Source organism: Nocardia sp. NPDC058480 (genome assembly GCF_042720495.1).
GTDB lineage: Bacteria > Actinomycetota > Actinomycetes > Mycobacteriales > Mycobacteriaceae > Nocardia.
The window spans coordinates 57,672-113,048 of the sequence record NZ_JBHXMN010000014.1 but is presented as its reverse complement, the minus strand read 5'-3'; the positions used below and the strand labels follow the sequence as shown (position 1 = coordinate 113,048).

Below are 55,377 nucleotides of genomic sequence, written 5' to 3'. Positions count from 1 at the left end.
AATGCCTTTCGAGTCGACCACCGAACTTATGGCCGAGCTCGACGCGCAAATACCAGGTCCAGTCGATTATCTACAAGTCAGCGCCATCACCTCGTCGACCGCGATCGAACTGCCGATGTCCGAACTTGGCAATTGGGCAGCACAGCGAGGTGCGCAGTTGATCGTCGATGCGGCGCACGGTCCCGGGCACATTCCGCTGAAACCCAGGCAGTGGGGCGCATCCGCGGTCTTCGGAACTCTGCACAAGTGGTTTCCGACGCTGCGGCCCGTCGGATTCCTCTGGCTTGCTTCAGAATTCGACACTCTCATTCGTCCCGCGGAAGTCTCGCTGACTTGGGATTCATCTAGCGTGGTCGAGCGATTCTCCTGGCCAGGCACGTTCGATCCGGTCCCACGTCTCACCGTGCAGACAGCGATCGAGCAGTGGGCCGATTGGGAGTCAGATGGACTGATCGACGGCTGCAAGAAGCTTGCAGACTTGGCAGACCACGTAATGGTCGACTCCGGGGCAAGATGGACATCGGCACCGGAATTCCGGCCGCCTCGTCTTCGGGCCTTCATTCTCGACGGAGCAAACCCGCTGCAGGTCAAGGACTTGCTGCAGGCTGCGGAGATCCGAGCATGGGTCGGCCAGGGCGCCCAGGGGGAATGCCTGCTGCGGCTCGCAACGCACATCTACAACGATGAGAACGACGTGGACCGTGTCACCCACCGAATCAAGGAGGTGCTGTCTCGATGAACGTCCCGACAATCCCCGAACGGCTGGAAGCGGCGATCATCTTCCTGCGCGGTGAGCAGGACGGCCGCGCTTGGCTCGGTGCGTTGCCCGACCGACTCGGCTACTACGCCGAGCGGTGGGGCCTGGAGTTGGACAGCATCGCGGAGAACGGTGCGATGTCGTGCTGTGCGTACTGCATTGAGGTCGAGACTGGTTGCGCGGCGGTGCTGAAGATCCCTGTTGATCTGGAGGCAGGCAACACCGAGATGCGGATGATTGACCGATGGGCGGCTGGCAATGCGGCGCCCTCGGTTCTGCAACACGACATCGATACAGGGGTCTTCTTGATGACCCGGATCGTCCCCGGCACTGTCGTCTGGCCTGGCAGCGATCCCGGGGAATCGGCAAGTTTCGCAACGCTGCTCAGCAGGCTCAATGCTCCGGATCTGCCCGAGCCGCCAGTGTTGAAGGACCTTGCCGACGTCGTGCAGATGCGAATGGGTTGGGCCAGAGAGCGATTTGATGATCCGCGGTTCGCCGAGGCTGTCGAAAGGGTTGGGATCAATCGGCACCTCGAGGAGGCGCAACGGGTGTTCGAGCGACTGTTGATCACAACTGAACGACGGCACGTGCTACACGCCGATCTGCAAGCCAAGAACATCCTGCAAGGTCCCGACCTCTGGTACACGATCGACCCGCTCGGCGCCGTTGGTGACGTGAACGCTGAGGCTGCCCTGTGGGTGGCGATCCAGGACGGACCCCGCACCATCCCTGAGCGGCTCGGTGATCTGGCTTCTCACCCACTGCTGACACCGAGCCGTATGTTTGGGTGGACCTACGTTCTCGCTGTCGCTGAGTATCGGCCGTATCTGCCCGCGTCGGGGAAACGGATCGAAAGTTTTCTCTCGGTTGTCAACCGAACCCAGCGACCGTAGCGGCCGTGACCACCAATCGCAGTCGGCCAGCCTGAGGCTTCTCGCATAGTGGTGTTGCTGGTAGAGCCCACGAGACCGTCAAGTGTACGCGCCGGGAGTCGTACCCAGTGAACAGTGGGGACGGGACGAATCTTTGCTCCAAACGCCACCTAAGGCGGTGACTTCGGCCGTTCGGGGTTGTCCCCTGAACGTTCGAACTGTCTGCCCTAGGTAAGCTTGACCAAGCAGTCGCCGATGATTGCTCGTGCCTCCGTCCGCGTGGTTTGGCGGTCGCGTTGATTGTTGACCCCAAGTCACGGGGCTGCTGTTCTGTCGCGAAGTGTCGGAGCCATCTACTACCATTGGCGCTGCTGTTCACCCGTATGTGGGTAGATCGCTGCACGCCGAGCGCTCCTCGGTCAGAAGGGTTGAGATCGTGTCGTTGGTGAAGTCAAAAAAGCGAGTTGCAGATCACGGCGAGGTATTCACGCCTGATTGGCTGGTTGAGGCCATGCTAGATCAGGTTAAGGGTGAGTCGGAGCGCATCGATTCGCGTTTTCTTGAGCCAGCGTGTGGGTCTGGCAACTTTCTCGTACGTGTGCTGGCGCGCAAACTTACGACAGCCGAACGTAAATATCGAAAGAGTGACTTTGAGAGGCGTCACCACTCTTTGCACGCGCTAATGTGCATTTATGGCATTGAGTTGCTGCCCGACAATGTGGCCGAATGCCGTCAGAACATGCTTGAGGTATTCGACGCATTCCTTGAGCTGCACGAGGAAGACGATCTTCACACAGCTGCGGAGTATGTTCTCAGCCAAAACATCGTTCACGGAGATGCTCAGACACTTCTGAATAGTGCTGGTGCGCCGATCAGCTTCGCGGAGTGGGGCTACTTTGGAAGAGGTAAGTTCCAGCGTCGAGACTTTCGGTTCGACACCCTCACGCAAATGGGCTCCTTCAGCGACGAGGACTCCCTGTTCGCGGACATCGGCAAGCATGAGGTGTTTACGCCGACAAAGAGCTATCCGCTCATGACCGTTCGGGATCTTATCTCATGAGCAGTAAGGCCAGCTTCGCCCTGCGGGGACGCAATCCCGATGTTTTGAACTGCATCGCCAACCTCTCGAATGATGAAGTCTTCACTCCGCCCGAGTTCGCCAACCACATGCTTGACAACTTAGCGATGGCTTGGTCGAAGGCCAACAACGGAGGCGACCTGTGGTCCAACCCTAACGTAACCTTCCTCGATCCCTTCACTAAATCGGGAGTATTTCTGCGAGAGATCGCGACTCGGCTGATACTAGGGCTGGAAGCCGTTATCCCTGACCTTGAGGAGCGCGTCGATCACATCCTATCCAAACAGGTCTTCGGTATTGGCATTTCGGACCTAACGAGCATGCTGGCTCGTCGGAGCCTCTACTGCTCAAAGTGGGCCAACGGGCCCCACTCCATCGCAAACTCATTTGACAACGCGGACGGAAACATCTGGTTCAAGCGGATCGAACATACATGGGTCGGTGGCAAGGAACGGGTTGTCACCGCCAACAAGGACGGTAATAGCGTCGAGAAGTTCACCAACGGCAAGTGCAAGTACTGTGGTGCAAGCCAGATTGCTCTCGACCGTGGAGACAGCCTTGAGTCCCATGCCTACGCCTTCATACACACCGACGACATCGATGCTCTCATCGCGGAGCTGTTCGGAGCAAACATGCAGTTCGACGTGATTATTGGCAATCCGCCCTACCAGATGACAGGTGGAGGCGGAGGAACGAACGATTCGCCGATCTACCAGCTCTTCGTGAAGCAGGCAATGAAGCTTGAGCCACGCTTGCTCAGTATGGTCATTCCGTCGCGTTTCATGGCTGGTGGAAGGGGTCTCAGTGAATTTAGGGCCGAGTTCCTCGCGGACGATCGAGTTCGGACGCTCGTCGATTTCGAGAACGCGAAGGATGCGTTTCCGACAGTCGGAATTGGTGGCGGCATCTGCTACTTCCTGTGGGATCGAGACAACCCTGGCCTGTGCGAGTGCACCTATCATCGTGGCGGTCTTGCTATTGGCCCTTACGATCGCAAGCTAGACGAGTTTGAGGTCTTCGTCCGTGACAAAAGGGCGGTGGACATCCTCCACAAGGTTCTTGCCCTGGGCGAGGAGGTCTTTGAAGGACTCGTTAGCGGTGACACGCCATTCGGGCTTGCAACGAACTTCAAGGATTACAAACAAGACATTGAGCCAGGGAAGGGCTCGGTGCGTCTCTACGCCAATCACGGCACTCGTCGCGTAAGTGGCGCGATGGCACGGTCGGCGATCAGCAAGAATACTCCATTGATTGACGTATGGAAGCTCTACCTACCTGTCGCTGGTTCTGGTCGTGAGCGCGAGAAGACAGGCGTGGATGTGGTGTTGGGGCCGCCAATTCTTGGTGAACCGGGCTCGGCCTGCACGCAGACTTACCTCGTCGCTGGCCCGCTTGATTCTAAGGCGGAAGCAGTAAGTGTCGAGTCGTACCTGCGGACGAGGTTGGCGCGTTTTCTAATTTCGCTCCGGAAGCCAGCACAACACGTGTTCCGCGGTATGTATCGTTGGGTTCCAGTACAGGCATGGGATCGTAAATGGACCGATGCTGACCTATACCATAAATATGGGATCACCGCAGAGGAGCAGGCGTACATCGAGTCCTTTATCAAGCCGATGGAGAGTGGTAAGGCAGCCAATGTCTAAGCCCATCGAAGAACTACTTCCTCCCAAGTCTGACGCGCGGCTGAGGGTGTATGCCTATACCATCGATAGCCCCGCTCATGGAGGGTTAATCAAGGTCGGCCAGACCACCCGCAATGTGAAGAAGCGGATCGAAGAGCAGACCAAGACTGCTGGCATTAGGCCCAAGATTCTATGGGACGAACCTGCTGAGCGTTTGGACGGATCATCCTTCACTGATCATCAGGTTCGTGCGCGCTTGAATGCCAAGGGCTTTGAGAGTGTCGAGCCCGCCTCAGGCGCAGGGGAGTGGGTCCGTTGCACGCTGGCTGACGTGCAGACGGCAATGACTGAGCTGCGCACGGGTCAGAAGCTGACGGGCACTCACCACGAGACCTTCCCCATGCGGGCGGAGCAGGTGTCAGCTGTTAAAGCGACTCACGAATACTTCAACTCCGTGTGGAGTGAAAACATGCATGCCGTCCCGCGCTTCCTATGGAACGCGAAGATGCGCTTCGGAAAGACCTTCACTTCCTACCAGTTGGCCAAGAAGATTGGTGCGACGCGTGTGCTGGTAGTGACTTTCAAGCCTGCTGTCGAGGACGCATGGCAGGCTGACCTTGAGAGCCACGCTGACTTCGACGGCTGGCAGTACATGAGCATGCAGTCAGGGGTCGACCCGCTTTCGGTGGACAAGCATAAGCCCCTCGTCTACTTCGGTTCATTCCAAGATCTTTTGGGCCGCGACAAGTTGGGCAACATTAAATCCAAGAATCAGTGGCTTCACGAGATCAACTGGGATCTGGTTGTCTTCGATGAGTATCACTTCGGAGCATGGCGCGACACGGCCAAGGAACTCTTCGAAGGTGAAGACGACGCAGTAGCCAAGAAGGAGGTCCACGTTGAGTTCTCGGGGGATCTTGAGGTGGTGAATGAAGACCTTGGTGAACTGTCTGAGAACGAGGCTGAATTTCTTCCGATTACTACCCGTGCCTACCTCTACTTGTCGGGCACACCCTTCAAAGCTCTGGCAACCGGTGAGTTCATCGAGGAACAAATATTCAATTGGACCTACACGGATGAGCAGCGAGCCAAGGAAAACTTTGCCAATTCCTGGCCTGACAAGTTGAACCCTTACGGCTCACTCCCGCAGATGCGGCTGATGACTTATCAGATGCCTGATGAGCTGTTGTCTATTGCGAACAGCGGTGAATTTGATGAGTTTGACCTCAATGCGTTCTTCGCTGCCGCCGGTGCAGGTAAGTCAGCAAAGTTCACACACAAGAGCGATGTTCAGAAGTGGCTCGACATCATCCGCGGTGCGTATGCGCCCTCGCAGGTAGACAATCTAAAGGAGCGGCCTCCGTTCCCCTATTCAGATGTGCGTCTCCTTTCCCATCTTCAGCACTCCTTCTGGTTTCTTCCCAACGTCGCCGCGTGCCACGCGATGGCCAACCTGCTCTCGGAGCCTCAGAACACTTTCTTCCGCAGGTACAAGGTACTCACAGTCGCTGGCAGCATTGCTGGAATAGGATTGGACGCTCTGCCGCCTGTCCGGAGAGCGATTGGCAGTGGTCACGAGGCAGGCTCCATCACCCTATCTTGCGGCAAGCTCACCACCGGCGTAACGGTCGCGCAGTGGACGTCAATTCTAATGTTGCGAAACCTCAAGTCGCCTGAGACATATTTCCAAGCCGCTTTTCGAGTGCAGTCGCCGTGGAGTCAGAAGAACCCAAACGGAGATAACCCGCACGAGGAAGAGGTGTACAAGCCGGTTTGCTTCGTCTTTGATTTCGCCCCCACTCGCGCCCTTCGTCAGCTTGCAGACTATGGTATCGGACTGAATCCGACCGAGACCAACCCTGAGAAGTCTGTGGAGGATCTCGTGTCATTCCTGCCTGTGCTTGCCTATGATGGATCGCACATGACTCAAGTCGATGCGGGAGGCATTTTGGACATCGCAATGGCGGGCACCAGTGCGACTTTGCTGGCGCGCAAGTGGGAGTCGGCCTTGCTCGTCAACGTAGACAACGACACTCTGCGGCGGATCCTTAATAACAAGGAAGCTTTGGAAGCGGTCTTGAACATCGAGGGCTTTCGTGCGCTCGGCGACAACGTTATTGAGACCGTTATCAACAAGAGTGAGAAAGTGAAGGAGGCAAAGAAGGCGAAGGGTGAGGAGCTTACGTCCAAAGAGAAAAAGGAGTTAACGGACGAGGAAAAGGAATACAAGTCCAAGCGTAAGCAAATTCAAGAGAAGCTGATAAAGTTTGCGACTCGTATACCTGCCTTTATGTACCTGACCGACTTCCGGGAGAACACCCTTCAGGACGTAATCACGAAGATTGAACCCGGTCTTTTCCGCACGGTAACTGGCCTATCTGTTGAGGATTTCAACCTGCTTGTCTCGCTCAACGTGTTCAATTCGGGGCAAATGAATCAAGCGGTCTTCGCTTTCCGGCGCTATGAGGATGCCTCGTTGTCCTACACCGGAATTGACTCCCACGAGGACCTTCGGCACGTTGGCCTCTACGACACTGTCGTCGCGAAGGAGGCTGTGGAGACCGATTGATGAGGGCCCGTCGCCGGACTCACGTCGGGTTTCTCGGCGGCGGCAAATCCCGTCGCTGAATCACTCAAAGTGGATTTGCGGCCGATTTAGGGGCGGGTGTGGTGGGTTTCGGAGGTGGCTGCGTACTGGCGCGCGTCCAGAGCGCGGCTAGCATGAGTCCGTCGTACTCGCCAGCTGGGTATTTGGGGAAGCGATACACGCCATGTGCGACGCGTGTCAACGTGCCGCGGTGCACAAGCGTGCATCCGCTGCCCGAGAATCGGTGGCCGAAACCGAACCGGATCTCGATGAGACCAGCAGCGCTGACCTCCTCGTGGCCGTCCGGATGATTCGAGCTCGAGGCAGCTGGAGCGGAGTACTACAAGCTACGATCTCGGGCACGACGACCAGTCGCGTTGCCAACAGCTGCTGCCGGGTTACCGCGTTAGACCGGGCACCCCGTCGGACTGTAGTTGCTTCAGCTCGGTGGGACACAGGCGCTGGGTCGGGTCTGCGTGGCCGTAAGCGGAGAAACGGACTCCTTCGGTTTCGAGGAGTTGACGGGGGTCGTCAGTGCAATTGGGGTCGGGCCAGCTGAAACCTTCGGACACGGTGCCCTGGGAGCCGAGAACTCGGTGAGCGTTGGGGGCCGGGTGGGACCTGAGGCGGTTACCGAGCGGCTGTGGCGCGGTGCCGAGTAGGACGGCGAGATCGCCGTAGGTCGTCCAACGTCCGGCGGGAATCACGGTGAGCAGCCGGTTGAGTTCGGCCCAGGTGGGGTTTTCTGGGAAGGCTGATTCGTCGGCGGGACCCGCCCAGAATTTTGTGATCCGCTCGGCCAGCGCCAAGCTCCGCTTCTCGATTTGCCCCGGGCCCCAGGATTCGCGCGCGTTGCCCCGGGCCCCAGGATTCGTGCGCGGCGATGTCCTGGTTCATGCGGATGCTGCTTGCGCGCAGGGTTTCTCGCTTGCGGGCGAACTCGTGGTTGCTTCAGCTCTCGTTGTAGCCGGTGAGGGTGAGATTGCCGAGGGTATGGACGTAGTTCTCGTGCAGGGTGTCGATCTCGTCCACGCCGTGTTCGGCGCTCAGATCCGCGCGCCATTTGGCCGAAAGAGATTGGGGCATTACATGTTCGATGGATAGGGAATCCGGTGACGCCGTTTCTCTCGACAGGAACATGCCCTCGATCCACGTCATCAGGATCTTGCGGTGCGCACTACGCCCGGTGAGATAGAGGGGGCTCGAGACGATGGCTTCGGTCAGCTGCTTGTCAGACGCGTAATGCTTGCAGCCAACTATTATAATTTTGAAGCGAAGAACTGGATTCCATTCGGCAACGTGAAGAGAAATACTGCAAATGAAATCGGTGCCCATATGCGTGATCTCGAAGAGATCGGATGGGCGCGAAGCTATGTGGCGCGCGGACAGTCCGACACCATCCAAACATGGGTTCAGAAGCTGTGAAGCGGAAATTCGGTGGGGCAGTTCTTGCTGCTGCGGTCATTCTAGCTGCATTCGTGATTGTGGGCTGCGCGGGTCAACGTTCAGATCTGCGCGCACTCGAATCGTGTGGTTCCTTTCGGTTCCCGGCGGGAGCCGAACTGGCGGAGTATGAAGTCCGGACATCTTTCGGGGACGAGACTATGATCGCGGTCGTTGAAGTTCCGGCCAGTGAAATGAATGAATTCAAGGTGGGGTCAAATATTGACCGATTCAGTCGCGGCGTCCCGGAGTATTTGAAGGATTACTGGCGTAACACAAAGATTTGCCCTGCCCTTGAATCAGGTCGTGCGGAACACGCCGACGAAGGGGGCGTGTCTCAAACTCGATGGGTCGCACATTCGAGCGAAGGTGCGACCGACATCATCTTTATACGGGCTGCATGTTGATTTCGGTCACTTTCGCGGCTGGCGTCCTGGCCTGAGCAGGTTTGGGCGCCCTCTGGTCTAGCGTTCGAGCCAGGATTCCCGTTGGAAGTACTCGTCGTCGGCTTCGTCATCTTCTAGTGTCGGTTCGCGCCGAGAGGCCGCCGCTGGTGTTGTCGCTGGAGGTGCCCAGCCCGGATGCTGCTCATGTGCGACCGACTGGGTATATGGCGACTGATGCTGTGGTGGGACCGGCTGATACTGCGGCGGCGACGTTGGTTGCTGCGTCGGGAACAACGGCTGCTGTGGCAGTGGCTGGTCGAGCGCGTCCGCATAGCGTTCCCGCTGAGCTCGCAGGCGTGGATCGTTGTCGATTTCGGCTATCGCCGCGTTTAGAGCCTGGCGAGACCGGGCGAGCGCCGTGGCGTGGAGGCGAATGATCGCGTCGACGAGAGTGTCAGGGTCGAGGCGGCGGCCTGCCTCGGTGAGGTGGATCGCTTCCAGGGCTCCGTCGGCGCTGACCTGCACCGATGCGACTGCCCCGACTAGCGCCGCTGATGCGGGTCGAGTGATGCCGGCGTGAAGTCGGTCGGTGTTGGCGTGGAGTGGATCGAGTGCGCCGGTCATGATGTTGTTCCCCTATCGATCATCCTGGCGGTGCCTGCGGGAGTCTATAGTGGCCGGGAGTCGATCGCGTTGGGGAGCGTCGCAGCGTAACCCTGGGGGAGGGAAATCCAGTGAGTCCGACACCGAGTGCTGAATCGTTCGATCTCGACCCGGATGCCGTGCGCGCACTCGCCGCGGGGATGGGTACCGCAGGCCAAGAGGTCCAAGTCATCGGCAAAGGCGGTGCACTCGCCGATGGCGTCTACGAGTGCATGCCCAATGGTGACACTCCACCGGCGTATCAGGTCGCGTCACGGCGCGCGGACAAGGCGATGGGCGCGGTGGGGACCGCGCTGGCGGAGCTGAGCGGCAAGACCGTAGCGGCGGTGATCACGTTCCAGCAGCAGGACCAGGCGTTTGCTGGTGCGCTGCAAAGGACAGGTGAGCGATGAGTCAGCATCTGACGGTTCCGCTGGTCGAGTCGTGGAAACCGGTCGCGTTCGGCGCTCAGGCTGTCGAGTTCACCCGGCAGGCGGGCGAGCTACGCACCGCGGTCGACACCCAATATCGTGCGGTCGATGCCTCACGTGACACGTTCCGTCGCGAAACCGGCGATGCCATGCGGGCCCGCTACGACGAGGTCCACAAAAAGGCGTTGATCATCATCGACGCTCTCGAACGCGGTCGGGATGCCGCGGCCACTGCGCAGTCGACGATCGGGTCTGCGCGCGATCTGCTGGTGTCGAAGAAGGCCGACGCGATCGGCAAGGGTTTCGAGGTTCGCGACGACGGCACGTGCGTGGTCGGCGAAACGGCTAAGCAACGCCTGTACTCGGCAGTCGCGAGCGCGTCGACAGATCCGAAGGTGGTCGCCGACAAGTACACCGTCGGCATGGCCGCGTTGGACGTGTCGGCCAAGGACCACACCAAGTGGGTCAAGGACGCCCTGACCGGTGCGGTCAATGCCGATACCGCAGCGAAAGCGGCGATCGAAGCCGCGTTCGAGAATCTGCCGACACCGGACTCGTTCAACAACGAGAGCACACCGACGACAGGCACCCCGCAACCACCGAAAGGTGCTACACCGCAAGCAAATCGGGCATGGTGGGATTCGCTCACCACTGCGCAGAAGAACGAGGTCCAGGCCAGCTCACCTGGGGTCATCGGCAACCTTGATGGACTGCCTGTCGAGGTGCGCGACAAGGCGAACCGGGCGATGATCCAGCCCGAACAGGATCGACTCCTGGACGACAAATCGAGGTTCGAGGCTGCCGTGGTGGCCGCCGGCGCCACGGGGGACATGGCCGGAGTTGCGGAGGCGCAAACCGGCCTGGACCGCACGGAGCAGAAACTCAAGGACCTCGCGGCGGTCAAGACCGCGGTCGGGGACAACCCTGGCTCGTCGAATCCGCCGCGCTATCTGATGGCGCTCGATATGCAGTCCGGGCGCCAGGGTCGCGCCGCTGTGTCAGTCGGCAATCCCGATACAGCTGACCATATTTCAGTCACGACCCCCGGACTCGGCTCGGATTTGGACTCGACCCTTCTAGGTGGCGGCGAGCCGAAAAACGTGAACGGCGGCATGCTGGGCGAGGCCGGGAAAATGATCGAAACCTCTCAGTCCCAACTGAAAGCGGAGGGGCGTGAGGGTGAAGAAATCGCGGCGGTGTCCTGGTTCGGTTACGACCCGCCGCAGGGTGGGATGGGGAGTCTGTCCGAAGTCGAGCCCGACATGATCAACGTCACCAACGAAGGTCGTGCACAGGAAGCGGCGCAACCGTTGTCGTCGTTTTACACCGGCCTCGACGTCGCCAGCGAGAAGAACGATCCCCATATCACCGCGCTCGGCCACTCCTACGGATCGTTGGCGACCAGCCACGCCTTGCAGCAGCAGTCCGGCGTTGTCGACGACGTCGTCTTCTACGGGTCGCCGGGCTTGGGTGCCGACATTCCGGGTCAGCCGGGCCTGAACGGATTGGGTTCGCCCATCACCAACCTCGGGTTCAACGACGCGGTGGAGAACGCGGGCGATCTCGGGCTCCGCAACGGCCACGTTTACGAGATGACCGAACACGGCGAGATCGTCGGCAACCTCGATTCGTTCGGCCGGAGCCCGGACGAGATGCCCTGGGTCACCCATCTGAGCACTGACCCGATCACCGTCGGTGACCAGCACTACGAGAGCGGCGCCGAGAACCCCCACTCGGAATACGGTCGGACGGGTTCGAACGGCAACCTGCACCGCTCGGGCTACAACCTCGCCGCGATCGTCGCCGGATTGCCGGAGAACGCCACCAACCCGAAGACTGGCTGATGACTCGACGATCGACGGTGGCGCAACGCAAACGACGTACCCGGACGAGGCAACAGATAGCGAAGGTGCGCGACCTGCTCGTGGTAGCGATGTGCTGTCTTGCCACTTCGAGTCTTGTCATCGGATGTGATGCGGCACGCACTCACCCAACCATCACCGGTCCGGAGGAGACGGCCGCCGCGACACAGCGGCTGCGCGAACGCCCCAGTGCGGAGGCGGAATTTACCGCGATGCGATCCACGACGATGGAAATCGCGGCAGTCGCTGCCGAGTTGATCCCAGGTATCACCTTCGAGTGGTCGAAGAGCGACTACCTCCGCACCGAGCAATGTTTCAAGCCCTATGACCAGACGGGCGGAGCGATGATCGGTCTGGAGAGTTACAGTTCTGCTCCGACTGTCGCCGTTTCGGATGAAGTGTGGCAGCAGTTCGCGCTGCGGGTTAAGAACATCGCGGAGCGTGTTGGTGCGACTGTTCCCTCCTCTGGACCGGACCCGCTCGTAGGTGGCGGTGCGTTCTACAACCCGGAGGACGGGACCAGGATCTGGCTGGGCCGGAACCAGGGGATCTCCATCGAAACCAAGGTCGGCTGCCGCTTGTACGAAGCGCAGCTCACCCATGCCGGTCAGCCGACTCCCACCACCCTTGAAGAAACGGCCGCAGCCGAGCAACGCCTACTTCAACGCCGCAGCCTCGAAGACGAACTCGCCGAGATGCGTTCCGCTGTCGAGGAAATCGGCGCGGCCGTTAACGGCTTCCTCCAGTCCGAGACGTTCGAATGGGACTCTGGGATTTCGTATGAGCCGAAGCCTTGCGGACGTCCCTACGACCAAACCCAGGGAACGGCGCTCGCACTGGAGGACTACGAGGTCAAGGTCATTTCGCTCTCAGCCATTCCTGACAATGGCTGGCAGCAGTTCGCTGACCGTGCCCGCGAAGTCGCCGCCCGTTTCGGCGCGACGCTGCCGGTGATCAGCGAGATACCCGGCAACTACCACCAGGACTTCGTCAACAGCGAGGACGGTGCCCGCATCTCTGTCCGGAAGAACCAGCTCACCGTGACGATCACCGCTCAGACCGGATGTCGTCTTGCCGAGAACCCGCGTCTGCGTAGGTCCGGGCTGCCGGGCCCTGGCGAGTATGTCCCCTATCCGACTCCTTTTCCAACGCCGACAACCCCGATTGCGCGACCGCGATGACCAGGCTTTGCGCAATCCCGATGCAGTGAGGCTTTCAGGGTAAGGCCGTCGGCATCCGGCACTGCTTCGCTGCGGAACACGCTGTACCGCAATGCGTGTCCCGCACGAGCGTCCTTCACGACTTCCACAGTCTCGAGACGCTGATAGGTCCCCGGACGATCAGCTGGCAGTCAGATTGTCCGCGAGTTCTGGTTGACCGCATCGAGTTGCATGCGCGGTGAGCAGGTTGCGGAGTTGTTCGGGGATTTCTGTGCGGATGTCGGACAAGCCTTGCCAGATGGCGGGATCTCGCGTGGTGATAGTGCGGACAAGGGTGTCCAGGTTGTCGGATTCGTTGATGATGGTGAGGGAGCGGGATCGAGCGGAGAAGTCCTGGCTGAGAAGGATTTGTATCAGGGTTGTGGTGCAATCGGCTGCGGGGGCGGCTTGGACCGCGGCTCGGAATTCGTTGTCGGTGAGGGTGTTTATGGTGGTCGCGAGGGTGTCGTGGGTTGTGGTGGGGAGGTCGTTGAGGAGGGGGAGGGCTTCGGGCCAGAGGTTGTGGGTGGCGGTGGCTTCTATGGCGGCGGTGAGGAAGTCGGGGCGGTGCATTACGGGGAGGGAGGCCAGGCGTTTGCGGTCGGGGGCATCGAGGGCCAGAGCTACTGGGAGGAGGGTTGGCCAGTGGTTTTCGGTGTGGGCTTGTTCTATGAGGGTGGTTAGGGAGGCGTCGGGTTCGGTGGCTACTCGGGCGGCGACGGTGTGGAGTTGGGTGGGGGAGAGGTGGGTGGCTAGGGGGAGTAGGGAGAGCCAGAGGTTTTGGGTTAGGGCTAGGTTGGCGATTTTGGTGAGGAGGGTGGGGTTTTGCATGGTGGGGCGTTGGGCTAGGCGTTGGAGGGCTGTGGGGGCCATGCCTGCGGCTACGGGGAGGAGGGTGTCCCAGGCGTCGAGTTCTTCTACTGCGGTGAGGAGGCCGTCGATTACTTCGTCTTCTTGGGCGGCTACGACGTTGGCCAGGCGGGAGCGTTCGGTGGGGCCCAGGAGGGCGAGCAGGGTGATCGCTTTGGGCCATTCGCCTGCGTCGTGGGTTGCTCGGATGACACCGGGGACGCGGTCGGTGACGACGGTGAGGAGGCGGTCGGCTGCTGAGGTTTCCTCGAGGTAGTAGCCGACTTCGAGGATATCGAGGTCGGAGGCGTGGGGCAGGGCCGCGCGCAGGACGGAGTCGGGGACTGATCCTGCGAGGTTGCCCATCGTCAGATAGTCGCCGCGGGTGATCAATTCGCTGGCGACGGCCGCGGCCATCGGGCCGGGGACCTGGGCGATCAGTTCGACGGCTCGGCGGGGGTCGAGGGTGAGGGTGGCGTCGGCGAGGAAGGTGGGGGAGAGCGCGCTGGCGATCGCTACGGCGCGTGCGGGGTCGACCGAGCCGGCGATCGCGGCGGCCAGGACCGGGCCGAAGGCGGCTTCGGTGATCTTGGCGGCGATGGGGGCGGGGACGAGCTTGGCGGCGGCGCCGACGCGCTGCATGCGGCGGGCCTCGCGGCGGGCGGTGAGATCGGTGATCTGGTCGCGGAATTCGCGCAGGGCCGCAGGTGGGAGGGTGGCGAGGAACTGCAGGTCGGAGGGGTCGCGGTCGAGGACGCGGGCCAGTTTGGCCAGCTCGACGGTGGTGTGGTGGGTTGTGGTCATAGTCCGAGCACCTTCTTCACGGCGGGGCGGGCCAGGCGGGGGATCAGGCGCATGCCGGAGTCGAGGGCGCCGTCGAGGGCGGCCTTGCGGTGGTCGAGGGCGGCGCGGACGTAGTCGTCGAGGAGTGCCAGCTCGTCGGGGGTGAGGGTGGCGAAGTCGGGTGGCGGTGGGGCGCCGAGTGTTGCGGTGAGTTGGCGCAGGGCATCCGACACGGACCGTCTCCTTCGATGCGATGTCCGGTAGTTCGTACTGCCGGTACGAACAACGATACTGCCGGTACGGTATGTCTCATGTAAAGACCTCTGCGCCGGCGATACGTGAATACTTCGAGCGTACTGCTGGTACGTGTATCGTTGCCGACCGTGACCCGCGCCAGCCGACGACCTCCGCCGGTGACTCGGGATGTCATCGTCGAGGCCGCGATCAGGGTGCTCGACCGGGATGGGCCGCATCCGAGCATGGATGCTTTCGCTGTCGAGGCGGGTATCACCAAACCGCGTCTGTATCGGCAGTTCAGCGACAAAGGCGATCTCTACGCGGCCATCGGTGCTCGGTTCGCCGACTCGGCGTTCGCTGCGACGGGGACCGACCCGACCATGCTGTTGCAGCCACCCCGCGCCGCGATCGATCGCGCGCTCGCCGACTACACGGTCGGAATTCTGGCTCACCCCAACGTTTTCCGGTTTCTGACGCAGACGAGCGCGAACCGTGAGGGGGCGACCGGACAATACGACCTCGCCAGTGCGGTGGCGGGTCGTTTCGCGAGGAGGGCTCGTGCGGTGGCGGAGGCGATTCCGCTGGATGCCGACGGAATCGAGTATCTGGCGCGGGCGATCGTCGGGGTGATGATCGTGCTCACCGATCTGTGGCTCGACGACGTCGAGCCGGACGCCGGTCAATTCGTCAGCAGGGTGCACGTATTGGTGTGGGGGATGATCGATGCGTATCTGCGCGGGCGCGGGATCGCGGCGGATCCGGAGGTGCCGATCTTCGTCACGCTGGCGGCGCTGAACCCGGACGCGGACGATGTCTGAGGCCGACACGCGGGTGTGGGATTGCGCGAACGTTCTCGGTGATAGATGCTGGTCCAACTGTTGGTGTGTATCTGGACGTGACTTTTCCGCGACCATTTCGTAATCTGACAGTGACCTGCTCTCGACAATGACTGGTGATTGACAACGTGACTGCTTCGCATCGCAAACCGTCGGCTCCCAAGAGCCGGCTGCCGCTGGCCGTATGCAGTCTCGCGGCGACCATCCCCGGCATGTTGATGATGGTGATGCGGCCGGGTGCGGAGGTCGAGACGGTGGCTTCGGTCGAACCGCTGTCGACTTCGGCCATCGAGCCCGACCCGATCGCCGCGGCGCCGAAGCACGATGAGCCGCAGCCGGGGCCGATTGTCAGGGCGGATGACGAGCTGGCGGCGTTGTCGGCGCTGAAGGTAAAGGTGTTGTGCGGGACGGAGTTCAACGGAACTCTGCCGCACGTGGCTCAGGTCGGAAACCTGCTGCAGAAGATGTTCGGGGTATCGGATATCGGTGGTGCGCACGGTCGCTACGACGGTGATCATGGCGCGGGGCAAGCGCTCGATGTGATGACGGGCAACCTCGCGCTGGGCAATACGATCGCCGATTTCGTGCTGGCCAACAAGGCGCGCTTCGGAGTCACGTATGTGATCTGGCAGCAGCAATACAACGACGGCAACGGCTGGTCCTACATGGAGGATCGCGGCAGCCCGACGCAGAACCACTACGACCACGTGCACATCTCGTTCGAGTCGTCGGGCGCGGCCAACATCGCCTGCTGATTCCAGCTCGCGGCCGGCGCTCCCGTGAGTGCATCACCGAGCTGAATTAGAACGTGTTCTAGCTATACTGCCCCTTCGAAGGGACCATCCTCATACGGTGTGAGGAGTTTCGGTTCTACGAAGGAGTGTGCGGATATGGGACGGTTGGCCGGTAAAGTTGCGGTGATCAGTGGTGGGGCTCGGGGGATGGGGGCGGCGCACGCTCGGCGGTTTGTCGCCGAGGGGGCGTCGGTGGTGATCGGGGATGTGCTCGATGACGAAGGCGCCGCGGTGGCAAAGGAACTCGGTGATGCGGTGGCGTACCGGCATCTCGATGTTCGCGAGCCGGAGCAGTGGACGGCGATCGTGGCGGCCGCGGTCGAGGAGTTCAGTGGCCTGCATGTGCTGGTGAACAACGCGGGGATCGTCAATGGGAATCTGCTGGCGGATTTCGCGTTGGACGAGTGGCAGCGGATCCTCGATATCAATCTGACCGGCACGTTTCTCGGTATGCGGGCGGCGATTCCGGCGATGAAGGATTCCGGTGGCGGGTCGATCGTGAACATCTCCTCGGTGGAGGGGATGCGGGGTAGCCCTGGTCTGCACGGGTACACGGCGACGAAGTTCGCGGTGCGTGGGCTCACCAAGTCGGCGGCGCTCGAGCTCGCGCCGCACGGGATTCGGGTGAACTCGGTGCATCCGGGGATGATTTCCACGCCGATGACGGAAGGGATTCCTGCGGACTTCTTGCAGATTCCGCTGGCTCGGGCGGCCGAACCGGATGAGGTGTCGACGCTGGTGGCGTACCTGGCCTCCGACGAGTCCTCGTACTCGACCGGCGCGGAGTTCGTGGTGGACGGTGGGCTCACCGTCGGTGTGCCGCACAAAAGCTTCTGACCTGGCGCGCAGAGCGTGATGGGCGATCAGCTCACCCGAACGTGTTATCTCGGCGCGCGAAAGCGAGGAAGATGGAGGGATGGCCCCCAACAGTGCGAAATATCTGATCAGCAACGGCACCGACGACCGGGTGTCGCTTTTCGATGACGGGCGCGTGAAGGTTTGGTCGACCACCCATCTGTGGACCGAAGAAGGTCGCGAGCGGCACAACGCCCTCGGCGAGACCGTGCTGCTCGGAATCGGGCGCACGCTCGGGACTGCCGGGCCAGTGGACCGGCGTCAGCAGTGCGATGCGGAGTTCGAGCTCGACCCGGAAAAGGGTCACACGGTCGCCGCGACCGTTGGTGCGGATAACGGGACGTTCGTGCAGTTCTTCCATGACGGCCAGATCGCGGTCGGCAACGACGGGCGCGATGTGGCGACGGTGTTCAACGCGGGCCGGGAGACGATCTCGGCTCGTGGCACGACCGGTGTCGGCGGGTCGGTGATGGTCACCTTCGGTGGCAGCTACCGGCCGAGGACCAAGCGCGAGAGCGACTTTCAGGCGGAATTGAGCGAGGCCACCGCCCCGCGGCCCAACCGGTTGTACAAGGACGAGTTCCTCGTGAAGTAGATCCGGCGAACCGGGGCGACCGAGCTGGTCGCCCCGGCTCCGGTTCGTCAGCCGTAGTAGCAGACGTAGTGCATGGTGTCGACGACCTCGATGTCGAACGAGCTGTCGCCGGGGATCTTGAACGACTCGCCCGCACGGTAGGTGATGGCTTCGGTCGTACCGGCCAACGTCACGTTGGCCTCACCCGCGACCAGCTCCATGATCTCCGGAGCGTTGGTGGTAAAGGTGAGCGACGACGGCTGGATCACGCCGACCGACACCGAGGCGCCATCGGGCATCTCGAGGCTGTAGCTGACGCACTTGCCGTCGAAGTAGACATTGGCCTTCTTGCTGACGGAGACGTTCTCGAACTTCGACATGGGTCCTTCCACGAATTAGTTAGGGGAGGCTCAGTCTAGCGATGAGGGCTTCTGGGCAAGCACGCGCTCGGCCTCGTCCGGGTCGCGTTGTGCCAGGATCGCCAGGATGCGGTCGGCCAGATCCGGCACGCTCTTCGTGGCGGCGTTGAACACGATGATCAAGTCGGCGTCGAAGTACTGATGAATCAGCATGTTTCGCATGCCCCGCACCAGCTTCCATGGAATCTCCGGCTGTGCGTCACGGGTTGCTGGAGCGAGCGACGACGCGGCTTCGCCGATGATCGCAAGCTGGCGGATCACGCCATCCTGGCGGAGATCGTCCTTCTGGAAATCCGCGAAGGTGAGGTTTTCGAGGTAGGAGGCGATTCGGTAGTAGGCGGTGACGATGTCGGCGAGGTACAGGTCTTCACGCCGCGACATGCAGGTCCTTCGCTTCCGCCAGTACGGCATCGCGAATGAACCAGTGCAGGTACTTCTTCGGAACAACGTCGACCTTGCGGCCTAGGAGTTCCTCTAGTTCTTCCTGGAACCCGAAGAACTCCAGCCCGATCTGGGTGTCCGGCTTCAGGAGGTAGAGCAGGTCGACGTCGCTGTCCGGCCCATCCGACCCGCGGGCCACAGACCCGAAGACCGACAGTTCGGCAACGTCGTACTTCTCGCACAGCGCGCGTATTTGTGGCATCAGCGCGTCGAAATCGATCGCCATCTCGTCTCCTCGAAGGACACCTTGCCAGTGGTGCTCCCAGTTTAACTGGGAGCACCAGCGCTTTTCAGCTGCCGTAGCGGGCCAGGACCGAGCTGGCTTCCTGGGAGGCGGTGCCTTCCTGGGCGAGGTGGGACATGGCTTCGGGGATCTCGCGGCCGTGGTGGGTCATGGCCTGGGCGTAGAGGCGGCCTGCTCGGTAGGAGGAGCGGACCAGGGGGCCTGCCATGACGCCGGCGAAGCCGAGTTCTTCGGCGACCTTGGAGTGTTCGACGAATTCTTCCGGCTTCACCCAGCGGTCGACGGGGTGGTGGCGCGGAGAAGGCCGCAGGTACTGGGTGATGGTGAGGATGTCGCAGCCCGCTTCGTGGAGGTCGCGCATCGCCTCGGTGACCTCTTCGGGGGTTTCGCCCATGCCGAGGATGAGGTTGGACTTGGTGACCAGGCCCGCTGCGCGGGCGGCGGTGATCACGGCGAGGGAGCGTTCGTAGCGGAAGGCGGGGCGGATGCGCTTGAAGATGCGCGGGACCGTTTCCAGGTTGTGCGCGAGGACCTCGGGGCGCGACGAGAAGACCTCGGCCAGCTGGTCGGGGTCGGCGTTGAAGTCGGGGATGAGCAGTTCGACGCCGGTGGCGGGGTTGCTGGCCTTGATGGCGCGCACGGTCTCGGCGTAGAGCCAGGCGCCGCCGTCGTCGAGGTCGTCGCGGGCGACACCGGTGATCGTGGAGTAGCGCAGGCCCATCGACTGGACGCTCTCGGCGACGCGGCGGGGCTCGTCGCGGTCGAGGGCGGCGGGCTTGCCGGTGTCGATCTGGCAGAAGTCGCAGCGGCGGGTGCACTGTTCACCGCCGATGAGGAAGGTGGCCTCGCGGTCTTCCCAGCATTCGAAGATGTTGGGGCAGCCGGCTTCTTCGCAGACGGTGTGCAGGCCTTCGGATTTCACCAGGCTCTTGAGCTCGGTGTATTCGGGGCCCATGGTGGCGCGGGTGCGAATCCACTTGGGTTTGCGCTCGATCGGGGTCTCCGCGTTGCGCGCTTCGATGCGCAGCAGCTTGCGTCCGGCGGGGGCAGAGGCGTCTACGGAACTCACCGGACCGACTCTACGCTCGGGGCCTGCGCGTTCGCCGGTGCGGTGGTGCGATCAATGTCATGGGGCTGAACGGGAATTTCACCGTCCAGGGCGGCAACAATCGCGGCGGCGACGAGCGGCTCGAGTTCGGCGACGGTGATTTCGCGGCCGAGTTCGCGGGTCAGGGTGGTGACGCCGGCGTCCTTGATGCCGCAGGGCACGATCGCCTGGAAGCCGTCGGGGGCGGAATTGCAGTTCAGGGAGATGCCGTGCAGGGCGACGCCGCGCTGCACCCGCACCCCGATCGCGGCGATCTTGCGTTCGGCGAACAGCTCGGTGGCGGGCAGCCACACCCCGGAACGGCCTTCGATGCGGCCGCAGGTGATGCCGAACCCGGTGACGACCTGGATCAGTGCTTCCTCCAGGCGCCGGACGTAGTGGACGACGTCGACGGGCTCGGCGAGGCGGATGATCGGGTAGCCGACCAGCTGGCCGGGACCGTGCCAGGTGATCTTGCCACCGCGGTCGACCTGCACCACCGGACTGCCGTCGATCGGCAGATCCTCGGCCTCGGTGCGGCGGCCCGCGGTGTAGACCGACGGGTGCTCGAGCAGGAGCAGTCGATCGGTGCCTTCGCCTGCGGCGCGCTGATCGGCGATCTGCCGTTGCAGCTCCCAGGCGGCGTGGTATTCGATGAGTCCGAGATTCTCGACCACGATCGGGGTCGTATCGAATCGCGCGGACGCGGTGGGGCGCGTGTCGTTCACAGCTTTGACGTTACGCCCCGGGGTGCCGGCCGGTCAGCCCGGCCACTGGGCCGCCTGGACACCTCGTTCAAGGAGAGCGCAGCCGATCCGCGCGCCGCGAAGCTGCTCCAGCGATCGGGCCGGGTTCACGGTTCGATGGGGAAATTTCGCTGCATGAGGGTCAGGTCCATCCAGCGGCCGAATTTGTAGCCGACCTCGGGCAGTTCGCCGACGGTGGTGAAGCCGAAGCGTTCGTGCAGCACTATCGAGGCGCTGTTGCTGGATTCGATGGCCGCGATCATGGCGTGGACCCGGCCGGAATCTATTGCGCGAGTGATCAATTCGGTAAGCAAGGTGGTGGCCACACCACGGCGCTGGAACCGGCTGTCGACATAGACGGAGTTCTCCACGGAGAAGCGGTAGCCGGATTTGGGACGCCACTGGCCGTAGGAGGCGTAACCGGCGATCTCGCCGTCGATCTCGGCGACGAGGATCGGCATGGCGGCGGCGGTGCGGGTGGCGAACCAGGTGAGGCGGTCGTCCAAGTCGACTTCGTCGGTGTCCCAGATCGCGGTCGAGGAGGCGATGTTGGTGTTGTGGATGGCCAGCACGGCAGGGAGGTCGGCCTTGTCGGCGTCGCGGATCAGCATCGGTTCACCCTCGGCCGACTGCGGCGGCGAGCGCGGCGCCGATGGTCGGGTGCTGGTGGGTGTACCCGGCCTCCTCCAGCACCGAGGGGATGGCGCGTGGGCCGTGCAGGATCGAGTCGGCCACCTCGCCGACCAGGGCGTGCAGGGCGAAGCCGGGGACGATGAACGGGGTCGGCCGGTGTAGCGCGCGGCCGAGGGCGCGGTTGAATTCCGCGTTGGTGACGGGGGCGGGGCCCGTGGCGTTGATCGGGCCGGAGATCTCGGGGTGGGTGAGCGCGAAGACGATGGCGCCGACCTCGTCGTCGAGGGAGATCCACGGAAAGTACTGGCGGCCGCTACCGAGGCGTCCGCCGAGGCCGGCCCAGTACAGGGGGTGCAATTTGCTGAGCATGCCGCCGTTGCGGGCCAGCACCACGGCGCTGCGGATCAGCACGGTGCGCACGCCCGCTTCGGCTGCCGGTTCGGTCGCGGCTTCCCAGTCCCGGCACAGCGTGGCCAGGAAATCTGTTCCGGCGGGGGAGGTCTCGTCGATGATGGCGTCACCGGTGGCTACGCCGTAGTAATGCGCGCCGCTGGCATTGATCAGCGTGGGTACTCCGGCGGCGGCGACCGCGGTGGCCAGTACGTCGGTGGGGGTGATGCGGCTGTCCCGCAGCAACTGCTTGTAACTGCCCGTCCATCGACTGTCGCCGATGCCGGCGCCGCACAGGTTCACGGCCGCGTCGGCCCCGCGCAGCGCCCGCTCGTCGAGCTGGGCGCGCGCGGGATCCCACGCGAATTCGTCCGGTGCGGCGGGGGTGCGCCGCACCAGGCGGGAGACCTGGTGCCCGTCGCGGCGTAGTGCCGCGACGAGCGCCGTCCCGATCAGGCCGGACGAACCGGCGATGACCACCTTCATCGAATTCCTCGACTACAGGCCGAGATCGGCCTCGAACGCCGAATCTTCGAGGCGGTGCTTGATGGTGGAGACGAACCGGCCCGCGTCGGCACCGTCGATGAGACGGTGATCGTAGGTGAGCGGCAGGTACACCATCGAGCGCACGCCGATGGACTCGCCACCGGCCTCGTCGGTCACCACCACGGGGCGCTTCACGATCGCGCCGGTGCCGAGCATGCCCGCCTGCGGCGGGAGCAGGATCGGGGTGTCGAAGAGCGCGCCCTCGCTACCGATATTGGTGATGGTGAAGGTGCCACCGGACAGCTCGTCGGGCTTGAGTCCACCGGTGCGCGCGCGGTTGGCGATGTCGGCGATCGCGCGGGCCAGACCAGCGAGGGACAGGTCGCTGGCGTTGTGGATGACCGGCGAGAGCAGACCCTGCTCGGTGTCGACCGCGATACCCAGGTGCACCGACGCGTGGTAGGTGATCTCCTTGGTGTCCTCGTTGTAGGACGCGTTCACGTTCGGGTGCACACCGAGCGCCTCGACGACGGCCTTCGCGAAGAACGGCAGGTACGTCAGGTTGACGCCCTCCCGTGCCTTGAACGAGGCCTTCGCGAGCTGGCGCAGATGCGCGATCTTGGTGACGTCGGCCTCGTGGACCTGGGTCAGCTGCGCGGTGGCCTGCAGCGATTCGCGCGTCTTGGTCGCGGTGATCTGACGGATCCGGCTGGCCTTCTGCGTGGTGCCGACGAGGGCGGCCAGCTTCGGGGCGGCGGACTGCTTGGCCGCGGGCGCGGCAGCAGCGGCCGGAGCCGGTGCGGCGGCGGGCGCCTTCTTGGCCTCGGCGGCGGCGAGCACGTCCTGCTTGCGGATGCGGCCGCCGACACCGGAACCGGTGAGGCTCGACAGGTCGACGTTGTTCTCGTCGGCCAGCTTGCGGACCAGCGGAGTCACGTACGGGGTGCTGCCGTTGGCCGAAGCCGCGGCAGGAGCGGACGCGGCAGGCGCGGGCTTGGGAGCCGGTGCCGGAGCGGGCTTCGGCGCGGGTGCCGGAGCCGCGGCGGCAGGCGCGGGAGCCGGGGCGGGCGCAGGTGCCGGAGCGGGCTCGGGCGCAGGCGCGGGAGCCGGTGCCGGGGCGGCGGCCGCAGGCTGACCGCTACCGATCACGCCCAGCTGACCACCCACATCGACGACGTCGTCTTCCTGCGCCGTGATCTCGAGCAGCGTGCCCGCGACCGGCGAAGGGATCTCGGTGTCGACCTTGTCGGTGGACACCTCGAGTAGCGGCTCGTCGACAGCGACGGTGTCACCCACGGCCTTGAGCCAGCGGGTAACGGTGCCTTCGGTGACCGACTCGCCCAGTTCGGGCATCTTCACGGGCGTGCCCGAAGCAGCGGACGCGGCAGGCGCGGCAGCCGGGGCAGGTGCCTCGGCGGCAGGGGCCTGGGCGGCGGGCGCGGGCTCGGGGGCCGGCTCGGGGGCGGCAGGTGCGGCAGCAGGCGCGGGAGCGGTGGCGGGGGTTTCGCCGGCATCGCTGATCACACCGAGTTCACCGCCGACCTCGACGATGTCGTCTTCCTGGGCGACGATCTTGGAGAGCACGCCCGCGGTCGGCGAAGGGATCTCGGTGTCGACCTTGTCGGTGGAGACTTCGAGCAGCGGTTCGTCGACCTCGACCGTGTCCCCTTCCTGCTTCAGCCACCTGGTCACCGTTCCCTCGGTGACGCTCTCACCAAGGGCTGGCATCTGGACGGAGAAGGCCATGTCCTCTGACTCCTGTCGAGTGTGTACCCGGCGGACATTCGTCGCGGGTCGCGGCTTTCGTCCACCCCGCCGGTCTCGGCGGAGCACCCGGGAAACGTTGGTTCTTGTTCCGGCAACCATCCTTGCACTCGTCCGTCGCGGGTGTAGCGCAGGGCGGCGATCCGGGCGAAGCTGGCACCATGGAATGTACGGCGGTGAGCAGAATTCCGCCGGAATGTAGGAGGTCGAGCCTGATGGGTTTGCTGGATCGTTTCCGTGGTGGGCGCGGTGCGAGCAGGTCAGCCGGTCGCGAGAGCGCGTCGGAGGTGAGCGCCTTGGCGGACTGGGCGCGGACGCGTCGCGGGGTCGAAGCCTTCGTCGAACCCAAAACTACTGTGACTGATGTCACAGCGGTGCTGGTGGCCGCCGACGGTGAATGGACCCGCCGCATCGTCGGCGAGAAGGGCGCGCGCCGGTTGGCCGGTGCGTTGAAGATTCCCGTCTACGACGTCAACCGCACCGGCTATCCGCAACGCATGCGCGACTTCGATGCCCGCCGCCGCATCGAGCAGCGGCGGGCTCGCGAAGCCGAGCTGGGGGACTGACTACTCCGCGCCGATCTCCTCGATCACGGTGATGAGTGTGCGCACCGGGACGCCGGTGCCGCCCTTGCCGATATAGCCGAACGGGCCACCGGTGTTGTAGGCCGGACCCGCGACATCCAGGTGCGCCCACGGCAAGCCCTCCGGCACGAATTCCTTGAGGAACAGTGCGGCCGAGAGCATGCCGCCCCAGCGGTGCGGTGCGACATTCGCCAGGTCGGCGACCTTGGAGTTGATGTCGGCGCGCAGCTCCGCGGGAAGTGGCATCGCCCAGCCGTTCTCGCCGACCGAACGCGAGATCGCGGCGACGCGGTCGCGGAACTCCTCGGTGCCCATCACGCCCGGAGTCCGGGTGCCGAGCGCGACCATCTGCGCGCCGGTGAGGGTGGCGACGTCGATCAGGTAGTCGGGCTCGTCCTCGACCGCGCGCACGATGGCGTCGGCCAGGATGAGGCGGCCCTCGGCGTCGGTGTTGATGACCTCGACGGTGGTGCCGCCGTACTGGGTGAGCACGTCGCCGGGGCGCTGCGCGGTAGCCGATGGCATGTTCTCGGCCATCGGGACGGTCGCGGTGACGGTGACCGGCAGGCCGAGGCGCCCGGCCAGCAGCACGGTCGCGATGACCGCCGCGGCGCCCGCCATGTCGGAGGTCATGTTCTCCATGTTGGCGGCGGGCTTGATCGAGATGCCGCCGGTGTCGAAGGTGATGCCCTTGCCGACGAGCGCGATCTTCTTCGGGCCGCCCGCGTAGGTGATCCGGATCAGTCGCGGCGGGCGCGAGGACCCCTGGCCGACACCGATGATGCCGCCGTAGCCCGCCGCGGCGAGGGCGTTCTCATCGAGCACCTCGACCTCGAGGCCCGCCGCTTCGGCGAGTACTCGGGCCCGGTCGGCGAACTCGGCGGGGTAGAGCGCGCTCGGCGGGGTGTTGACGAAATCGCGGGCGGTGGCGATGGCTTCGGCGACCAGCTGTGCGCGCAGCAGCTCGAGGGTGCCGAATTCGGGTTCGGGAACCAGCAATTCGACCCGGACCACCGGCCGCTCGTCCGGCTTGGGCGCGCTCTTGGACTTGAAGGTAGGGAAGGTGTACGCGCCGAGGTAGAAACCTTCGGCCGCGGCACCGAGATCGATGCCGGACAGGGTGGTGGCGACGAGTTCGGTACCGCTGAGCGCTCGCCCGGCGACACCGGCGCTACGGCGCACCTGTTCGGCGTCGATCTTGTCGGCCGCGCCGAGTCCGACGGCGAGCACGCTGGTGACCTCGGCCAGCGCCGCCGGCGCGGGCACCCGGGTCAGTTCCTCGGGCTTGCCCTTGGCGCCGACCGAGCCGAGAGCGTCCAGCAGTTCCGCGCGAACCTCGGCGGTGAGCACGTCGCCGAACAGGTCGGCGGGGACGATGGCCGGTCCGTTCTCCGAGGACGTCAACCCGATCACCAGCACGTCGGTGTCCGCGGCGATGGTTTCGGTGCGCGCCAATTCCGGTCCGAGTGAACGATCTGCAACAGCTTTGACATCCGCCTGGCCGCGAACGACCGGGCTTCCTCCCACGGCGTCGTGCGCCGCTCCGGTGGGTTCCTGTTTCACAGGGGCTCGCTTCCCGCTAGGCGGAAAGGCTGACAGCCCCTCCGCAGGCGTTTAACCACTCCGCATGTCCTGCGGCGTAGATATTGATCGCGGCGTTGAGGTCGCGGTCATGGACCGCGCCGCATGCCTTGCATTCCCACACTCGGTTCGACAGCGGTTTCGGGCCGTCGCAGACCCCGCATGTCGAGCAGAGTTGGCTCGACGGATAGTACCGGTCGACCTTTCCGAAGACCCGCCCGTACCGGGTTGCCTTCTGCTCCAGCATGCGGGTGAACATGCCCCAACCGGCATCGTGGACCGACTTTGCCAACCTGGTCCGCGCCATTCCTCGGATACACAGATCCTCGACGAACACCGCTTGGTTATCGCGGATGATCATCGTGGATTGTTTGTGCGCCCAATCCCGGCGGGAATCAGCCACGTTGGCGTGTGCCTTCGCAACGCGGACTCGTTGCTTGGCCCGGTTGCTGCTGCCCTTCTGCTTGCGCGACAGGCAGTGTTGCGCCTTGCGGAGCGTCCGTTCGGCTCTTCGAAGGAACCTCGGCGAGGTGATCGCCTTGCCATTCGACAACACCGCGAACGTAGCCAGTCCCAGGTCGATACCCACGGCGCTGTCGGTCGCCGGTAGTGGCGCTGAGTCGACTGCGACCACGAAACTCGCGAAGAACCTGCCTGACGAGTCGCGGATAATCGTGACACTCGATGCCTCCGAGGGCAGGTTGCGAGACCACCGCACCTCCAATTCCCCGACTTTCGCCACGTATAGGCGACGGTTGCTTCGTACCCGGAACCCGTTGCGAGTGAGTCGAATCGATTGGCGGCGGTCTTTGCGGGACCGAAATCGGGGCGCCCCCAGCTTGCGGCCTTTGCGTTTGCCGGACAGCGAATCGAACCAGTTGCGGTACGCCCGACGTGCGTCTTGACATGCCTGCACCAATACCACGGAGGCCACTTCGGCCAGCCACGCGCGTTGAGGGGTCTTCTTTGCTGTGGTGACTACCTGCTTCTGGACATCAGTATCGGAGATGCGGGCCCCTGCCGCGTGCGTGTCTTCCCGCAGCCGCAGAGAATCGTTGAAAACGACACGGGCACAGCCGAATGCCTGGGCCAGCGCGTCTTGCTGGGCCAAGGTCGGATATACGCGGTACTGGTAGCGCAGCTGCACACTCGAACAGTAGCATCAAGCTATAAATCAAATCGTGTCCGCGCTGCTATCGCTGTTGTCGGCGTAACGATTTCGATGTCGGGCCCCTGCGAGCAACGATAGGGACACCGCCTCGCGTGTTCTTGGTGACGGATGGCCCTGATCAACCTCCGGCACGGTGTCTATGGCCTCGTGCGCGTCGGTCCTCGAGCAGCAACCGGCCTGGTCTCAGGCCCACGAACAAGGTCGAGGGGTTCGGTGGCGGATACTGGGAATTACTGGACAATACTGGTAGCTGTGGATACGCTCCGACTCGTGACGGACTCGGCCGAGGAGCTGGAGGTGCGCATCTCCGGTTTGCGGGCCGAGGTGCGACGGGCCGCTGCCGGTGGGGATCGGGCGGGGGCTCGGCAATTGCGCGCGGAATTGCGCCGGGCCGAATTGGCTTGGGATGCGGCGGTTCTCGGGTCGATTCCGGATGAGGCCGCCGAGGCGCCCGGGGTGCCGGTACGTGAACATGTGCATCGCGCGTTGACCTTGCTTTCGGTGCCGTCCTCGCCGAAATTGGTGCTCGCCACACATGACGCGTTCTTTTCCGGCGAGCTGCTGCCCGCCCGGCTGACGAGTCTGCGGCGTGACGAGGAACGTTCCTTCCGGTCGGCGCCGTACGCGCGCCCGTACTACCTGTGCGCCGCGCTCACCACGGATCTGCTCGCGCCCGCCCGCGGGTTGATGGCGGTGAGTTCGTGGCCACTGGAAAGGCGGATGGTCGGTCCGCTGAGTCCGCGGGTGGGGCTGCTGGTTTCGGCTATTCGGTTGGCCGAACATCTTTCGGCACAGCCTGCGGGGGAAACGGCGGGATTGCGCGTACTGTGGCGGCTCGCCGTGTCGATTCCTGGCATCTCCACCGCCCCGGATGCACTCGACCCGGCGAAGGTGATCGAGGCCGCGCGGCGTGAGCTGGCGGTGCACGAGGACGAGGACGCGCGGCAGCGCCGCGCGGCCGCGCGACGGGCGGCGGATCAGCTGGCGGATCCGGCCGCACAACTATTCGGTGTTCGGCTCGGCGTAGCCGATCGGCGACGAATCGAGGTGGAATGAGCACTCTCGCAGCACAGTTGGACCAGTTGCGCGGTGAAGCCCCCGCGACCAGGCACAATGCCCGCACCATCGCCGCGCTGACGGCCAATCCAGGATGTGCCCGCCGCGCCCTGCTCGACGCGGCCGCGGTGGACAAAACCGTGATCGCCCAATCGCTCGGATTCCCACCACAATTCGGTCAGTCTCAGTTCGCCATTACCCGCGGTAACGCTTTCGAGGCAATGGTCAAGGCGAACGGTTGCGCGGAATTGCTCGCCTTGTTGCGCGACAAACTAGGGCTCACGATTCCCGAAGTCGCCTACCACGACCTGAATTCGGTGGGGGAGAACACCGGCAACGCGGTGCGCTATCAACGCACCAGGCAATTGTTGAAGAGCACGATCGCGGCGGGCGACGGCACCCTGTTCGATCACCCCATGCTGCGGCTCGATATCGCCGGTGCCACCGCCTATCTCGAACCCGACGTGGTGGCCGTGCAATTGGACGGCAAGTTCCATGTGGTGGAGGTCAAGGCCTTCCCGGTCATCGACGGGCAGGCCGATCCGGCACAGGTGGCGGCGGCCGCGCGACAGTCGGCGGTGTATGTGATCGCTTTGCGCGAGTTGATGGCCGAGATCGGCGAGTCACCGGAGATCGTGTCGCACAATGTGATTCTGGTCTGCGCGAAGGATTTCTCGAATCGGCCGACCGCCGAACTCGTGGATCTGCGCAAGCAGCTCGCCGTGGTCTCGCGTCAATTGACCCGGCTCACCGCGATTCCCGATTTGCTCGACCTGTTGCCGCCCGAGGCCACCTTCGCGCCGGGGGAGAACCTCGAGAAGACGATCGCCGCCATTCCGGCTCGCTACGCGCCCGAGTGCATGTCCAGTTGCGAGCTCGCGTTCGCCTGCCGCGACGAGGCCCGCACCTGCGGTTCGGTGGACGCGCTCGGCCGCGGGGTATGCGATGTGGTGGGTGGCATCGAGAACATCCACACGGTCCTCGGCCTGGCCGACGGGACACTGGAACCCGGCCCCGAGCACGCCGACATCACCGCGATGCTGCGAACCGCGCATCGGCTGCGGTGGGAGATCGCCGGATGAGCGTGCTGGCGGCCCTGGCCAAAGCCGAGGCCGTGCGGGCTGGCCGTGCGCAGGCCACCGCGGCGGTGCGCCACATCCGGCTCGCCGAGCGGCCGTTGGTCGCGGTCCCGTTGCGGCTGGCGGGGGAGGCGGCGGCGCCGGTGGCGATCATGATCGGCACCTCGCCCGGGGATCAGAACGTGTTGACGGTGCCGCAGCCGCGCGACCGGGTACTGCGATTGCGCTTCATCGAGCAACTGGCTGATGTTGTGCTGCCCTATCTTTCGACGTTCCTCGTCGACACCGAGGAGCTCACCAGCAAGGCGGGCGAGACCTACACCCGGTGCCTCGACGCACCGCAGATGTGGACGCCCAATCCCGGCGGCGTGAATTTCCTGAAGCTGCTGGGACGTTCGGTGCGGTTTCACCGCGTCGACGGGGACAACCCGGTGCCGGAGTCGATTCCGCTGCTCGGGCGGTGGCTCACCTGGTTCGGTGACCGGGCCGAACATCCCGGTTCGGCGGTGCTACCCGCGATGACGTCGGCGTTGTCGGCGCACTGGGCCTCGGGTCAGTCCACCCTCGAAGACGGCAATCTCGCGGCCCTGCTCGGTTGGATCGATCCGCCACCCGGGTGCACCGGCGCGCAGGCCGCCGCCCTGGCCGAGGATCCGCTGCTGTCGCCGCCCGCGGGTCCGGCCACCGACCCCGGATTCGACAACGAAGAACTCGCGCCGTTGATCGCCGCCTACAACGCCGCACCCGACGATTCGGCCAGATCCGTTGCGGCCGAACGGCTCGAGCGCTCCCTGCGTGGCCAGCTCGAACCCACCTGGCAGCTGATGTGGCGGTCGATCGAGCTGCTGAGCGCACTGTCGGAAGGCTCCAGCGTCGAGAACCGGTGGACCGATGATCGCGGTGCGTTCTCCCGCTTCGCCGCCGATGTCGCGGAGGGGATTCCGCAGGCCCGCCGCGACTCCGCCGTCCCCGCGGTGCGCAGGCTGCTGGAGCGTGAACGGGCTTCGGAAGCGTTGCAGGCGCAGTGTGCTTTCGATGATCCGCTGCGCATGCTCGAACATCGCGTGAGTGGCGCCGCTTTCCGAGGTACCGTCGTGCACAGCGAGCCGGAGCGCCTCGACCGTTCGGGGTCGCGTCCGAAACTGCGCCCGCACATCCACCTTCGCACCACCGACCCGTTCATCGCGGTGGTCGGTGAAGAGCTGACATGCGTCGAACGGCCGAAACAGACCGGGCTGGTCGTCGAAATCGACGGTGACAGCATGGTTCTCGAACTGTCCGGTGGGATGGGACGCAAACTCATCGCCGAACCGGGCAGTGTCCCGGAGGAAGGCGACGACCTCGGTTTCGCCCGCTTCAAACCGACGCCGTTCAACGGGATGCTGAATCTGCCCGCGCGCGAGGAGACGCCGTGGACGCACGGTGGTCCGCCGCCGGAATGGACGCCGCCGACCGACGACGAGGGGGAAGAAATCCAGTGACCACACCGGACGAGGCCGTCGCGGGAATTCTCACCGACCTGCGCGACGAGAGCCATCGCGCGATCGTGGTCGACTCCCCGCCCGGAGCGGGCAAATCCACGCTGGTCGTGCGCGCGGCCCGCCAGCTCGCCGAGGACGGCGATCAGCGGATGATCGTCGCCCAGACCAACGAGCAGGTCGATGACCTCATCGACCGCCTGGCGATCGCCGACCCCGCGCTGCGGATCGGGCGATTGTCCAGCGCCGCCTACGTCGTGAGCGACCGCGTCGACCGGCACGGCAACGTCCGGGTCGCCAAGCAGCCGGGCGACCTCGAGGATCGAACCATCGTCATCGGCACCGCGGCGAAGTGGGCCACCATCACCGACGGTAGCTGGTCGCACGCGATCATCGACGAGGCGTACCAGATGCGCTCGGACATGTTGTTGCGCATCGCGAATCGGTTCGATCGTGGGCTGTTCGTGGGCGATCCGGGGCAGCTCGACCCGTTCGCGACCGTCGAGACCGCGCGTTGGGCCGGTCTCACCTGGGATCCGACGATGAGCGCCGTCAGCGTGATGCTGGCCAACAACGACAACATCCCCACCCACCGGCTGCCGGTGTCGTGGCGACTGCCCGCCACCGCGGCGCCGGTGGTGTCGAAGGCGTTCTATCCCTTCACCGAATTCCAGTCGGGCACCGGTTTCGGTGACCGGCGCATGGACTTCACGACCCGCGGCATGGGCGGTCCGGTCGACGCGGTACTGGAGGAGGCGGCCGAATCCGGTTGGGGCTGGTACGAATTGCCCGCCCGGCACACCCTGCGCACCGACCGTGAAGCCGTGGCCGCGATCGCCGCGATCGCGGCCCGGCTGATCGAACGCGGTGCCACCGCGCACTCCGAATCCGGCAGCCATCCGGTGACCATCGACCGGGTCGCGATCGGTACCGCGCACCGCGACCAAGCCGACGCCATCCGCACCGCCCTGCGTGGTACCTGCGCCGAACCCGTCACCGTCGACACCGCCAACCGTCTGCAGGGCCGCGAATACGACGTAACCCTTGTGCTGCACCCACTGTCGGGGCGCCGCGACGCGAGCGCCTTCCACTTGGAGGCAGGCCGGCTCTGCGTGCTGGCCTCCCGGCACCGCCACGCCTGCATCCTCGTCGGCCGCGCGGGAATCCCGGAACTCCTCGACGCGCACCCCTCCGCCGACCCGGTCCATCTCGGCGTCCCGGTGAAGTTCCCCGACGGCTGGGAGGCGAATCAGGCTGTGCTGAGCCACCTGTCGAGCCATCGCGTCCGCGCGGCGGCGCAATAACGACGCTGGTCGGCCGCGATTTCGCGACGCTGCGAGTTTGCCTGATACAGCGTATGTTTCGACATTCGGCGACATCACACGCAGGGTCGGGTAGTCGGTTAGTCTCACGGCGAGACACGCGTGGTGGGTGGCCCATTACCGGCATCTGCACGCAGCGGGGCGCCGGGGCGTTCCGGGGAGTGGAAAGAATCAGAATTGAAGATCAGGCGTACCGGTGTTCGTGGCCGGGTCAGTGTGCGTATCCGGTTGCTGGCGATGGTGCTCATCTCGAGCATCATGCTGTTGGTGGTCGGTGGCGGCGGTGCGGTCTATCTGGTGAATTCGGCCAGGGATTCCACCGAATGGGCCGAATTGGCGAGCAGTACCACCGCGCCCGCGATTCTCATGGTGTCGGCGTTCCAGGAAGAGCGCAGATTGTCGCTGTTGCGCCTGGCCGGTGACCTGCCGTCGGCACCAGCGCTGGTCACCGCCAAGCAGCGCTCCGATGAGGCGCTCGCCGCGGTGATCGCGAAAGGTGACGCCGCCCGCGCGCTGAATCCCGACGGTTCCCGCGAGGATATCGAGGGCTATAACAAGCTCTTCGCTATGGTCCCGGTCGTGCGCAACGGCGTCGAAGCCACGCAGATTCCCGCCGAGGAGGTTTTCGCCTTCTACACCGGGGTGATCGGCACGATCATCGCCGCGTCGATGCTGGCCGCCCGGGTCGCGCCGGAGGCGAAAGTCGGTATCGAATTGGGTTATGCCGTGGACCAATTGCGGGCGGCCGAGGCACTTTCGCAAGCCGACACGCTCGGTTCCGTCGCGTTGACCGCCGGCGAGATGAGTAGTGCCGAGGTGATCGAATTCGGCCGCCGGGTCGGCGAATTCCGTGGTGAGGCTGCCTATTCCGCGACGGTGCTGAAAGGCCGCCGCCTGGCCCAGCTTTCGGAGATCACCGCGAGTCCGCAGTGGCAGCAGGTGATCGCGATGCAGGACGCGTTGCTCTTGCGCGGACCGGTATCCGAAAAAGACAGGGAGACAGAACTTCCGATCGATCTGGCGACCTGGCAGGACGCGTCGCGGTACGTCGGTCTCGCGTTGCAGAAACTGTGGGAAGACCAGAGCGGGGACGCCCACGTGATCGCCAGGCAGCAGGGTGAACGCGACACCGACAGCGCGCTGCTCGGCGGTGCGCTGATCGCGTTCGCCGCCGTGGCCGCGTTCCTCATCGCGTTGGTGATGGCGAATCGGTTCATCGCGCGAATGCACCGGCTGCGCCACGACACCCTCGAACTGGCCGATGAGCGGCTGCCCGAGGTGATGCGCCGAGTCGCGGCCGGTGCGAGCGTCGAAACCACGACGGAGGCCTCGCAGCTGGACTTCGGTACCGACGAACTCGGTCAGGTCGCCGCGGCGTTCAACCGGGCCCACGTCGCGGCGATGTCGGCCGCCGTCGCCGAAGCGCAGACCAAGGCGGGGATCAGCACGGTCTTCCTCGACATCGCGCACCGCAGCCAGGTGGTGGTGCACCGCCAGCTCGCCCTGCTCGACCGCGCCGAGCGCGACGAGAGCAACGCCGATCAGCTCGATCTGCTGTTCCAGCTCGATCATCTCGCCACCCGCGCCCGGCGCAACGCCGAGAACCTCATCATCCTCGGCGGCGAACAGCCCGGCCGCCGGTGGCGCAACCCGGTCCCACTGCTCGAGCTGGTGCGTGGCGCGATCGCGGAAAGCTTGGACTACACCAGGATCGGGGCCAAGCAGCTGCCCGATGTGCGGATCTCCGGGCATGCCGTCGCCGACGTGATCCACTTGCTCGCCGAGCTGATGGACAACGCGACCGCCTTCTCCCCGCCCGAGACCCAGGTCGTGGTGTCGGGGGGAGTGGTCGGTCGCGGTGTCGCGGTGGAGATCACCGACCAGGGTCTCGGCATGGCGGAGACCGACCTGGCGCAACGCAACGCGATGCTGGCCGATCCGCCCGCTTTCAGCGTCGGCACGCTGGCCGGCACCTCACGGCTCGGGCTGTTCGTCGTCGCCACGCTGGCGGGCAGACACGGCATCTCGGTACGGATGGCGGAATCGGTGTACGGCGGGGTGCGGGTCGTGGTGCTGATCCCGACAGCGCTGGCCGAGGCGAGCGATCCCGAGTCGGCGATCTCCGGCCAGTTCCCCGCCATCTCGCCGCGACCATGAGCGACGAGCGCGAGCACTGGTACGAGGACGAGGCGGGCCCGCTGGTCCGCCTCTACGCCGTCACCGGCGGGCGTGCCAAGGCCAAGCGCCTCGACCTCGACCTCACCACTCTGCTCGTCGACGCGCGGTCCGGCGCGCGCTCCCGTCTGCTCGCGCCGGAATATGACGCGATCGTCGAGTTGTGCCGCACCCCACTGTCGGTCGCGGAGGTTTCCGCACACCTCCACCTACCTCTGACCTCGACAAAGGTCCTCATCGGCGACCTGATCGACGAGGGTCGACTTCTCGCCCGCGCACCCCGGAACGAACTGAGCACCGCCCCGGACGTGAACGTCCTGCGGGCGGTGCTCGCCGGGATCAAACGGTCCTAGGCCGGCCTGGAATTCGTCAGGCTTTCGCCACCGGCACCGGCTGTGTCGACAGTGTCGCGAGTTCGGCATCGAGATCGGTGGGTTCGGCGGTTCGGCGCGGAATTGTCAGGGCGATACCGGCCGCCACGAGCGCTACCGCGGCACCGATCAGCAAGCCGACATGGAAACCGCTCTCCGAGGGCACGGCATGCCCGGCGAAGTCGGTTGTCATATTGGCCAGCACCACACCGACAACAGCGGCCGACACCGACGTACCGAGCGAGCGCATCAGCGTGTTGATGCTGTTGGCGGAAGCGGTTTCCGACAGCGGCACCGCGCCCATGATCAGGGCGGGCATGGCGCCGTAGGCAAGGCCGACACCGATATTGGTGATGCAGACCATCGTCATCAGACCCCAGGTCGAACCCATCAGCACCGCCGAGGAGCCGTAGCCGATGGCGATGATCAGCGCCCCGACCGCGAGGGTGACCTTGGGTCCGCGCGCGGCCGACAGTTTCGCGCCCGCCGGTGACAACGCCATCATCATCAAGCCACCCGGCGCCATCCACAAGCCCATACCCAGCATGGTTTGTCCCATGCCGTGGCCGGTGGCCGCGGGCAACTGCATCAGCTGCGGCACGATCAGCGCCTGGCCGTACATGGCGAAGCCGACCAGTACAGATGCGGCATTGGTGAGCAGCACCTGAGGTCGCGCCGTGGTGCGCAGATCGACGAGCGGGTCGGAGGTCCGCAGTTCCCACCATCCCCACGCGGCCAGGGTCACCGCCGAGGCGGCGAACAGCCCGAGTGTCGTGGCACTGGTCCAGCCCCACCCGGAGCCCTTCGATACCGGCAGCAGCAGGAATACCAGTCCCGCGCCGAGTCCGACCGCGCCGACGAAATCGAACCGTCCACCCGCGTCACCGCGCTTCGCCTCGGCCGGAACCAGCGTCGCGATGAGCACCATCACCAGCGCGCTCAGCGCCGCCGCGGCCCAGAACAGCACCCGCCAGCTCGCATACTGCGCGACCGCGGCCGATACCGGCAGCCCCAGCGCACCACCGACGCCGAGCGAGGCACTCATGAGCGCGATCGAGGAACCGAGCCGCTCCGCGGGTAGCACATCGCGCATCAGGCTGATGCCCAAGGGAATCAAGCCGACACCCATGCCCTGGATTCCGCGTCCGATCAGCATGGGCACCAGCGAGGAGGACATGGCCGCGATCGCGGCGCCCACGATCAGAAATCCACCGGAGACCAGCAGCATGCGGTGTTTTCCATAGAGGTCACCGAGCTTGCCCGCGACCGGGGTGAACACCGCTCCCACGAGCAGCGTCACCGTGATCACCCAGGAGGCGTTGGCGGCGCTGGTGCCGAGTATTCCCGGCAGTTCACCGATGATCGGCACCACTGCCGTCTGCGTAATCGCGGCGACGGTGCCGCCGAACGCGAGGACGCCCACGACCACTCCGGGTCGGGCCGTCTTTTCCGAAATCCCCACGTACCGCTCCTATCGACAAACCAGCAAGTTATGTACAGAGCACAAGGTATGCATACTGCAATCTATGTGTATCGTACACATCTCTTGGCGTGCGAACCCGATCGAGCAATCGTGATGTCGGTCGCAGTGCCGCTAGTGATCCGCGGGCATGGTCGCCAGCGGCCGTGGCCAGTACTCCCCTGACCGGCGTTCGATATCGGTGTTGAATCGTCGCAGGTAGCCGACGAATGCGGCGACATCCTCGGCCGCCCAGTCCTCGAGGATCGAATCCAGCGCGTCGACGATCAAGGCCCGTTCGGCATTCAATCGGCGCTCACCCTTGGCCGTGACCCGAAACTTCCGCGCCATCCCGCCCTCGGGATCCGGAATCCGCTCGATCACTCCGGTCCGCATCATGGCGGCGGTCTGCCGATTGAGGGTCGAGGCATCCAAACCCAGCGCGTCACTGAGCTGCCCGATCGACATCAGTCCACCCATTCGCAGCCGGCTCAGCAAGATATAGGCACTGCGGTCCATGGCGTCGGCACCACGGCGCGATCTCAGGCTGTGGCGGCCGAGAAGCATGGTCTCGAACTCGACCAACTGCGTCGCCTTGTCCATCTCGGCCCTTTCCGCGAATTCTCACCTGCCCGGCTATGGGCGGATCTACCGCATGTGTACCAACCATATTACGTGTTCGCTACACATCGGGGGCACATCACACAGGTCGCCGTGCTCTACCTCAGCTGGGCCGCGAGCCGCTTCGCGTTCATGTAGCCGATGGCTTCGATGGTCACCATCGGGTTGACACCAGGGGCGGTGGGGAAGGTGGAGCCGTCGGCGACCACGATGTTGGCGACGTCCCAGGTGGCGCCGTCGGGGTTGGTCGCCGAGACATCGGCCGAGCCACCCATGCGGGCCGAGCCCATGATGTGCAGGGCGCCCATCGAGCAGCGGCCGGGGCCGTAACCCGCCTTCTTGGCGGCGGCGTCGAATTCGGCGAGCGAGCCGCGGATGCCGGGTTCGAAGGAGACGCCTGCCTGGTGACCGGAGTAGATCCGTTGGGCACCTGCGGCTTCCAGAATGGAGGCGGCACCGACGATACCGGTGTGCAAGTGCGCGGCGTCGTAGTCGGACAGCTGGTATTTCACCACCGGTTCGCCGGACTTGTCGATCGAGACGGTGCCGGGGTCGCGGTCACGGGTGATGATGCCGATGGAGTTCGTGCGAGCGAAATCGAGCATGCCGGCACGATGTTGCGCCGCACCGCGCCAGCTCATGAAGCCGGTGGCCAGGCCGGGGTGGATCGGGCCGGTCTCGTAGATCACGCCGTAGCCGTTGCCGTCGAGATTCGCGTGGTGCCTGCTGATGCGCGCCTGCAACGCGCCTTCCCAGGGGCGGATCTCGTCTTCGAACACGCCGAAGACCGCCGCGGCCGGATGCAGGCGCAGATGCTGTCCGATGTTCTTGTTGCGCAGCCCGGATCGTCGCAGCAGCGCGGGCGTCTGGATCGCGCCCGCGGCGACCACGACCGCCTTGGCGCGCACCGTGATCTCGACTCCCGTGGCGGTAACCGCCGAAACCGATTCGGCCCGACCGGCTTTCACGGTGATCGCGCGGACATCGGCGTCCACCACCAGGCGCGCACCGTGCTCGGCCGCGTCGGCGAGCCAGGTCTTGGTCGCCGACTGCTTGGCGCCGAGGCGACAGCCGTAACCACAACGTCCACACTCGATTCCGGCATCGCAGGCCTCGCTGACGTTGCGCGGCAACGTATCCACATCCCAGCCGAGCGCACGTGCGCCGCGTTCGAGAATGCCGTCGCGCGCCGAGAGCGGCGATTTGCGGTCGGTGACGCTGATCCGTTTCTGCACCGCGGCCAGCGCGTCACCGAACTCGTCGGCGGCGAACTGCGGGACACCGGTCTCGGCCCATTCGGCACGGACCGGGTCGGGTGTCGGCAGCGAGGTGCTCCAGTTGACCACGGTGCCGCCGCCGAGGCAGGTACCTGCGACAAGGGTGATCTGGCCTTCCGCCGACGCCGCCGGGCCGGGTGCGTACAGGCTGGTCAGGGCGTCGAATTCGCCGTTGCCGAAATCCTGGTCGTCGTAATAGTTTCCGCGTTCGAGCACGATCACGTCGAGGCCCGCTTCGGCCAGTACCGCGGCCGCGGCGCCACCACCGGCGCCGGAGCCGACCACTACGACATCGCAGTCGAGCGCGGTGGATTCGGTGAACCGCAGTGGCGAAAGCGGCGGTTTCGGGGCGGTCTCGAGACGCCCGACCGGCGCCGGGTAGCCGATCTCCTGCCACAGCGGATTCGTCCCGGTGGGTCCGGGAGTCACGTTGTAGGCGAGCAGTGAGGCCTGCTTGAGCGCCTGAAAGATCGCCCGGGCGGGGGCGAGGCCGGAATCGGCGAGGCGCAGCAGGGCTGCCTCGCGCTGCTCCTGCGAGAGCGTGGAGAACCGGCGCAAGCCGCTGCCGGTGAGCAGGCCGAAGACGCGAGAATCCCACAGTCCCAACAGCATTGCCAGCTGCTTCGTTTCGGCTTCGCGGGGATTGCGACCCAGGATGCGGAAGATCGTGTCGACCGCGCCGATCTCGGTCGCGGCGGGCAATCCGAGCCCGTCGCCAGGCAGAAACGTATCGCAGATCATGCCCAGCGCGGCCCGCTGTTCGGCTGTCGGTTCCATGACGGAAACCACCCCTCTTCACTCTGGGGTGAGTTGTATCACGGGACACGCGACCGCGCTGGGGGTCAACGGGTTTCGGGCCGGACAATGCAGTCCGGCCCGACCGTCAGTCGGCGGTGAACTGGATCGTTTTGAGCGACGGAGTAGCCAGGTCGACATCGGCCTTGGTGATCGACCGCGCCGCCGAGTCGTTGCGGTATGCGGTGAGCTGGTAGCGCCCGGGTTGCAGACCGCGGAAACTCACCTGGCCGTTGGCGCCGGTGGACATGTGCCGGTGAATAGTGTCGCCACACGCGTCGATGCCGGTGAGGACGATCTTTCCGCCCGCGATCGGCACGCGGTTCGTCGCGGTGATCAGCACCGCGTCGATCTGGCCCGCGGCCGCCGGGGTAGCCGCGCGGACTCCCCGGTCGTTCTGCCGCGCCTGCCGTACCGCTTCGCAGGGCGCTGCGTCCTGCGCGATCGTGTCGTCGGCGCCGGGGTGCGCCACCGCGCTGCCCACCGCCGCCCCCATCAGAGCTGTTGCCGCCAATCCGATCGCCAAACACTGGGAAATGACAAACCGTGGCATCGCGCCGTCTTCCTCCTGCTTCTCAACGGGCATGAAAGTGCACTCCGACATTGCTGAGGTAACGCTCGGGCGGCAACAATACTGACGGGAATTCCGGCGCTGAAACCGGTGTTCCATAGAGACGGTTGTGGCCGATCTGTGCGACCGTTGAGCACTCATGAAGGAGGATGTGTGAGCGACACTCGTAAGGCGATTCTGGCCGGTGGATGCTTCTGGGGCATGCAGGATCTGATCCGTCGGCAGCCCGGCGTGCTGGCCACCAGGGTCGGCTACAGCGGCGGGACCAACGACAATCCGACCTACCGCAATCACCCGGGCCACGCCGAGGCGGTCGAGATCGAATACGACCCCGCGCAGACCGACTATCGCGCGTTGCTCGAGTTCCTGTTCCAGATTCACGATCCGACCACCAAGGATCGCCAGGGCAACGATCTCGGTGACAGCTACCGTTCCGCGATCTTCTATCTCGACGACGATCAGCGACGTATCGCGCTCGACACCATCGCCGATGTCGACGCCTCGGGCCTGTGGCCGGGCAAGGTGGTCACCGAGGTGACCCCGGCGAGCGCATTCTGGGACGCCGAGCCCGAGCACCAGGACTACCTGATTCGCTACCCCGACGGCTACACCTGCCATTTTCCTCGCCCCGGCTGGAAACTCCCGAAGCGCGAGAACACCGGCACGTAGCGTTTTCCATATGTCATGATCGGCTGTGTCGGCGTGACCGTGACGTCGGATCGGAGTACTCATATGAGCGGCCACCGGCCGTCTCGAACGATGAGGGGAAGCGATTCGGATGACATATGGACAGCAGCAACCCGGTTACCCCCCGGCGGGACCGACGCTCAGTGTCGGTGACGCCATCGGTTACGGGTGGACGAAATTCAAAGACAACGCGCTCGTGTGGATCGGGATGGTGGTTATCGCCTTCCTGATCCAGGCGGCGATCAACTTCCTGTTCGGGCTCGGAAACTCCGGCGACACCGATATGGACGGCGGTGTCAGTTTCGGGTTCGGGATCTGGCAGATCATCGGCACCATCGTCAGCACCATTATCGGATATCTGATCTCGGCGGCGTTCGTGCGTGGCGCGCTGCACGAAACCGATGGGAACAAGCCGGGATTCGGGTCGTTCTTCCAGTTCACCAATGTCGGTGCGGTGATCGTGGCCGGCTTGCTGGTCGGTCTGGCGACCGGTATCGGCCTGGTGCTGTGCATTATTCCGGGCCTTGTCGTCGCGTTCTTCACCTGGTGGACAATGCAGTTCGTGATCGACCGCGACCAAGACGGTGTCACCGCGATCAAGTCGAGCTTCTCGGCGATCTCGAGTAACGCGGGGACGTTGCTGCTGCTGGCACTGGCGCTGTTCGGTATCAATATCGTCGGTGCGCTGCTGTGTGGCCTCGGCCTGCTCGTCACCATTCCGTTGACGATCATCGCCTCGACCTATGCGTACCGGGTTGTCACCGGCGGGCCGGTCGCCGGCGCGCCGACGGCTCCTGAGCCGGGATACCCGCAGCAGTACGGCGGGCCCGCAGGTGGATTCGGTGGGCAGCCGGGCTACGGCGGTCCGCAAGGCGGACAGGGTTACGGACCCGGCTACGGCGGGCCCGAAGGTGGACAGGGTTACGGCGGGCCGGGTTACGGCGGACCCGCCGGTGGGCCCGCCGGTGGGCCCGGCTACGGCGGTCCGGGCGCGGGTGGTCCGGGTTCCGGTGGACCCGGGTACCCCGACGGTCCTGATCTGGGCAAGCCCGGTGATCAGGGCTGGGGACCTGAAGGCAACCGCTGAGGAGTTGATCCCGAGGGGCGTGCGATGTCGTTCATCGCACGCCCCTCGTGCTGTTCACTCGCAGCCGATGCCGTCCCCGTCGCGGTCGAGGCCGTAGTCATCGGGGCCGATCACCGTCACCCGGCCGGTGTAGACGGGCCCGTTGCCGCTGCCGCCTTCGCAGTCGACATCACTGACGATGGGCAGGCACGGGGTGTAGGAGTCGTGGCAGTTCGAGGGCTGCGCTCCTGCCACGGTCGGCGTGGCGATCGCGAACGCGAAGGCCGCGATGGCGGCGGACCCGAGGGTTACGACGTATTTCATTGTGCTCCATTCGATCTTCCAGCGGCGCACAGTGTTTCACGAGTGGGTGATTTGTCGGAAATTTGCTTGTCGGTACCTGGCAGTAGTATCGGGGGATCTCGAACAAAGGGGGAGTGATGCGGGGGAAATGGCGGGCGTGGTCGTGGTGGGTGCGTGGTGCGGTGATCGCGCTCGTGCTGGTTGTTGTGGTGTCGCTACCGGTCGCGGGGGTGGTCGCGGCGCTGCTGGTGCACAACATCGGCGATCAATCCGAACAGGCGCGGACCCGAGGGAAAGACGCGGTCTGGCTGGGGCATGCCTGGGTGGACGGACGTAAGAACGATGCCGATATCGACGGGCTCGTGAAGTTGCTGGCAGGTACCGGAGTTCGGGATCTGTATGTGCACACGGGGCCGTTGGAGCACGACGGGAGTCTGCGCGACGAATTGGCGCCGCGGGCGCAATGGTTCGTCGATGCGGTGCACGCGCGATTACCGGGTATTCGGGTGCAGTCATGGCTGGGCGACATCGTCCAGCCCGAATTCGATGGGCTGGACGTGGAGTCGGCGGCCTCGCGCGAGCGGGTGGTGGCGTCGGCACGGCGGGTGCTCGCCTACGGATTCGACGGCGTGCACTATGACCTCGAGCCCGTTCGGTCGGGGTCGCCGGGGTTTCTCGCGCTGCTCGACGCTACGCGGGCCGTGACTTCCGCGGCGCGCGTTCCGCTGTCGGTGTCGGCACCGGTGATCGATCCGCTGCCAGGCTTACATTCGGTGGGGTTGACGGTCGCCGACCACGGAAAATGGTGGAGCCAGGCCTATTTCGCGGAGGTGGCGCGTCGATCCGATCAGGTGGCGGTGATGTCGTATGACACGGCGATGCCCACGCGGGCTCTGTACAGCGGGTATGTGGCGCAGCAGACCGAACTGGCCGCCGAGGTGACACCCGATGGCGTCGACCTGCTGATGGGAGCTCCCGCGTTCTGGGCCGACGACCGAGGTCATCACGGAGCCGCCGAGACCGTCGCCGCGGCGGTGCGCGGAATTCGCCTCGGGCTGACCCGGACCGACGTGAGCCGGGCGAACTTCGGTGTGGCGATGTACGTGGATTTCGCTGCCACACCACAGGATTGGGCCGACTATCGAAGAGGTTGGTGTCGGATGACCGACTGAATTCGGATCGCGCCGAGCTACCGGATCGGGCAGGGCCGCAGCCGCCTCGGCGTCGGCGCGCCGAACTATTCGGTGGGGGATGAGCTGATGGCGGGCGCGTAGATCTCGGTCAGCCATGGGTGATCCGGGTGGAGCTGGGTCAGCCAGGAGTTCAGGCGGACGAGCCGGTGCTCCGGGAGCAATGCGATGACGCGGTGGAAGTCGCTGTCGTCCTTGGGGCGGTTGGCTTTCGCCTTGAACAGCAGCACAACCTCGGGAATCAGATACGGAATCCCGTTGGGGGTGGTGCGGATGAGTTCGGTGTAGGGGAGGGTGATGGTGGGATCGCGGCGGCAGATCCAGGTATCGCCGTCGTGCGGCTCGCGGAACACGTCGAGATGGAACGCACCGGTGAAGGGGTCGCGGAGCCAGGTTTGGTGGAGGTCGAGGCGGGTCGCGGCCAGGGGATAGGGCCAGAGCTTGCCGTCGCCGACGATGTCCCACTCGTATTCGGGGAAAGCGGCCGCGATATGCGGGAAATCTGTTCGGGGGACAGTGATTTCGATGTCGTCATGGGCGCGGGAGATAGCACCGGCGAACAGATCGAGTGCCCAGCCGCCCGCGACCGCCCACGGTGCGGGACAGGTCGCGAGGCGCGCGGCGACCACGCTCGGGGTCCACGGGTCCCAGCGACGGGTGGCTTCGGTTGCGGTGATCGGACGTCCACCGTCCGGCGAGCTCATCTCTCCATCCTCGGCACCGGTCGCTCGGGGCGCAAGGTTGTTGTGGGCGATGGTGATCGAGACGAGACGGGTTTGTGAGGAAGTCAGCGGCGGCGGTCGGTGAGCCAGGCCAGAGGTCGGCGGTGGTGGGGGCGTGCGCGGTTTTCCCAGCGAGGGTTGTCCTCGTCGCGGCGGTAGACCGGGATCCGGCCCGCGATGGCGAAGCGGAAAGAGGTTGCGATACCGACCACTTCGCCGTCGGCGGCCACGGCGACGGGGGTTTTCGAGATGACGGTGAGTTCGTGCATCTGGCGTTCGCCGTACACGCGGCTGTGGCCGATGGCGGCGAGCATCAGGGCGATCACAGCGCGGGTGCGCGAGAAACGGACGTCGGCGCGGAGCCAGCGGACGTCTAGGAGGCCCTCGTCGAGGCGGGAGCGGAAGGCGGGGACGGCACCGTGCGGGTGATAGGGGCCGTTGCCGATGAACAGGAACCACAGGTCGTGCCAGCGGTCGTCGAGGCGGATGTGGATCGGTTCCGCGCGGTGCAGGGTGACGACGAGGGCGGCGGCGAAGGCGGGCCACTTGCCCCAGCGGTCTTCCCACTTCTCGCGCAGGCGCACCAGCTCCGGGTAGGCGCCGATGCTCGCGGTGTTGATCAAGTGGTGGGTGTGCGGGCCGTCGGAGGTGTCGAATTCGACTGCGGCGATGTCGACTTCGACAGCCTCGCCGGTGCCGGTGGCGTCGGCTACCTCGCGCAGGTCGTAGACGCCGAGGTCGCGGGCGAAGTGATTCAGGGTGCCCGCGGGGATGACGACCAGGGGCAGGTTGTTGCGGACCGCGACAGCCGCCGCGGCGGCGATGGTGCCGTCGCCACCCGCCGCGCCGACCGCGAGGACCGAGGCGCGGTTCCCCGCGTCGGCCGCGTGGTCATCGGTCGGGCCGTCCGAGGTGCGGTTCTCCGGACCAGCCGCGATACCGCGGTCATCGGTCGGGCGGTCGTCGTCGCTTTCCGCCCTGCCGACGGTGGCGTCGACGGCTTCTTGCAGTAGCTCGACGGCGTCGCGGCCGGGTTCGGTGCGCACCAGCGTCGCCGCGGGCAGTGCCTCGGCGATGTCGTCGGTGGGGTCGTAGCTGGAGTCACCCGAGCGCGGGTTCACCAGCAGCAACAGGCCTTTGCCCTCGGCGAGGATCGGGGCGTCGTGCACGACGTGCGCGTCGGCCTCATCGGATTCGCGGATCGGCCACCAGCGGCGGGTAGTGAGCGCCACAGCGGTGCCCACGCTGGCGCCGACCAGCACGTCGGACGGCCAGTGCGCGCCGGTGTGGATGCGGGAATAGGCGACGGCGGCGGCCACCGGCGCCACGGCGAGCGCGGTCCGCGGACTCTCCAGGGCGACGGCCGTCGCGAAGGCCGCGGCATTGGCGCTGTGGCCGGAGGGGAAGGACGACGACACCGGCGCGGCGACCAGCCTGCGGCCGAGCGGCATCAGTTCGGCCGGTGGCCGCCGGCGCGGAATCAGCGTCTTGAGCACGAGGTTGACGACGAAGCTGCTGCCACCCAGCGCGATGACGCCGCGCAGCGCCGCCCGTCGTGGGCGACCAGGCTTCACCGCGAGCGCCGCCGCGACCGCCAGCCACAGCCCGCCGGTATTGGCCGAGCGGGTCAACCGCAGCATGCCGCGATCGGCCGCCGATTCCGGGATACGGGACACCGCTCGGCTCATCGTGTCGTCCATCCGGGCGACATGGCCGAACCTGGCGCGGGGCAACTCACTCACAGACAGAACCCTACCGCCGTTGGGCGTCACTATCTTTCGACCCGGACAGAGGGCACCGGCGCACCCCCCCGATGGCGGGGTGGCGGTGCCACGTCGAGAGGCCGTATTACTGCACTGGGATCGAGGGTGGGTTGCAGTCCGCGGTGGCCGGTCCACCCGAGAGTGACTGGATGATGCAGCCGAGATTGATCTGTCCGCCCGAACCGGAGGTACCGAGGAGCATGTTGAGCGGATCGGCGCTGCCGGTGTCGGCGTGCGCGCCGGGACTGACCAGGAGCAGGGATGCGGTGGCGAGCAGCGCGGCGGCGCCGAACCTACGTATGTTCATGGACCCGATCCTCGCACCAGCGGCCGATGCGCGAAACCCGGTCGGATCCCCCAATTGCGGGGGCAGGATGAGGTGGCGGTGTCGCCCGATAAACTCTGCCCATGACCGACACCGCGCTGCTAGAGGGCCCCATCCACGCTGTTCATGTCGAGCTCGGAGCCACCTTCGCTCCGTTCGGCGGGTGGGAGATGCCGGTGCAGTACGGCGGCACGGTCGGCGAGCACACCGCGGTCCGCACCACTGTCGGGCTCTTCGATGTGAGCCACCTCGGCAAGGCGACGGTCGCGGGGCCGGGTGCCGCGGCGTTCGTGAACTCGGCGCTGACCAACGACCTGGGCCGGATCCGGCCGGGCAAGGCGCAGTACACGCTGTGCTGTGCCGAAGACGGCGGTGTGATCGACGACCTGATCGCCTACTACGTCACCGACGACGAGGTGTTCCTCGTGCCGAACGCCGCGAACACGGCGGCGGTCGTCGCGGAGCTGCGGAAGGTGGCCCCCGCCGGGATCACCGTGACCGACCAGCACCGCGACTACGCGGTGTTCGCGGTGCAGGGACCCAAGGCCACCGAGGTGCTGACGGCCCTCGGCCTGCCCACCGAGATGGAGTACATGGCCTACGCCGACGCCGAGTGGGAGGGCCGCCCGGTGCGCGTGTGCCGGACCGGCTACACCGGTGAGCACGGCTACGAGCTGCTGCCGAACTGGGCTGACGCGGAGCCGGTGTTCCGTGCGCTGATCGACCGGGTCGAGGCGGCCGGTGGCCAGGCGGCCGGGCTCGGCGCGCGCGACACCCTGCGCACCGAGATGGGCTACCCGCTGCACGGGCACGAACTCTCCCTCGACATCACCCCGAACCAGGCCCGCACCGGTTGGGCCGTCGGCTGGAAGAAGCCGGAATTCTGGGGCAAGGCCGCGCTCGAGCAGGAGAAGGCCGACGGCCCGCGCCGCACGCTGATGGGGCTCAAAGCGCTGGATCGTGGCGTGCTGCGGCAGGGCCAGACCGTGCTGCGCGATGGCGAGCCGGTCGGCGAGACCACCTCGGGGACGTTCTCGCCGTCGCTGAAGGTCGGCATCGCGCTGGCACTGCTCGACACCGACGCGAAGCTGGAACCCGGCGACGAGGTGGAGGTCGACGTGCGCGGACGCAAGCTGCGCGCGACGGTCGTCAAGCCGCCGTTTGTCGACACCAAGACGAAGTAACTCCTCCGTAGTGGGGGCGAGACAGCACCAAATCAGCCCGGATAGGATCGCATCATGACAGTCGCCGCACAGTTCACCCGTATTCCGCACCCCGCGCCCACATCGGCGCAGCAGCGGGAAGAGGTACTGGCGGCCCCCGGTTTCGGACGGTTCTTCACCGATCACATGGTGTCGATCGACTACGCCGACGGCCAGTGGGGCAATGCGCGCGTCGAGCCGTACGGTCCGCTCTCGATGGACCCGGCGACGATGGTGTTCCACTACGGGCAGGCGATCTTCGAAGGGCTCAAGGCCTACCGTCAGCCCGACGGCGAGATCGCGACCTTCCGCATCGATGCCAACGCCGCGCGGTTCCGTCGCTCGGCCGCGCGCATGGCGATGGCGGAGCTGCCCGAGGAGCTGTTCGTCGAATCCGTGCGCCAACTCCTCGACGTCGACGCCGACTGGGTGCCCGCCGCCGGTGGCGAGGACTCGCTGTATCTGCGGCCGTTCATGTTCTCCACCGAGGCGGGCCTGGGTGTGAAGCCTGCTTCGGCGTACAAGTACCTGCTGCTCGCCTCGCCTGCCGGTGCCTACTTCCCGCGTGGTGTGAAGCCGGTGCGGGTGTGGCTGTCGACCGAATACGTGCGTGCGGCTCCCGGCGGTACCGGCGAGGCGAAGGTGGCGGGCAATTACGCCGCGTCGCTGCTCGCGCAGGCGCAGGCTACTGATCAGGGCTGTGACCAGGTGGTCTGGCTGGATGCGTGCGAGCGTCGTTACGTGGAGGAGATGGGCACCAACAATCTGTTCTTCGTGTTCGGTACCGGCTCCGAGGCACGGCTGGTGACGCCTGAACTGTCCGGTTCGCTGCTGCCCGGTATCACCCGTGATTCGCTGCTCACCTTGGCTGCCGACTCCGGCTATCCGGTGGAGGAGCGCAAGATCTCGGTGGAGGAATGGCGTAAGGGCGCGGAATCCGGTGAGATCAGTGAGGTTTTCGCTTGCGGGACGGCTGCGGTGATCACGCCGGTCGGGTGGGTGAAGTCGGAGGAGGAGGAATTCGCCATCGGGGGTGGGGAACCGGGTGAGGTGACGATGGCGCTGCGCGACACTTTGACCGGAATTCAGCGGGGTACGTTCGCTGATACGCATGGGTGGATGCGGGCGCTGTAAGCGCCACAACAGCATTCGAGAGCGGGCCCGTTGCGTGGGGCCCGCTCTTTGCTGCTCAGCCCGGCATCAACGCCTGCCATTCGCCGAGGGACTTCGGGCGCAGGACGTAGTTGCTGTCGCACACGGAAGTCAGTGCGGCGCTGGGGGCTTCGGAGTACCAGTGGCCGGGGTAGACGACTGGGTTGCCGTCGAGGGCGGCTAGTTGGCGCAGGCTGCGGAACATCTCGTCGGAGTCGCCGCCGGGGAAATCGGTGCGGCCGCAGCCGTCGATGAACAGGGTGTCGCCGGAGATGAGGCGGCCGTCGAACAGGAAGCACTGGCTGCCGGGGGTGTGGCCGGGCGTGTGGAGTAACTCGATGTCGAAGGCGCCGACCTTTACCTTGTCGCCGTGGTCGTGGCCGGTCAGCTCGCTGGGGGCGATGCCGGTGGTCTGGGCGACCCAGTCCAGTTCGAGCTTGTTGACGTGCACCGGGACGCTGGTCTTCTCGAGCAGTTCGGCCACGCCACCGAGGGTGAAACCGAGCATGGTGCCGCCGACATGGTCGGGGTGATGGTGGGTGGCGAGTACGCCGGACACGCGCATGCCGTCGGCCGCCGCGACGTCGACCAGGTCGGCCGCCTGGTAGGCAGGATCGACCAGCAGGGTCTCGCCGGTCTCCCGGTCGCCGATCAGATACGCGAAGTTGCGCATCTGCGTGGCGATCGGATCGCCGACGGCGTAGTCCCGGCCGGACAGCAGCTGGCGGAAGTAGAGGCGCTCGGATGACATGCGCTCCACTGTATTGCCACCGATGTGCTGGCAACCCACCCGAGTACCGTTGACCGGACGGTCTGTGGGACCACACAACCGCCGATATCCCGGACTTGTGGCCAGTCGGAGTTCGGTGCGATTTCGCGATCGGCTATAACGCCAGCGAGAAGCCCACCGCGGCAACCGAAACCGTGATTTCGATGACAGTTCCGAGAATATCGCCGGAGAGGCCTTCGAACCGGCGGACGCAGTGGCGGGTGATCGCGAAGGTCAGCGCGAGGCCGGCGATCACCACAACGGGGCCGAGCCAGAGGTTGGCTGGGACCGCCGCGACCGCGGTGACAACCGCGAGCGCCGACCAGATCAGCACAGCGCCGCGGCGCTGAGTGCCCGCGACCAACGCGCCGAAACCCGCGTCGGGTGCGGCGCGGATGCCGGTGCGGCAGGCCAGCACGACGGCGACTCGGCCCGCGGCGACGGCGAGGACGATCGCGAGCCAGCGCTGCTGATCGGCCAGAGTCGCGAAGGCGACCGATTGGACAGCGATGGCGAAAATGAGGGCGGCGACGCCGAACGGTCCCGCGCCACCGGACTTCATGATCTCGCGAGCGCGGGCAGGTGGTCCGTAACTCCCGAGGCCGTCGACGGTGTCGGCCAGGCCGTCGAGGTGCATGCCCCGGGTGAGCAAGGCGAGCAGGCCTACGGTGAGCAGACCGGCGAGCAAGGTGGTCAGGCCCGCGCTGACCAGCAGCCAGAGCGCCGCCGTCGCCGCCGCCCCCAGAGCGAGGCCGATCAGGGGAGCGAGGGTAATGGCGTGGCCCGCGATCCGTCGGTCCACCTTCGCGGGGCCTGGCACCGGGATGACCGAGAGCCAGGAGACCGACAGTCTCAGGGCGTCCATGGCGAGGTCTCCGCGGTAGTACCCGATCCTGCCGAGCAGTGCACCAGGTCGGGCCTCCGGGTGGGCGTCTCGACGGCCCAGCGGAACTCGCTCACTTCGCCAGGTCGACGGTGTCCGATTCCGCGGCGCCCGTGCTGACACCCGCGTCGGCGAAGGTCGACATTTCGGCGAGGGTGGCGACGGCGGCGCGCAGGATCGGGAGGGCGGTGAGGGCGCCGGAGCCTTCGCCGAGGCGCATCTCGAGATCGATCAGCGGGGTCAGGCGCAGGTGCTTCAAGGCCAGGTCGTGGGCGGGTTCGGTGGAGCGGTGGGCCGGGAGCCACCAAGCTTTCGCGCCCGCGGCGATGTCTTCGGCGACCATGGCCGCAGCGGTGACCACGACGCCGTCGAGCAGAACGGGGGTCCGGCGGATGGCGGCCTGGGCGAGGAAACCGGCCATGGCGGCGAAGTCGGCGCCCGCGGCGACGCGGAGCAGGTCGACGGGCTCGGTGGCCACGGGTCGGGCGCGGCGCATGCCGTCGCGGATGGCGGCGACCTTGCGAATCCAGCCCTGGTCGTCGACGCCGGTGCCGCGGCCGACAGCGGCGACGGGTTCGGTGCCGGTGAGTACGGCGATGAGGACGGTGGCGGGGGTGGTGTTGCCGATGCCCATGTCACCGGCGATGAGCAGGTCGGCGCCCGCGTCGATCTCCTCGTCGGCGATCGCGCGGCCCGCGGCCAGCGCGGCGGTGATCTCGGCTTCGGTGAGGGCGTCCTCGCGGTCGATGGAACCGCTCGACCGGCGAACTTTGTGCTGGGAAACCGAAGGCTCGGTGTCGCCGTCGACGGCGATATCGACGACCCGCACGGTCGCGCCCGCCACGGCGGCCAGTGCGTTCACGGCCGCGCCGCCCGCCAGGAAATTGGCCACCATCTGCGCGGTGACCTCGCTCGGATACGCCGAAACGCCGTGCTTCGCCACGCCGTGATCGCCCGCGAACAGCACCACCCTGGCGCGTTCGAACTGCACGGGCGGGCACACGCCCTGGCACGCGGCGACCCAGTTACCGAGTTCCTCGAGCCGTCCCAGCGATCCGGCCGGTTTGGTGAGCTGCGTCTGGCGCTGCTCCGCCGCCGCACGCACGTGCGCGTCCGGGGCCGCGACCGGGTCGAATCCGTGAGTCACTGGCAAGCCTTTCGGAAGTGGTACTGGGTGTTCGACGCTCATCTTGCCCGGATCACGGTGCGCGGCGCCGACCGACCCGGCTCATTTCAGTCGAATCGGCAGCCCGGCGACGATGAGATACGCCGCGTCGCACGCCCGCGCGAGACGCTGGTTCAGCGTGCCGATCTCGTCGCGGAACAGCCGCCCCGAACGGGTCGCGGGAATGACGCCCATTCCCACCTCGGGCGATACGATCACCAACCGCCCTCGGTAGGCCTCGACGGCTTCGACGAGGGTGTCGCAGTCGGGGCCGACGGTGCCGCGCGGTGCGTCCCAGGCCGCGCGGGCATCCAGACGCGCGGTGAGCCAGGTGCCGATGTCATCGAGCAGCGTCGCGGGGGCCCCGGTGGCGAGAACCGTTGCGGGCTCGATGTTCTCGACGGTCGTCCAGTGCGCGGGGCGCCGGTCGCGGTGGACGGCGATCCGGTCGGCGAAGTCGTGATCGGCGGGATCGAGGACAGCGGTGGCCAGGTAGCGGACCGCGGTCGCATCGGCCACGAGGTCCTCCGCAAAGGCGGACTTACCGGAGCGAGCGCCACCGAGGACGAGGATGCGGGTCTGCTCGACGCTGGCTGGCATTCCAGCACCGTAGCTGTTCCGCCTCCCCGCGACTTTTGCCGGTCGTGGGTGGGGAGGGGGCTCCGTGCTGGTGGCTAGGTCAGCGCGTCCCGAGAGCGTCGAGGATCATCGGGCGGGCAGTGGTGAGTGCCTGTTGCCAGTACGGCCAGGTGTGGGTGCCGTTGACGATGTCGACGCGGGCGGAGACGCCAAGGGCGGTGGCACGGTCGCGGAAGATGCCCGCGGCGACCACGGTCATCGCCTCGAGGCTCATCGCGTTGAGGGTGTTGCCGAGACCGTAGGGGACGTCGGCGGAGCCGGGGACGCCATTGCCGGTGGTGACGTAGAGGGGCAGGCCGCGTAGACGCTCGAGCTGGGCGGTGGCGTCGTTGCGGACCCATGCGGGATCGCTCGCCGGGCCCCACATGTCGTCGACGTTGAAATTGCCCTCGTCGCGCATGGCGACGCGCATGGCTTCGTTCCACATCGGGTAGGTCGGGTTGACGAAGCCGGAGAACGAACCGGCGAAGCGGAATTGGTCGCGGTGGTGGGCCGCGAGGACGAGTGCGGCGTTGCCGCCCATGGAGGCGCCGACGATCGCGTTGTTGGTGCGCGAGACCCCGTATCCGGCAAGGAAATCGGGGAGTTCGCGGGTGAGGAACGTTTCCCACTTGTAGGTCGTCTTCTGACCGTTGGTTCGGCTCGGCCGGTACCAGTCGGTGTAGAAACTGGAGTGCCCGCCGACCGGGAACACCAAAGTGACGTTGTCACCGGCGAATTGGCGCAGGGCGTCGGTGTCGGTGGTCCATTGGCTGTGGTCGGCGGGTGCGCGCAGACCGTCGAGCAGGTACAGCGCTGAGCTGCCGCCGCGCGAAGCCCACTGCACCTGGACCTTGATCGGGCCCATGCTCGACGGCACGAACAGCTCCTCGAAACCGCCTGCGGGCGCACGCATCACCGGTGCCGCGATCGGCACGGCAACAGCCGCGGACGTGCCGACGGACGACACGACCACGGCCGCCGCGACGATCGTGAGAGCTCTGCTCAGCCGACGAAAACTTCCCCACCCAACGTGAAACACCTTGCTAGCCGACCAGTTTCCGCCGGTCACGTCAAGTCGATTGTGGGGCTTCACAGCATCCGGACAGTGCCTACCGCATCAATTCGCCGATGCGAGCCTGCGCGGTATCGGGCCGACCCGATGTGTCCCGGGCACTGCGCACCGCGGCTCGGGCGGTGAACGATCTTGCTGTCAACGGTTTCCCGAGGCTCAACCGGCCGCGCCGAAGCGGCGCCGGTATTCGGTGGGCGCGATGCCGACCTGGCGCTGGAAGTGGTGGCGCAACAGGGCGCCGGAGCCGAAACCGGACTCCTCGGCGATCCGCTCCAAGGCCATGTCGGTGGTTTCGAGCAGGTGCTTGGCGAACAGGACGCGCTGGGTGGTGAGCCACTTGACCGGGGTGGTGCCGGTCTCGGCGGCGAAGCGGCGGGCGAAGGTGCGGGTGGACATGCTGGAGCGGGCGGCGAGTTCGTCGACGGTGTGCGGGTGGGCGAGGTTCTCGGTGAGCCACGCCAGGGTGGTGGACAGGCCGAGGGAGCTGCACTCGGGGACCGGCTGTTCGATGAACTGGCGCTGGCCGCCGTCGCGTTGCGGCGGAACGACCATGCGGCGTGCGATGCCGTTGGCGGCGGCGGTGCCGATCTCGCGACGGACCAGGTGCAGGCAGGCGTCGATGCCGGCGGCGGTGCCCGCGCTGGTGATCAGGTTGCCCTCGTCGACGAACAGGACGTCGGGGTCGACGGTGGCCTCGGGGAACGTCGCGGCGAGTGTGTCGACATAGCGCCAGTGGGTGGTGCACTTGCGGCCGTCGAGCAGACCTGCCGCGCCGGCCAGGAAGGCACCCGAGCAGACGGTGAGGATGGTCGCGCCCGCATCGGCGGCATCGCGCACCGCTTCGAGGACCCGGTCGTCGTACTTGCCGATCGGGGAGGCGGGGATGGCGACCAGGTCGGCTTTCGCGAGTTGGTCGAGGCCGAAGTCGGGGGTGACGGAGATGCCGGGGGTGGTCGAGCGCAATGGCTTGCCGGGCTCGGCGCCGCAGACCCGGAAGTCGAAGCCGGGCAGGCCGTCGGCGGTGCGGTCGAGGCCGAAAACCTCACAGACGACACCGAATTCGAACATGGCGAGCCGGTCGTTGAGGACCACGGCGACGTTCGAGAGCATGCCTCATCCTAGCTGGCTGAATCTTTACGCACAATGACAGAACAGCCACTTTCGGCTGAAAATCATCGAGCGCAAAATTACTGCCATGCTTACTTTTCTGATCGTCCTCGCCGCCATCATCGGACTCGCCGTACTGATCGGTCACGGCACCACCGGAACCACCGGAATCACCGACCGCGACGCCCAGCGCATGGACATCGAACTCAAGGCCATCGCGGGCTACGCCGACTACATCCGCCCCAGTCATCACTGAAAACACGAATACGCGATCGCGTCGAAAGTGACCACCCTCACGGGCGAATCGCCGCGCCTCCCGCAACCACCTACGGACTCCCAGCCAAGCCACCACGTTTTCGGCCGCCCCGGATCCGAGGGGCGAGACGGAACGCCGAAGGCGCAGTATCGCCCCTCGGATTCGGGGTTACGAGGCCGAAAACCCGCGGCGCCAGCCGCCAATTACACCGCGTCGCCTGGGCCGACCCTGGGCTTCGGGGCGCGCATCTTGCGGATCTGGGAGGCGCGGACGAACGCGTACCAGCCGAGCTTGAAGCCGGTGTCGGTGGTGTCGGGGAAGCGTTCGATCACCCGGTTGTTCACGATCTTGCCGAGGACGAAGCCCTCGATGATCATGAAGACCATCATCACCAGCATGGCCAGGGTCACGATGGTCTGCAGGCCGGGGGCCACGAACATCGACAGGATCAGCACCAGTGCCATCGGCATGAACAGGCCGACCAGGTTGCGGCGGGCGTCCACCAGATCGCGCACGTACGCGCGGACCGGGCCCTGATCGCGGGGCAGCAGGTACTTGTCCTCGCCGGCGAGCATGCGGGCGCGGCGGTCCTGCACGGCGGCGCGGCGGTCGGCCGCGGCGGCCTTGCGATCCTGTTTGCTGCCCTTGACGGCCTTGCGGCGGGCGCGGGCTTCCTTGGCAGTCAGTGGGGCGGGCGCGACGGGGCCGCGCCGCTTGCCTTCGGCCTCTCGCCTTTTCGGCGTCGGCTTGCCCTTACCGGGGGTGGTCGAAGTGGTGGCGGCGGCCTGTTCGGAGCCGGACACCGACGGGTCGACGGACTCGTCGGTGGTGCTGGACTCGTCGCGACGGAACAATTTCACGTTCACCAGGCTATTCGATGATGCCGACCATCGGGAAATGCGGTCCGCTCAACGGTGGGCCCGATCTCATACCAGGCGGTCTGCGACGCAGATCACGCCGTTATAGGGCGTACTGTGGGCGCAAGCACCCAGGTGGCGTCTACTCGGCTGCGCCGAGGGTGGCAAAATAGGAATAGCAGTTGCTGCGACAGCGTTGAAATCAGTCGTGCGCTGTGCACCTGAGGTCCGTTGACGGGCTGAGTCGAACTAGGAGTGTCCATGACTGTGCAGAACGAGACCGCCACCGAGACCCACGGTGCGACGCTGACCGACGCTGCCGCCATCAAGGCGAAGGCGCTGCTCGACCAGGAGGGCCGCGACGACCTGGCCCTGCGGATCGCCGTGCAGCCCGGTGGCTGTGCCGGTCTTCGCTACCAGCTGTTCTTCGACGATCGCATCCTCGACGGTGACATCGTCGTCGAGTTCTCCGGCGTGAAGCTGGCTGTCGACCGCATGAGCGCCCCGTACATCGACGGCGCCTCGATCGACTTCGTCGACACCATCGAGAAGCAGGGCTTCACCATCGACAACCCGCAAGCCACCGGCTCCTGCGCCTGCGGCGACAGCTTTAATTAGCGGCTGGCGCCGCGGGTTTTCGGCCTCGTAACCCCGAATCCGAGGGGCGATACTGCGCC

The 55,377-nt window shown here is 65.6% G+C and carries 58 protein-coding genes (1 of these 58 cut by a window edge); 28 read left to right on the top strand and 30 right to left on the bottom strand.

Features of this window, described 5'->3' with window-relative positions:
• The 5 genes from ACFWO8_RS26540 to ACFWO8_RS26520 all read left to right on the top strand — a co-directional run.
• Positions 1 to 739 carry the 3' portion of an aminotransferase class V-fold PLP-dependent enzyme gene (locus tag ACFWO8_RS26540; protein WP_378964476.1) on the top strand. Its footprint begins 392 nt before the window's first position, so only the last 739 of its 1,131 coding nucleotides appear in the window; its start codon lies beyond the left edge, outside the window; it ends in the stop codon at positions 737 to 739.
• The gene (locus ACFWO8_RS26535) at positions 736 to 1,653 is read left to right on the top strand and encodes an aminoglycoside phosphotransferase family protein (protein WP_378964472.1); all 918 of its coding nucleotides are present in this window, start codon (positions 736 to 738) and stop codon (positions 1,651 to 1,653) included. Before ACFWO8_RS26540 ends, ACFWO8_RS26535 begins: the two co-directional genes overlap by 4 nt.
• Positions 1,654 to 2,068: 415 nt before the next feature.
• Complete coding sequence (locus ACFWO8_RS26530) at positions 2,069 to 2,692, top strand: N-6 DNA methylase (RefSeq protein ID WP_378964466.1); 624 nt, start codon at positions 2,069 to 2,071, stop codon at positions 2,690 to 2,692.
• Positions 2,689 to 4,353 carry an Eco57I restriction-modification methylase domain-containing protein gene (locus ACFWO8_RS26525; protein WP_378964460.1) on the top strand — a complete coding sequence of 555 codons (1,665 nt, stop codon included), beginning with the start codon at positions 2,689 to 2,691 and terminating at the stop codon, positions 4,351 to 4,353. Before ACFWO8_RS26530 ends, ACFWO8_RS26525 begins: the two co-directional genes overlap by 4 nt.
• On the top strand, positions 4,346 to 6,901 hold the full coding sequence (locus ACFWO8_RS26520) for a GIY-YIG nuclease family protein (protein WP_378964452.1): 2,556 nt from the start codon (positions 4,346 to 4,348) through the stop codon (positions 6,899 to 6,901). The genes ACFWO8_RS26525 and ACFWO8_RS26520 overlap by 8 nt, the downstream gene beginning before the upstream one ends.
• A gap of 416 nt (positions 6,902 to 7,317) precedes the next feature.
• Here ACFWO8_RS26520 and ACFWO8_RS26515 read toward each other — a convergent pair whose 3' ends face one another.
• Positions 7,318 to 7,626 (bottom strand): MGMT family protein, encoded by a 309-nt coding sequence (locus ACFWO8_RS26515; RefSeq protein ID WP_378964702.1) that lies wholly within the window; start codon positions 7,624 to 7,626, stop codon positions 7,318 to 7,320.
• A 244-nt stretch (positions 7,627 to 7,870) separates the two neighbouring features.
• Positions 7,871 to 8,131, bottom strand: a complete 261-nt coding sequence (locus ACFWO8_RS26510) for an HNH endonuclease family protein (protein WP_378964697.1) — start codon at positions 8,129 to 8,131, stop codon at positions 7,871 to 7,873.
• Between ACFWO8_RS26510 and ACFWO8_RS26505 the strand changes: the two genes are divergently transcribed.
• Both ACFWO8_RS26505 and ACFWO8_RS26500 read left to right on the top strand, forming a co-directional pair.
• Positions 8,090 to 8,344 carry a hypothetical protein gene (locus ACFWO8_RS26505; protein WP_378964706.1) on the top strand — a complete coding sequence of 85 codons (255 nt, stop codon included), beginning with the start codon at positions 8,090 to 8,092 and terminating at the stop codon, positions 8,342 to 8,344. The genes ACFWO8_RS26510 and ACFWO8_RS26505 overlap by 42 nt on opposite strands.
• The gene (locus tag ACFWO8_RS26500) at positions 8,326 to 8,769 is read left to right on the top strand and encodes a hypothetical protein (protein WP_378964449.1); all 444 of its coding nucleotides are present in this window, start codon (positions 8,326 to 8,328) and stop codon (positions 8,767 to 8,769) included. Before ACFWO8_RS26505 ends, ACFWO8_RS26500 begins: the two co-directional genes overlap by 19 nt.
• Before the next feature lie 57 nt (positions 8,770 to 8,826).
• On the opposite strand, the gene ACFWO8_RS26495 is transcribed toward ACFWO8_RS26500, so the two are convergent.
• A complete protein-coding gene (locus tag ACFWO8_RS26495) occupies positions 8,827 to 9,372 on the bottom strand; it encodes a hypothetical protein (protein ID WP_378964446.1) in 546 nt (181 codons plus the stop codon).
• Positions 9,373 to 9,482: 110 nt separating this feature from the next.
• Between ACFWO8_RS26495 and ACFWO8_RS26490 the strand changes: the two genes are divergently transcribed.
• The 3 genes from ACFWO8_RS26490 to ACFWO8_RS26480 all read left to right on the top strand — a co-directional run bounded on the left by ACFWO8_RS26490 (position 9,483) and on the right by ACFWO8_RS26480 (position 12,864).
• On the top strand, positions 9,483 to 9,803 hold the full coding sequence (locus ACFWO8_RS26490) for a hypothetical protein (protein ID WP_378964440.1): 321 nt from the start codon (positions 9,483 to 9,485) through the stop codon (positions 9,801 to 9,803).
• Positions 9,800 to 11,665, top strand: coding sequence for an alpha/beta hydrolase (locus tag ACFWO8_RS26485; protein WP_378964437.1), 1,866 nt, complete (start codon positions 9,800 to 9,802; stop codon positions 11,663 to 11,665). The genes ACFWO8_RS26490 and ACFWO8_RS26485 overlap by 4 nt, the downstream gene beginning before the upstream one ends.
• A gap of 65 nt (positions 11,666 to 11,730) precedes the next feature.
• Positions 11,731 to 12,864 carry an LppA family lipoprotein gene (locus ACFWO8_RS26480; RefSeq protein WP_378964432.1) on the top strand — a complete coding sequence of 378 codons (1,134 nt, stop codon included), beginning with the start codon at positions 11,731 to 11,733 and terminating at the stop codon, positions 12,862 to 12,864.
• A gap of 159 nt (positions 12,865 to 13,023) precedes the next feature.
• Here the strand turns inward: ACFWO8_RS26480 and ACFWO8_RS26475 are convergent, their stop codons facing one another.
• Together ACFWO8_RS26475 and ACFWO8_RS26470 are read right to left on the bottom strand one after the other, a co-directional pair.
• Positions 13,024 to 14,535, bottom strand: coding sequence for a hypothetical protein (locus tag ACFWO8_RS26475; RefSeq protein ID WP_378964427.1), 1,512 nt, complete (start codon positions 14,533 to 14,535; stop codon positions 13,024 to 13,026).
• On the bottom strand, positions 14,532 to 14,747 hold the full coding sequence (locus ACFWO8_RS26470; RefSeq protein WP_378928180.1) for a hypothetical protein: 216 nt from the start codon (positions 14,745 to 14,747) through the stop codon (positions 14,532 to 14,534). Before ACFWO8_RS26470 ends, ACFWO8_RS26475 begins: the two co-directional genes overlap by 4 nt.
• Positions 14,748 to 14,927: 180 nt before the next feature.
• Between ACFWO8_RS26470 and ACFWO8_RS26465 the strand changes: the two genes are divergently transcribed.
• The 4 genes from ACFWO8_RS26465 (at position 14,928) to ACFWO8_RS26450 (ending at position 17,831) form a co-directional block, all read left to right on the top strand.
• Positions 14,928 to 15,569 (top strand): TetR/AcrR family transcriptional regulator, encoded by a 642-nt coding sequence (locus ACFWO8_RS26465; protein WP_378964423.1) that lies wholly within the window; start codon positions 14,928 to 14,930, stop codon positions 15,567 to 15,569.
• 146 nt (positions 15,570 to 15,715) lie between these two features.
• Positions 15,716 to 16,342 carry a hypothetical protein gene (locus ACFWO8_RS26460; protein WP_378964417.1) on the top strand — a complete coding sequence of 209 codons (627 nt, stop codon included), beginning with the start codon at positions 15,716 to 15,718 and terminating at the stop codon, positions 16,340 to 16,342.
• 135 nt (positions 16,343 to 16,477) lie between these two features.
• On the top strand, positions 16,478 to 17,218 hold the full coding sequence (locus ACFWO8_RS26455; protein ID WP_378964412.1) for a glucose 1-dehydrogenase: 741 nt from the start codon (positions 16,478 to 16,480) through the stop codon (positions 17,216 to 17,218).
• 79 nt (positions 17,219 to 17,297) lie between these two features.
• Positions 17,298 to 17,831 (top strand): hypothetical protein, encoded by a 534-nt coding sequence (locus ACFWO8_RS26450; RefSeq protein WP_378921048.1) that lies wholly within the window; start codon positions 17,298 to 17,300, stop codon positions 17,829 to 17,831.
• 47 nt (positions 17,832 to 17,878) lie between these two features.
• Here ACFWO8_RS26450 and ACFWO8_RS26445 read toward each other — a convergent pair whose 3' ends face one another.
• The 8 genes from ACFWO8_RS26445 to sucB all read right to left on the bottom strand — a co-directional run bounded on the left by ACFWO8_RS26445 (position 17,879) and on the right by sucB (position 24,002).
• Positions 17,879 to 18,190, bottom strand: coding sequence for a pyrimidine/purine nucleoside phosphorylase (locus tag ACFWO8_RS26445; protein WP_378964405.1), 312 nt, complete (start codon positions 18,188 to 18,190; stop codon positions 17,879 to 17,881).
• 30 nt (positions 18,191 to 18,220) lie between these two features.
• On the bottom strand, positions 18,221 to 18,610 hold the full coding sequence (locus ACFWO8_RS26440; RefSeq protein WP_378964402.1) for a DUF86 domain-containing protein: 390 nt from the start codon (positions 18,608 to 18,610) through the stop codon (positions 18,221 to 18,223).
• A complete protein-coding gene (locus ACFWO8_RS26435; RefSeq protein ID WP_378964398.1) occupies positions 18,597 to 18,896 on the bottom strand; it encodes a nucleotidyltransferase family protein in 300 nt (99 codons plus the stop codon). Before ACFWO8_RS26435 ends, ACFWO8_RS26440 begins: the two co-directional genes overlap by 14 nt.
• Before the next feature lie 64 nt (positions 18,897 to 18,960).
• Positions 18,961 to 19,983, bottom strand: a complete 1,023-nt coding sequence (gene lipA / locus ACFWO8_RS26430; RefSeq protein WP_378964395.1) for a lipoyl synthase — start codon at positions 19,981 to 19,983, stop codon at positions 18,961 to 18,963.
• Positions 19,980 to 20,729: a lipoyl(octanoyl) transferase LipB gene (lipB, locus tag ACFWO8_RS26425; protein ID WP_378964388.1), complete on the bottom strand. Its 750-nt coding sequence runs from the start codon at positions 20,727 to 20,729 to the stop codon at positions 19,980 to 19,982. Before lipB ends, lipA begins: the two co-directional genes overlap by 4 nt.
• A 125-nt stretch (positions 20,730 to 20,854) precedes the next feature.
• Complete coding sequence (locus ACFWO8_RS26420) at positions 20,855 to 21,358, bottom strand: GNAT family N-acetyltransferase (RefSeq protein WP_378964380.1); 504 nt, start codon at positions 21,356 to 21,358, stop codon at positions 20,855 to 20,857.
• A gap of 4 nt (positions 21,359 to 21,362) precedes the next feature.
• Entirely contained in the window at positions 21,363 to 22,256 is an 894-nt protein-coding gene (locus ACFWO8_RS26415) for a TIGR01777 family oxidoreductase (RefSeq protein ID WP_378964371.1), read from the bottom strand.
• A 12-nt stretch (positions 22,257 to 22,268) separates the two neighbouring features.
• The gene (gene sucB, locus ACFWO8_RS26410) at positions 22,269 to 24,002 is read right to left on the bottom strand and encodes a 2-oxoglutarate dehydrogenase, E2 component, dihydrolipoamide succinyltransferase (RefSeq protein WP_378964364.1); all 1,734 of its coding nucleotides are present in this window, start codon (positions 24,000 to 24,002) and stop codon (positions 22,269 to 22,271) included.
• 233 nt (positions 24,003 to 24,235) lie between these two features.
• Here sucB and ACFWO8_RS26405 point away from each other — a divergent pair, with 233 nt between their 5' ends.
• Positions 24,236 to 24,586: an oxidoreductase gene (locus ACFWO8_RS26405; protein WP_378964357.1), complete on the top strand. Its 351-nt coding sequence runs from the start codon at positions 24,236 to 24,238 to the stop codon at positions 24,584 to 24,586.
• Here the strand turns inward: ACFWO8_RS26405 and ACFWO8_RS26400 are convergent, their stop codons facing one another.
• Both ACFWO8_RS26400 and ACFWO8_RS26395 read right to left on the bottom strand, forming a co-directional pair.
• Complete coding sequence (locus ACFWO8_RS26400; RefSeq protein WP_378964353.1) at positions 24,587 to 26,059, bottom strand: leucyl aminopeptidase; 1,473 nt, start codon at positions 26,057 to 26,059, stop codon at positions 24,587 to 24,589.
• A 124-nt stretch (positions 26,060 to 26,183) separates the two neighbouring features.
• Entirely contained in the window at positions 26,184 to 27,332 is a 1,149-nt protein-coding gene (locus ACFWO8_RS26395; RefSeq protein WP_378964349.1) for an RNA-guided endonuclease InsQ/TnpB family protein, read from the bottom strand.
• A gap of 294 nt (positions 27,333 to 27,626) precedes the next feature.
• Between ACFWO8_RS26395 and ACFWO8_RS26390 the strand changes: the two genes are divergently transcribed.
• The 6 genes from ACFWO8_RS26390 (at position 27,627) to ACFWO8_RS26365 (ending at position 34,819) form a co-directional block, all read left to right on the top strand.
• Entirely contained in the window at positions 27,627 to 28,412 is a 786-nt protein-coding gene (locus ACFWO8_RS26390) for a hypothetical protein (RefSeq protein ID WP_378964344.1), read from the top strand.
• Entirely contained in the window at positions 28,409 to 29,494 is a 1,086-nt protein-coding gene (locus ACFWO8_RS26385) for a hypothetical protein (protein WP_378964340.1), read from the top strand. Before ACFWO8_RS26390 ends, ACFWO8_RS26385 begins: the two co-directional genes overlap by 4 nt.
• A complete protein-coding gene (locus tag ACFWO8_RS26380) occupies positions 29,491 to 30,972 on the top strand; it encodes a hypothetical protein (RefSeq protein ID WP_378964337.1) in 1,482 nt (493 codons plus the stop codon). Before ACFWO8_RS26385 ends, ACFWO8_RS26380 begins: the two co-directional genes overlap by 4 nt.
• Entirely contained in the window at positions 30,969 to 32,273 is a 1,305-nt protein-coding gene (locus ACFWO8_RS26375; protein ID WP_378964334.1) for an AAA domain-containing protein, read from the top strand. The genes ACFWO8_RS26380 and ACFWO8_RS26375 overlap by 4 nt, the downstream gene beginning before the upstream one ends.
• Positions 32,274 to 32,468: 195 nt before the next feature.
• On the top strand, positions 32,469 to 34,448 hold the full coding sequence (locus ACFWO8_RS26370) for a nitrate- and nitrite sensing domain-containing protein (RefSeq protein WP_378964330.1): 1,980 nt from the start codon (positions 32,469 to 32,471) through the stop codon (positions 34,446 to 34,448).
• Positions 34,445 to 34,819 (top strand): DUF742 domain-containing protein, encoded by a 375-nt coding sequence (locus ACFWO8_RS26365; RefSeq protein WP_378964324.1) that lies wholly within the window; start codon positions 34,445 to 34,447, stop codon positions 34,817 to 34,819. The genes ACFWO8_RS26370 and ACFWO8_RS26365 overlap by 4 nt, the downstream gene beginning before the upstream one ends.
• Positions 34,820 to 34,835: 16 nt before the next feature.
• Here ACFWO8_RS26365 and ACFWO8_RS26360 read toward each other — a convergent pair whose 3' ends face one another.
• The 4 genes from ACFWO8_RS26360 to ACFWO8_RS26345 form a co-directional block, all read right to left on the bottom strand.
• Positions 34,836 to 36,299, bottom strand: coding sequence for an MFS transporter (locus tag ACFWO8_RS26360; protein WP_378964319.1), 1,464 nt, complete (start codon positions 36,297 to 36,299; stop codon positions 34,836 to 34,838).
• Positions 36,300 to 36,431: 132 nt separating this feature from the next.
• The gene (locus ACFWO8_RS26355) at positions 36,432 to 36,899 is read right to left on the bottom strand and encodes a MarR family winged helix-turn-helix transcriptional regulator (RefSeq protein WP_378964307.1); all 468 of its coding nucleotides are present in this window, start codon (positions 36,897 to 36,899) and stop codon (positions 36,432 to 36,434) included.
• A 116-nt stretch (positions 36,900 to 37,015) separates the two neighbouring features.
• Positions 37,016 to 38,971 carry a GMC family oxidoreductase gene (locus ACFWO8_RS26350; protein WP_378964302.1) on the bottom strand — a complete coding sequence of 652 codons (1,956 nt, stop codon included), beginning with the start codon at positions 38,969 to 38,971 and terminating at the stop codon, positions 37,016 to 37,018.
• A gap of 106 nt (positions 38,972 to 39,077) precedes the next feature.
• Positions 39,078 to 39,575, bottom strand: a complete 498-nt coding sequence (locus ACFWO8_RS26345) for a hypothetical protein (RefSeq protein ID WP_378964297.1) — start codon at positions 39,573 to 39,575, stop codon at positions 39,078 to 39,080.
• A 138-nt stretch (positions 39,576 to 39,713) separates the two neighbouring features.
• On the opposite strand from ACFWO8_RS26345, the gene msrA reads away from it, so the two are divergent.
• Entirely contained in the window at positions 39,714 to 40,229 is a 516-nt protein-coding gene (gene msrA, locus ACFWO8_RS26340; protein WP_378964293.1) for a peptide-methionine (S)-S-oxide reductase MsrA, read from the top strand.
• A gap of 109 nt (positions 40,230 to 40,338) precedes the next feature.
• Positions 40,339 to 41,334, top strand: coding sequence for a hypothetical protein (locus ACFWO8_RS26335; protein WP_378964285.1), 996 nt, complete (start codon positions 40,339 to 40,341; stop codon positions 41,332 to 41,334).
• Between the two features lie 54 nt (positions 41,335 to 41,388).
• Here ACFWO8_RS26335 and ACFWO8_RS26330 read toward each other — a convergent pair whose 3' ends face one another.
• Positions 41,389 to 41,637 carry a hypothetical protein gene (locus ACFWO8_RS26330; protein WP_378964280.1) on the bottom strand — a complete coding sequence of 83 codons (249 nt, stop codon included), beginning with the start codon at positions 41,635 to 41,637 and terminating at the stop codon, positions 41,389 to 41,391.
• 116 nt (positions 41,638 to 41,753) lie between these two features.
• On the opposite strand from ACFWO8_RS26330, the gene ACFWO8_RS26325 reads away from it, so the two are divergent.
• A complete protein-coding gene (locus tag ACFWO8_RS26325) occupies positions 41,754 to 42,788 on the top strand; it encodes a hypothetical protein (protein ID WP_378964277.1) in 1,035 nt (344 codons plus the stop codon).
• Between the two features lie 65 nt (positions 42,789 to 42,853).
• On the opposite strand, the gene ACFWO8_RS26320 is transcribed toward ACFWO8_RS26325, so the two are convergent.
• From ACFWO8_RS26320 to ACFWO8_RS26310, 3 genes are all read right to left on the bottom strand, one after another.
• Positions 42,854 to 43,510 (bottom strand): nucleotidyltransferase domain-containing protein, encoded by a 657-nt coding sequence (locus tag ACFWO8_RS26320; protein ID WP_378964273.1) that lies wholly within the window; start codon positions 43,508 to 43,510, stop codon positions 42,854 to 42,856.
• An 83-nt stretch (positions 43,511 to 43,593) separates the two neighbouring features.
• The gene (locus tag ACFWO8_RS26315) at positions 43,594 to 45,270 is read right to left on the bottom strand and encodes a phosphatase PAP2 family protein (RefSeq protein ID WP_378964260.1); all 1,677 of its coding nucleotides are present in this window, start codon (positions 45,268 to 45,270) and stop codon (positions 43,594 to 43,596) included.
• A gap of 106 nt (positions 45,271 to 45,376) precedes the next feature.
• On the bottom strand, positions 45,377 to 45,598 hold the full coding sequence (locus ACFWO8_RS26310; RefSeq protein WP_378964252.1) for a hypothetical protein: 222 nt from the start codon (positions 45,596 to 45,598) through the stop codon (positions 45,377 to 45,379).
• Positions 45,599 to 45,699: 101 nt separating this feature from the next.
• On the opposite strand from ACFWO8_RS26310, the gene gcvT reads away from it, so the two are divergent.
• Both gcvT and ACFWO8_RS26300 read left to right on the top strand, forming a co-directional pair.
• Positions 45,700 to 46,800 carry a glycine cleavage system aminomethyltransferase GcvT gene (gene gcvT, locus ACFWO8_RS26305; protein WP_378964250.1) on the top strand — a complete coding sequence of 367 codons (1,101 nt, stop codon included), beginning with the start codon at positions 45,700 to 45,702 and terminating at the stop codon, positions 46,798 to 46,800.
• Positions 46,801 to 46,854: 54 nt separating this feature from the next.
• The gene (locus ACFWO8_RS26300; protein ID WP_378964246.1) at positions 46,855 to 47,952 is read left to right on the top strand and encodes a branched-chain amino acid aminotransferase; all 1,098 of its coding nucleotides are present in this window, start codon (positions 46,855 to 46,857) and stop codon (positions 47,950 to 47,952) included.
• 55 nt (positions 47,953 to 48,007) lie between these two features.
• On the opposite strand, the gene ACFWO8_RS26295 is transcribed toward ACFWO8_RS26300, so the two are convergent.
• The 6 genes from ACFWO8_RS26295 to ACFWO8_RS26270 form a co-directional block, all read right to left on the bottom strand.
• Complete coding sequence (locus ACFWO8_RS26295) at positions 48,008 to 48,721, bottom strand: MBL fold metallo-hydrolase (protein ID WP_378964241.1); 714 nt, start codon at positions 48,719 to 48,721, stop codon at positions 48,008 to 48,010.
• Positions 48,722 to 48,854: 133 nt separating this feature from the next.
• Positions 48,855 to 49,604, bottom strand: a complete 750-nt coding sequence (locus tag ACFWO8_RS26290) for an adenosylcobinamide-GDP ribazoletransferase (RefSeq protein ID WP_378964236.1) — start codon at positions 49,602 to 49,604, stop codon at positions 48,855 to 48,857.
• 91 nt (positions 49,605 to 49,695) lie between these two features.
• On the bottom strand, positions 49,696 to 50,811 hold the full coding sequence (gene cobT, locus ACFWO8_RS26285; RefSeq protein WP_378964233.1) for a nicotinate-nucleotide--dimethylbenzimidazole phosphoribosyltransferase: 1,116 nt from the start codon (positions 50,809 to 50,811) through the stop codon (positions 49,696 to 49,698).
• 39 nt (positions 50,812 to 50,850) lie between these two features.
• Positions 50,851 to 51,387 carry a bifunctional adenosylcobinamide kinase/adenosylcobinamide-phosphate guanylyltransferase gene (locus ACFWO8_RS26280; RefSeq protein ID WP_378964227.1) on the bottom strand — a complete coding sequence of 179 codons (537 nt, stop codon included), beginning with the start codon at positions 51,385 to 51,387 and terminating at the stop codon, positions 50,851 to 50,853.
• 79 nt (positions 51,388 to 51,466) lie between these two features.
• Entirely contained in the window at positions 51,467 to 52,381 is a 915-nt protein-coding gene (locus ACFWO8_RS26275; RefSeq protein ID WP_378964224.1) for an alpha/beta hydrolase, read from the bottom strand.
• Positions 52,382 to 52,636: 255 nt separating this feature from the next.
• The gene (locus tag ACFWO8_RS26270) at positions 52,637 to 53,590 is read right to left on the bottom strand and encodes a helix-turn-helix domain-containing protein (protein WP_378964217.1); all 954 of its coding nucleotides are present in this window, start codon (positions 53,588 to 53,590) and stop codon (positions 52,637 to 52,639) included.
• A gap of 85 nt (positions 53,591 to 53,675) precedes the next feature.
• Between ACFWO8_RS26270 and ACFWO8_RS26265 the strand changes: the two genes are divergently transcribed.
• Positions 53,676 to 53,843 (top strand): hypothetical protein, encoded by a 168-nt coding sequence (locus ACFWO8_RS26265; RefSeq protein ID WP_378964214.1) that lies wholly within the window; start codon positions 53,676 to 53,678, stop codon positions 53,841 to 53,843.
• Between the two features lie 203 nt (positions 53,844 to 54,046).
• Here ACFWO8_RS26265 and ACFWO8_RS26260 read toward each other — a convergent pair whose 3' ends face one another.
• Positions 54,047 to 54,646 (bottom strand): DUF3043 domain-containing protein, encoded by a 600-nt coding sequence (locus ACFWO8_RS26260; RefSeq protein ID WP_378964693.1) that lies wholly within the window; start codon positions 54,644 to 54,646, stop codon positions 54,047 to 54,049.
• A 315-nt stretch (positions 54,647 to 54,961) separates the two neighbouring features.
• Here ACFWO8_RS26260 and ACFWO8_RS26255 point away from each other — a divergent pair, with 315 nt between their 5' ends.
• Entirely contained in the window at positions 54,962 to 55,318 is a 357-nt protein-coding gene (locus ACFWO8_RS26255) for an iron-sulfur cluster assembly accessory protein (protein ID WP_056816608.1), read from the top strand.
• The last annotated feature ends 59 nt before the right edge of the window (positions 55,319 to 55,377 follow it).

Bases quoted from the DNA above. Each gene is read 5' to 3' on its own strand.
- ACFWO8_RS26385 (WP_378964340.1), top strand. From the start codon at position 28,409: ATGAGCACTCTCGCAGCACAGTTGGACCAGTTGCGCGGTGAAGCCCCC.
- ACFWO8_RS26485 (WP_378964437.1), top strand. From the start codon at position 9,800: ATGAGTCAGCATCTGACGGTTCCGCTGGTCGAGTCGTGGAAACCGGTC.
- ACFWO8_RS26350 (WP_378964302.1), bottom strand. From the start codon at position 38,971: ATGGAACCGACAGCCGAACAGCGGGCCGCGCTGGGCATGATCTGCGAT.
- ACFWO8_RS26255 (WP_056816608.1), top strand. From the start codon at position 54,962: ATGACTGTGCAGAACGAGACCGCCACCGAGACCCACGGTGCGACGCTG.
- cobT (WP_378964233.1), bottom strand. From the start codon at position 50,811: ATGAGCGTCGAACACCCAGTACCACTTCCGAAAGGCTTGCCAGTGACT.
- ACFWO8_RS26535 (WP_378964472.1), top strand. From the start codon at position 736: ATGAACGTCCCGACAATCCCCGAACGGCTGGAAGCGGCGATCATCTTC.
- ACFWO8_RS26335 (WP_378964285.1), top strand. From the start codon at position 40,339: ATGACATATGGACAGCAGCAACCCGGTTACCCCCCGGCGGGACCGACG.
- ACFWO8_RS26440 (WP_378964402.1), bottom strand. From the start codon at position 18,610: ATGTCGCGGCGTGAAGACCTGTACCTCGCCGACATCGTCACCGCCTAC.
- ACFWO8_RS26310 (WP_378964252.1), bottom strand. From the start codon at position 45,598: ATGAACATACGTAGGTTCGGCGCCGCCGCGCTGCTCGCCACCGCATCC.
- ACFWO8_RS26420 (WP_378964380.1), bottom strand. From the start codon at position 21,358: ATGCTGATCCGCGACGCCGACAAGGCCGACCTCCCTGCCGTGCTGGCC.
- ACFWO8_RS26415 (WP_378964371.1), bottom strand. From the start codon at position 22,256: ATGAAGGTGGTCATCGCCGGTTCGTCCGGCCTGATCGGGACGGCGCTC.
- ACFWO8_RS26330 (WP_378964280.1), bottom strand. From the start codon at position 41,637: ATGAAATACGTCGTAACCCTCGGGTCCGCCGCCATCGCGGCCTTCGCG.
- ACFWO8_RS26525 (WP_378964460.1), top strand. From the start codon at position 2,689: ATGAGCAGTAAGGCCAGCTTCGCCCTGCGGGGACGCAATCCCGATGTT.
- gcvT (WP_378964250.1), top strand. From the start codon at position 45,700: ATGACCGACACCGCGCTGCTAGAGGGCCCCATCCACGCTGTTCATGTC.
- ACFWO8_RS26500 (WP_378964449.1), top strand. From the start codon at position 8,326: ATGGGTTCAGAAGCTGTGAAGCGGAAATTCGGTGGGGCAGTTCTTGCT.
- ACFWO8_RS26455 (WP_378964412.1), top strand. From the start codon at position 16,478: ATGGGACGGTTGGCCGGTAAAGTTGCGGTGATCAGTGGTGGGGCTCGG.
- ACFWO8_RS26450 (WP_378921048.1), top strand. From the start codon at position 17,298: ATGGCCCCCAACAGTGCGAAATATCTGATCAGCAACGGCACCGACGAC.
- ACFWO8_RS26270 (WP_378964217.1), bottom strand. From the start codon at position 53,590: ATGCTCTCGAACGTCGCCGTGGTCCTCAACGACCGGCTCGCCATGTTC.
- ACFWO8_RS26300 (WP_378964246.1), top strand. From the start codon at position 46,855: ATGACAGTCGCCGCACAGTTCACCCGTATTCCGCACCCCGCGCCCACA.
- ACFWO8_RS26280 (WP_378964227.1), bottom strand. From the start codon at position 51,387: ATGCCAGCCAGCGTCGAGCAGACCCGCATCCTCGTCCTCGGTGGCGCT.
- ACFWO8_RS26365 (WP_378964324.1), top strand. From the start codon at position 34,445: ATGAGCGACGAGCGCGAGCACTGGTACGAGGACGAGGCGGGCCCGCTG.
- ACFWO8_RS26435 (WP_378964398.1), bottom strand. From the start codon at position 18,896: ATGGCGATCGATTTCGACGCGCTGATGCCACAAATACGCGCGCTGTGC.
- ACFWO8_RS26495 (WP_378964446.1), bottom strand. From the start codon at position 9,372: ATGACCGGCGCACTCGATCCACTCCACGCCAACACCGACCGACTTCAC.
- ACFWO8_RS26380 (WP_378964337.1), top strand. From the start codon at position 29,491: ATGAGCGTGCTGGCGGCCCTGGCCAAAGCCGAGGCCGTGCGGGCTGGC.
- ACFWO8_RS26520 (WP_378964452.1), top strand. From the start codon at position 4,346: ATGTCTAAGCCCATCGAAGAACTACTTCCTCCCAAGTCTGACGCGCGG.
- ACFWO8_RS26405 (WP_378964357.1), top strand. From the start codon at position 24,236: ATGGGTTTGCTGGATCGTTTCCGTGGTGGGCGCGGTGCGAGCAGGTCA.
- ACFWO8_RS26320 (WP_378964273.1), bottom strand. From the start codon at position 43,510: ATGAGCTCGCCGGACGGTGGACGTCCGATCACCGCAACCGAAGCCACC.
- sucB (WP_378964364.1), bottom strand. From the start codon at position 24,002: ATGGCCTTCTCCGTCCAGATGCCAGCCCTTGGTGAGAGCGTCACCGAG.
- ACFWO8_RS26345 (WP_378964297.1), bottom strand. From the start codon at position 39,575: ATGCCCGTTGAGAAGCAGGAGGAAGACGGCGCGATGCCACGGTTTGTC.
- ACFWO8_RS26290 (WP_378964236.1), bottom strand. From the start codon at position 49,604: ATGGACGCCCTGAGACTGTCGGTCTCCTGGCTCTCGGTCATCCCGGTG.
- ACFWO8_RS26295 (WP_378964241.1), bottom strand. From the start codon at position 48,721: ATGTCATCCGAGCGCCTCTACTTCCGCCAGCTGCTGTCCGGCCGGGAC.
- ACFWO8_RS26325 (WP_378964277.1), top strand. From the start codon at position 41,754: ATGCGGGGGAAATGGCGGGCGTGGTCGTGGTGGGTGCGTGGTGCGGTG.
- ACFWO8_RS26355 (WP_378964307.1), bottom strand. From the start codon at position 36,899: ATGGACAAGGCGACGCAGTTGGTCGAGTTCGAGACCATGCTTCTCGGC.
- ACFWO8_RS26475 (WP_378964427.1), bottom strand. From the start codon at position 14,535: ATGACCACAACCCACCACACCACCGTCGAGCTGGCCAAACTGGCCCGC.
- ACFWO8_RS26445 (WP_378964405.1), bottom strand. From the start codon at position 18,190: ATGTCGAAGTTCGAGAACGTCTCCGTCAGCAAGAAGGCCAATGTCTAC.
- ACFWO8_RS26265 (WP_378964214.1), top strand. From the start codon at position 53,676: ATGCTTACTTTTCTGATCGTCCTCGCCGCCATCATCGGACTCGCCGTA.